The sequence below is a fragment of the Roseivivax sp. CAU 1761 genome, assembly GCF_054482755.1.
The window spans coordinates 128,695-178,882 of record NZ_JBTLRM010000003.1; the positions used below are offsets into that span (position 1 = coordinate 128,695).

44 protein-coding genes and 1 tRNA gene are annotated in these 50,188 nt (G+C 71.0%); 19 read left to right on the forward strand and 26 right to left on the reverse strand.

Annotated elements, in window-relative coordinates:
- The 4 genes from ACXYMW_RS03585 to ACXYMW_RS03600 form a co-directional block, all read left to right on the forward strand.
- Positions 1-1,875, forward strand: a 1,875-nt coding sequence (locus tag ACXYMW_RS03585; RefSeq protein WP_459033917.1) for an extracellular solute-binding protein, incomplete at its 5' end; no start/stop codon positions are given.
- A 12-nt stretch (positions 1,876-1,887) separates the two neighbouring features.
- A complete protein-coding gene (locus ACXYMW_RS03590) occupies positions 1,888-2,982 on the forward strand; it encodes a microcin C ABC transporter permease YejB (protein WP_459033918.1) in 1,095 nt (364 codons plus the stop codon).
- Positions 2,983-3,055: 73 nt separating this feature from the next.
- Positions 3,056-4,204 (forward strand): ABC transporter permease, encoded by a 1,149-nt coding sequence (locus ACXYMW_RS03595; RefSeq protein WP_459033969.1) that lies wholly within the window; start codon positions 3,056-3,058, stop codon positions 4,202-4,204.
- On the forward strand, positions 4,201-5,787 hold the full coding sequence (locus ACXYMW_RS03600) for an ABC transporter ATP-binding protein (protein WP_459033919.1): 1,587 nt from the start codon (positions 4,201-4,203) through the stop codon (positions 5,785-5,787). Before ACXYMW_RS03595 ends, ACXYMW_RS03600 begins: the two co-directional genes overlap by 4 nt.
- Before the next feature lie 52 nt (positions 5,788-5,839).
- On the opposite strand, the gene fdhF is transcribed toward ACXYMW_RS03600, so the two are convergent.
- The gene (gene fdhF / locus ACXYMW_RS03605) at positions 5,840-8,626 is read right to left on the reverse strand and encodes a formate dehydrogenase subunit alpha (protein ID WP_459033920.1); all 2,787 of its coding nucleotides are present in this window, start codon (positions 8,624-8,626) and stop codon (positions 5,840-5,842) included.
- Positions 8,627-8,752: 126 nt separating this feature from the next.
- A complete protein-coding gene (locus ACXYMW_RS03610; protein WP_459033921.1) occupies positions 8,753-9,733 on the reverse strand; it encodes a LysR family transcriptional regulator in 981 nt (326 codons plus the stop codon).
- A 157-nt stretch (positions 9,734-9,890) separates the two neighbouring features.
- Between ACXYMW_RS03610 and ACXYMW_RS03615 the strand changes: the two genes are divergently transcribed.
- On the forward strand, positions 9,891-10,343 hold the full coding sequence (locus tag ACXYMW_RS03615; protein ID WP_459033922.1) for a cupin domain-containing protein: 453 nt from the start codon (positions 9,891-9,893) through the stop codon (positions 10,341-10,343).
- An 18-nt stretch (positions 10,344-10,361) separates the two neighbouring features.
- A complete protein-coding gene (locus ACXYMW_RS03620) occupies positions 10,362-10,763 on the forward strand; it encodes a hypothetical protein (RefSeq protein WP_459033923.1) in 402 nt (133 codons plus the stop codon).
- Positions 10,764-10,853: 90 nt separating this feature from the next.
- On the opposite strand, the gene serA is transcribed toward ACXYMW_RS03620, so the two are convergent.
- Both serA and ACXYMW_RS03630 read right to left on the reverse strand, forming a co-directional pair.
- A complete protein-coding gene (gene serA / locus ACXYMW_RS03625; RefSeq protein WP_459033924.1) occupies positions 10,854-12,449 on the reverse strand; it encodes a phosphoglycerate dehydrogenase in 1,596 nt (531 codons plus the stop codon).
- A 99-nt stretch (positions 12,450-12,548) separates the two neighbouring features.
- Entirely contained in the window at positions 12,549-13,703 is a 1,155-nt protein-coding gene (locus tag ACXYMW_RS03630; RefSeq protein ID WP_459033925.1) for a phosphoserine transaminase, read from the reverse strand.
- Between the two features lie 160 nt (positions 13,704-13,863).
- On the opposite strand from ACXYMW_RS03630, the gene serB reads away from it, so the two are divergent.
- On the forward strand, positions 13,864-14,748 hold the full coding sequence (serB, locus tag ACXYMW_RS03635; protein WP_459033926.1) for a phosphoserine phosphatase SerB: 885 nt from the start codon (positions 13,864-13,866) through the stop codon (positions 14,746-14,748).
- Here the strand turns inward: serB and ACXYMW_RS03640 are convergent.
- Positions 14,718-15,752 (reverse strand): asparaginase, encoded by a 1,035-nt coding sequence (locus tag ACXYMW_RS03640; protein WP_459033927.1) that lies wholly within the window; start codon positions 15,750-15,752, stop codon positions 14,718-14,720. The genes serB and ACXYMW_RS03640 overlap by 31 nt on opposite strands.
- Before the next feature lie 182 nt (positions 15,753-15,934).
- Here ACXYMW_RS03640 and ACXYMW_RS03645 point away from each other — a divergent pair, with 182 nt between their 5' ends.
- Both ACXYMW_RS03645 and rlmN read left to right on the forward strand, forming a co-directional pair.
- Positions 15,935-16,459: an invasion associated locus B family protein gene (locus tag ACXYMW_RS03645; protein ID WP_459033928.1), complete on the forward strand. Its 525-nt coding sequence runs from the start codon at positions 15,935-15,937 to the stop codon at positions 16,457-16,459.
- A gap of 157 nt (positions 16,460-16,616) precedes the next feature.
- Positions 16,617-17,792 (forward strand): 23S rRNA (adenine(2503)-C(2))-methyltransferase RlmN, encoded by a 1,176-nt coding sequence (rlmN, locus tag ACXYMW_RS03650; RefSeq protein ID WP_459033929.1) that lies wholly within the window; start codon positions 16,617-16,619, stop codon positions 17,790-17,792.
- A gap of 10 nt (positions 17,793-17,802) precedes the next feature.
- On the opposite strand, the gene ACXYMW_RS03655 is transcribed toward rlmN, so the two are convergent.
- The 4 genes from ACXYMW_RS03655 to ACXYMW_RS03670 form a co-directional block, all read right to left on the reverse strand.
- Complete coding sequence (locus ACXYMW_RS03655; protein WP_459033930.1) at positions 17,803-18,276, reverse strand: hypothetical protein; 474 nt, start codon at positions 18,274-18,276, stop codon at positions 17,803-17,805.
- 151 nt (positions 18,277-18,427) lie between these two features.
- A complete protein-coding gene (locus ACXYMW_RS03660; protein ID WP_459033931.1) occupies positions 18,428-19,333 on the reverse strand; it encodes a LysR family transcriptional regulator in 906 nt (301 codons plus the stop codon).
- A 224-nt stretch (positions 19,334-19,557) separates the two neighbouring features.
- Entirely contained in the window at positions 19,558-20,118 is a 561-nt protein-coding gene (locus ACXYMW_RS03665) for a type 1 glutamine amidotransferase domain-containing protein (RefSeq protein WP_459033932.1), read from the reverse strand.
- A 141-nt stretch (positions 20,119-20,259) separates the two neighbouring features.
- A complete protein-coding gene (locus ACXYMW_RS03670; RefSeq protein ID WP_459033933.1) occupies positions 20,260-22,287 on the reverse strand; it encodes an oxidoreductase in 2,028 nt (675 codons plus the stop codon).
- Positions 22,288-22,520: 233 nt separating this feature from the next.
- Between ACXYMW_RS03670 and ACXYMW_RS03675 the strand changes: the two genes are divergently transcribed.
- Both ACXYMW_RS03675 and ACXYMW_RS03680 read left to right on the forward strand, forming a co-directional pair.
- Positions 22,521-23,339, forward strand: a complete 819-nt coding sequence (locus ACXYMW_RS03675; protein WP_459033934.1) for an alpha/beta fold hydrolase — start codon at positions 22,521-22,523, stop codon at positions 23,337-23,339.
- A gap of 38 nt (positions 23,340-23,377) precedes the next feature.
- Positions 23,378-24,682 carry a sensor histidine kinase gene (locus ACXYMW_RS03680; RefSeq protein WP_459033935.1) on the forward strand — a complete coding sequence of 435 codons (1,305 nt, stop codon included), beginning with the start codon at positions 23,378-23,380 and terminating at the stop codon, positions 24,680-24,682.
- Positions 24,683-24,929: 247 nt separating this feature from the next.
- Here the strand turns inward: ACXYMW_RS03680 and ACXYMW_RS03685 are convergent, their stop codons facing one another.
- Positions 24,930-25,916, reverse strand: a complete 987-nt coding sequence (locus ACXYMW_RS03685; RefSeq protein WP_459033936.1) for a 2-hydroxyacid dehydrogenase — start codon at positions 25,914-25,916, stop codon at positions 24,930-24,932.
- A gap of 142 nt (positions 25,917-26,058) precedes the next feature.
- Here ACXYMW_RS03685 and ACXYMW_RS03690 point away from each other — a divergent pair, with 142 nt between their 5' ends.
- Entirely contained in the window at positions 26,059-26,547 is a 489-nt protein-coding gene (locus ACXYMW_RS03690; protein WP_459033937.1) for an SH3 domain-containing protein, read from the forward strand.
- A gap of 73 nt (positions 26,548-26,620) precedes the next feature.
- Here ACXYMW_RS03690 and ACXYMW_RS03695 read toward each other — a convergent pair whose 3' ends face one another.
- Genes ACXYMW_RS03695 through ACXYMW_RS03705 form a run of 3 tightly spaced genes read right to left on the reverse strand, consistent with a single transcriptional unit; the run spans position 26,621 to position 31,376 of the window.
- Complete coding sequence (locus ACXYMW_RS03695; RefSeq protein WP_459033938.1) at positions 26,621-29,686, reverse strand: efflux RND transporter permease subunit; 3,066 nt, start codon at positions 29,684-29,686, stop codon at positions 26,621-26,623.
- A 5-nt stretch (positions 29,687-29,691) separates the two neighbouring features.
- Positions 29,692-30,780 carry an efflux RND transporter periplasmic adaptor subunit gene (locus ACXYMW_RS03700; protein ID WP_459033939.1) on the reverse strand — a complete coding sequence of 363 codons (1,089 nt, stop codon included), beginning with the start codon at positions 30,778-30,780 and terminating at the stop codon, positions 29,692-29,694.
- The gene (locus ACXYMW_RS03705; RefSeq protein WP_459033940.1) at positions 30,762-31,376 is read right to left on the reverse strand and encodes a TetR/AcrR family transcriptional regulator; all 615 of its coding nucleotides are present in this window, start codon (positions 31,374-31,376) and stop codon (positions 30,762-30,764) included. Before ACXYMW_RS03705 ends, ACXYMW_RS03700 begins: the two co-directional genes overlap by 19 nt.
- A 186-nt stretch (positions 31,377-31,562) precedes the next feature.
- On the opposite strand from ACXYMW_RS03705, the gene ACXYMW_RS03710 reads away from it, so the two are divergent.
- From ACXYMW_RS03710 to ACXYMW_RS03720, 3 genes are read left to right on the forward strand one after another with little or no spacing between them, the layout of a single operon-like run.
- On the forward strand, positions 31,563-32,273 hold the full coding sequence (locus tag ACXYMW_RS03710; protein WP_459033941.1) for an energy-coupling factor ABC transporter ATP-binding protein: 711 nt from the start codon (positions 31,563-31,565) through the stop codon (positions 32,271-32,273).
- On the forward strand, positions 32,248-32,865 hold the full coding sequence (locus ACXYMW_RS03715; protein WP_459033942.1) for an energy-coupling factor transporter transmembrane component T family protein: 618 nt from the start codon (positions 32,248-32,250) through the stop codon (positions 32,863-32,865). Before ACXYMW_RS03710 ends, ACXYMW_RS03715 begins: the two co-directional genes overlap by 26 nt.
- Positions 32,866-32,868: 3 nt before the next feature.
- Positions 32,869-33,411, forward strand: coding sequence for a biotin transporter BioY (locus ACXYMW_RS03720; protein WP_459033943.1), 543 nt, complete (start codon positions 32,869-32,871; stop codon positions 33,409-33,411).
- Positions 33,412-33,450: 39 nt separating this feature from the next.
- Here ACXYMW_RS03720 and ACXYMW_RS03725 read toward each other — a convergent pair whose 3' ends face one another.
- The 4 genes from ACXYMW_RS03725 to ACXYMW_RS03740 all read right to left on the reverse strand — a co-directional run bounded on the left by ACXYMW_RS03725 (position 33,451) and on the right by ACXYMW_RS03740 (position 37,282).
- Positions 33,451-35,106 carry a thiamine pyrophosphate-dependent enzyme gene (locus tag ACXYMW_RS03725; protein WP_459033944.1) on the reverse strand — a complete coding sequence of 552 codons (1,656 nt, stop codon included), beginning with the start codon at positions 35,104-35,106 and terminating at the stop codon, positions 33,451-33,453.
- Between the two features lie 99 nt (positions 35,107-35,205).
- Positions 35,206-36,003 carry an iron chelate uptake ABC transporter family permease subunit gene (locus ACXYMW_RS03730; RefSeq protein WP_459033945.1) on the reverse strand — a complete coding sequence of 266 codons (798 nt, stop codon included), beginning with the start codon at positions 36,001-36,003 and terminating at the stop codon, positions 35,206-35,208.
- Entirely contained in the window at positions 36,000-36,803 is an 804-nt protein-coding gene (locus ACXYMW_RS03735) for a metal ABC transporter ATP-binding protein (RefSeq protein ID WP_459033946.1), read from the reverse strand. Before ACXYMW_RS03735 ends, ACXYMW_RS03730 begins: the two co-directional genes overlap by 4 nt.
- A complete protein-coding gene (locus ACXYMW_RS03740) occupies positions 36,800-37,282 on the reverse strand; it encodes a Fur family transcriptional regulator (protein WP_459033947.1) in 483 nt (160 codons plus the stop codon). The genes ACXYMW_RS03735 and ACXYMW_RS03740 overlap by 4 nt, the downstream gene beginning before the upstream one ends.
- Before the next feature lie 178 nt (positions 37,283-37,460).
- Between ACXYMW_RS03740 and ACXYMW_RS03745 the strand changes: the two genes are divergently transcribed.
- Positions 37,461-38,498 carry a zinc ABC transporter substrate-binding protein gene (locus tag ACXYMW_RS03745; RefSeq protein WP_459033948.1) on the forward strand — a complete coding sequence of 346 codons (1,038 nt, stop codon included), beginning with the start codon at positions 37,461-37,463 and terminating at the stop codon, positions 38,496-38,498.
- 3 nt (positions 38,499-38,501) lie between these two features.
- Here ACXYMW_RS03745 and ACXYMW_RS03750 read toward each other — a convergent pair whose 3' ends face one another.
- The 3 genes from ACXYMW_RS03750 to fabB form a co-directional block, all read right to left on the reverse strand.
- Positions 38,502-39,422, reverse strand: a complete 921-nt coding sequence (locus ACXYMW_RS03750; protein WP_459033949.1) for a cation diffusion facilitator family transporter — start codon at positions 39,420-39,422, stop codon at positions 38,502-38,504.
- A gap of 76 nt (positions 39,423-39,498) precedes the next feature.
- Positions 39,499-40,287: an enoyl-ACP reductase FabI gene (locus ACXYMW_RS03755; protein ID WP_459033950.1), complete on the reverse strand. Its 789-nt coding sequence runs from the start codon at positions 40,285-40,287 to the stop codon at positions 39,499-39,501.
- A 35-nt stretch (positions 40,288-40,322) separates the two neighbouring features.
- Entirely contained in the window at positions 40,323-41,552 is a 1,230-nt protein-coding gene (gene fabB / locus ACXYMW_RS03760; protein WP_459033951.1) for a beta-ketoacyl-ACP synthase I, read from the reverse strand.
- 155 nt (positions 41,553-41,707) lie between these two features.
- Between fabB and ACXYMW_RS03765 the strand changes: the two genes are divergently transcribed.
- On the forward strand, positions 41,708-42,073 hold the full coding sequence (locus ACXYMW_RS03765) for a hypothetical protein (protein WP_459033952.1): 366 nt from the start codon (positions 41,708-41,710) through the stop codon (positions 42,071-42,073).
- A 71-nt stretch (positions 42,074-42,144) separates the two neighbouring features.
- Here the strand turns inward: ACXYMW_RS03765 and fabA are convergent, their stop codons facing one another.
- Complete coding sequence (fabA, locus tag ACXYMW_RS03770; protein ID WP_459033953.1) at positions 42,145-42,666, reverse strand: bifunctional 3-hydroxydecanoyl-ACP dehydratase/trans-2-decenoyl-ACP isomerase; 522 nt, start codon at positions 42,664-42,666, stop codon at positions 42,145-42,147.
- Positions 42,667-42,836: 170 nt separating this feature from the next.
- Between fabA and irr the strand changes: the two genes are divergently transcribed.
- Entirely contained in the window at positions 42,837-43,253 is a 417-nt protein-coding gene (gene irr, locus ACXYMW_RS03775; protein ID WP_459033970.1) for a Fur family transcriptional regulator Irr, read from the forward strand.
- A gap of 70 nt (positions 43,254-43,323) precedes the next feature.
- On the opposite strand, the gene nagA is transcribed toward irr, so the two are convergent.
- The 5 genes from nagA to ACXYMW_RS03800 form a co-directional block, all read right to left on the reverse strand.
- Positions 43,324-44,475: an N-acetylglucosamine-6-phosphate deacetylase gene (nagA, locus tag ACXYMW_RS03780; RefSeq protein ID WP_459033954.1), complete on the reverse strand. Its 1,152-nt coding sequence runs from the start codon at positions 44,473-44,475 to the stop codon at positions 43,324-43,326.
- On the reverse strand, positions 44,472-45,323 hold the full coding sequence (locus ACXYMW_RS03785) for a glucosamine kinase nucleotide-binding domain-containing protein (protein ID WP_459033955.1): 852 nt from the start codon (positions 45,321-45,323) through the stop codon (positions 44,472-44,474). The genes nagA and ACXYMW_RS03785 overlap by 4 nt, the downstream gene beginning before the upstream one ends.
- Before the next feature lie 42 nt (positions 45,324-45,365).
- A tRNA-Leu gene (locus ACXYMW_RS03790) sits at positions 45,366-45,449 on the reverse strand.
- 53 nt (positions 45,450-45,502) lie between these two features.
- Positions 45,503-46,057, reverse strand: a complete 555-nt coding sequence (locus tag ACXYMW_RS03795) for a tetratricopeptide repeat protein (protein ID WP_459033956.1) — start codon at positions 46,055-46,057, stop codon at positions 45,503-45,505.
- Positions 46,058-46,088: 31 nt separating this feature from the next.
- A complete protein-coding gene (locus ACXYMW_RS03800; RefSeq protein WP_459033957.1) occupies positions 46,089-46,565 on the reverse strand; it encodes an Lrp/AsnC family transcriptional regulator in 477 nt (158 codons plus the stop codon).
- 107 nt (positions 46,566-46,672) lie between these two features.
- On the opposite strand from ACXYMW_RS03800, the gene putA reads away from it, so the two are divergent.
- Positions 46,673-50,188: bifunctional proline dehydrogenase/L-glutamate gamma-semialdehyde dehydrogenase PutA (putA, locus tag ACXYMW_RS03805; protein ID WP_459033958.1), on the forward strand; the 3,516-nt coding region annotated here is incomplete at its 3' end.

Sequence of the window (50,188 nt, forward strand, 5' to 3'; positions counted from 1 at the left end):
GCTTTGGGCGCCGGCCCCCAGGAGGCCCAGCCCGCCGCCGCCGCGGGCGCCACCGAGACCGCCGCCGACGTCACCCGCTCGCACGGTTACTCCTATTTCGGCGACCTGATGTATCCGCCGGACTTCCCGCAGCTGAACTACGTCAATCCCGACGCCCCCAAGGGCGGCGAGATCGTCATCGCCACCACCGGCACCTTCGATTCGATGAACCCCTATGCCCGCCAGGGCCGGGCCTATATCTACTCGATCTTCCCCTATGAGGGCCTGTTCGCCGAGAGCGTCTCGAACGAGGCGCTGCCCGCGGACGACGATGGCGGGCTCTACGGCCTGCTCGCCGAGAGCGTCGAATACGACGCCGGCAAGACCTACGCGATCTTCCACCTGCGCCCCGAGGCCACCTTCTCGGACGGCACGCCGGTCACCGCCGAGGACGTGGTCTTCACCCACAACCTGTTCCTCGACCAGGGCCTGCCCTCCTATTCGGAGGCGGTGCGCGCCCGCATCAAGGACGCCACGGTGATCGACGAGCACACCGTGCGCTACGATTTCGCCGAGGGCATCTCGCGCCGCTCGCTGATCGACCAGGTCGGCACCACCCCGGTCTTTCCGAAGAAGTGGTTCGACGAGACCGGCGCGCGGCTCGACGAGAGCCGGCTCGAGACGCCGCCGGGCTCGGGTCCGTGGCTGATCGACCAGGTCGAGCCGAACCGCCGCATCGTGCTCAAGCGCAATCCCGATTACTGGGGCAAGGATCTCCCGATCAACCGCGGCCGGCACAATTTCGACAGCATCCGGGTGGAGTTCTTCGCCGACAACATCGCCGCCTTCGAGGCCTTCAAGGCCGGCGACGTCTCCTACCGCACCGAGGCCAATTCGCGGCTCTGGGCCACCGCCTACGACTTCCCGGCGCTCTCCCGCGGCGACGTCGTCAAGGAGGAGATCCCCGACGGCACGCCACCGGCCCCGGTGGGCTTCGTCTTCAATCTCGGCCAGGAGAAGCTCAAGGACCGCCGGGTGCGGGAGGCGATCGCCCTGGCTTACAACTTCGAATGGACCAACGAATCGCTGCAATACGGGCTCTTCGACCAGCGCGTGAGCTTCGCTCAGGACACCGACCTGCAGGCCGAGGGCGTGCCGGAGGGCCTGGAGCGCGAGATCCTCGAATCCCTCGGCGACCTGGTGCCGGATGCGGTGCTGAACGAACCCGCGGTGATCCCGCACACGTCGAGCCCGGACCGGCTGGCCGACCGCGGCAACCTGCGCCGCGCCGGGCGGTTGCTCGAGGAGGCCGGCTGGACCGTGGGCGATGACGGCATCCGCCGCAATGAGGCCGGCGAGACGCTGACGCTGCGCATGCCGCTTGCCGCCAATACCGATCCGACGGTGGAATCGATCTTCGAGACCTTCGCAGAGAATCTCGGCGCCCTGGGCATCGACGCGCGGATCGAGAAGATGGACCCGTCGCAATACACGCTGCGCACCCGCGACCGCGATTACGACCTCGTCTACGACAATTACGGCGCGCTCTCCGGCGCCGGCACCGGGCTGCGGCAGATGTACGGCTCCGAGGCGGCCGAGTTCTCGCTCTTCAACCCGGCCGGGCTGGCCAGCCCGCTGGTCGACGCGCTGATCGAGAAGGCGCTCGAATCCGAGACCCAGGAGGAAGAGGACGCGGCGATGACGGCGCTCGACCGGGTGCTGCGCTGGGAGCTCTTCCAGATCCCCATGCACTATTCGGCGGTGCACCGCGTCGCCTATTACCGGCACCTGAAACATCCCGAGGAGATGCCGCCCTACGCGCTGGGCGTGCTGGACTTCTGGTGGCAGGACGCGGAGGCGGCCGAGGAGCTGCGCGCCTCCGGAGCCCTCAAGTAACAAGCGGACCGCATGGCTTCCTACATCCTCCGCCGACTGCTGCTGATCGTCCCGACGCTGTTCGGCATCATGGTCGTGAACTTCGTGCTGGTGCAGTTCGTGCCCGGCGGCCCGGTCGAACAGGTGATCGCCAACATCCAGGGCCAGGGCGACGTCTTCGGCGGCTTCGCCGGGCAATCGGGCAGCGACGCGGCCAGCGCCGAGATGCTCGGCCCCGGCGACAGCAAATATGCCGGCGCGCAGGGCCTGCCGCCGGAATTCATCGAGGAGCTCGAGCGCGAATTCGGCTTCGACAAGCCGCCGCTCGAGCGCTTCGTGAACATGATCTGGAACTATGCTCGGTTCGATTTCGGCGAGAGCTACTTCCGCTCCATCGGCGTCACCGAGCTGGTGCTGGAGAAGATGCCGGTGTCGATCTCGCTCGGCCTCTGGTCGACGCTGATCGCCTACATCGTCTCGATCCCGCTGGGCATCCGCAAGGCGGTGAAGGACGGCACCTCCTTCGACACCTGGACCTCCGGGCTGATCATCGTGGCCTACGCCATCCCCGGCTTCCTGTTCGCGATCCTGCTGCTGGTGCTGTTCGCCGGCGGCTCCTACTGGCAGATCTTCCCGCTCCGCGGCCTGACCTCGGACAATTGGGAGAACCTGTCGCTGCTGGGCAAGATCGGCGATTATTTCTGGCACATCGCGCTGCCGGTCATCGCCTCGACCATCGCCGCCTTCGCGACGCTGACGCTGCTGACCAAGAACAGCTTCCTCGACGAGATCAAGAAGCAATACGTGATGACCGCCCGCGCCAAGGGCCTGAGCGAGCGCAAGGTGCTCTACGGCCATGTCTTCCGCAACGCCATGCTGATCGTCATAGCCGGCTTCCCGGCGGTGTTCATCGGCATCTTCTTCTCCGGCTCGCTGATCATCGAGACGATCTTCTCGCTCGACGGGCTCGGCCGGCTGGGCTTCGAGGCGGCGGTGCAGCGCGACTATCCGGTGATCTTCGGCACGCTCTACCTGTTCGGCCTGATCGGCCTCGTGGTGAACATCCTGTCCGACCTGATGTATGTGCTGATCGATCCGCGCATCGACTTCGAGAAACGGGAGGGCTGAGCCGATGGTCGCCAAACCCGATCCGCAGGCGCCGCGCGACCCGCATGACGCCGACCGCGTGGTCTCCGAGCCGATGCCGGAGAAGGCCGTGGCCCCCGAGCCGCCGCGCGGCCGCTTCGCGCTGTCGCCGCTGAACCAGCGGCGCTGGCGCAACTTCACCCGCAACCGGCGCGCCTACTGGAGCCTGTGGATCTTCGCGGTGCTGTTCGGGCTGTCGCTGTTTGCCGAGTTCCTGGCCAACGACAAGCCGATCCTGATCAATTACCGCGGCAGCTACTACATGCCGATCTTCAACTTCTACGCCGAGACCGAGTTCGGCGGCGATTTCCGCACCGAGGCCGCCTATCGCGACCCCGAGGTGCGCTGTCTGGTGGAGACCGGCGGGCTGGTGGACTGCTTCGACACCCCCGACGAGCTGATCGCCGAGGCGCGCGACGGTGGCATCGAGGATCCGGACTTCGAGAAGGGCTGGATGCTCTGGCCGCCCCTGCCCTATTCCTTCGACACCACGGTGGACCGCCCCGGCGCGGCGCCGCTGCCGCCCAACGGGCAGAACTGGCTCGGCACCGACGACACCAAGCGTGACGTGCTGGCACGGGTGATCTACGGCTTCCGGCTCTCCATCCTCTTCACCCTAATCGTCACCGCGCTGTCCTCGGTGATCGGCATCATCGCCGGCGCCGTGCAGGGCTATTTCGGCGGCCTCACCGACCTGATCTTCCAGCGCGTGATCGAAATCTGGTCGGCGACGCCGTCGCTCTACATCATCATCATCCTGTTCGCGATTCTGGGCCGAAGCTTCTGGCTGCTGGTGGTGCTGATGGTGCTGTTCGGCTGGGTCGCGCTGGTCGGCGTGGTGCGGGCCGAGTTCCTGCGCGCCCGCAACCTCGAATACGTCCGCGCCGCCAAGGCGCTCGGCGTGTCGAACATGACCATCATGTTCCGCCACATGCTGCCCAATGCCATGGTCGCCACCGTCACCATGCTGCCCTTCATCGTCACCGGCACCATCTCCACCCTCGCCGGGCTCGACTTCCTGGGCTTCGGCCTGCCCTCCTCGGCGCCGTCGCTGGGGGAGCTGACGCTGCAGGCCAAGCAGAACCTGCAGGCGCCCTGGCTGGCCTTCACCGCCTTCACCGTCTTCGCGGTGATGCTGTCGCTCCTCGTCTTCATCTTCGAAGGCGTGCGCGATGCCTTCGACCCGAGGAAGACCTTCTCATGACCACCATCCTCGACGTCCGCGATCTCGAGGTGACCTTCACCCAGGACGGCCAGCGCAACCGTGCCGTCAAGGGGGTGTCCTTCTCCATCGGGCGCGGCGAGACCGTGGCGCTGGTGGGCGAGTCGGGCTCGGGCAAGTCGGTCTCGGCGCTCTCGACGGTGCAGCTTCTGGGCCCCGCGGCCGAGGTGCGCGGCTCCGTGACCTATGACGGGCAGGAGATGATCGGCGCCTCCGACAAGCTCCTGCGCAAGGTGCGCGGCAACGACATCTCGTTCATCTTCCAGGAGCCGATGACCTCGCTCAACCCGCTGCACACGCTGGAGCGGCAGCTGGCCGAGAGCCTTGCCCTGCACCAGGGGCTGACCGGGGCGGCGGCGCGGAGCCGCATCCTCGACCTCCTCACCCGGGTCGGCATCCGCGATCCGGAAAGCCGGCTCGGCGCCTATCCGCACCAGCTCTCGGGCGGGCAGCGCCAGCGGGTGATGATCGCCATGGCGCTGGCCAACGGGCCGGACCTGCTGATCGCCGACGAGCCCACCACGGCGCTCGACGTGACGATCCAGGCGCAGATCCTCGAGCTGCTGGCCGACATCAAGCGCAAGGAAGGCATGAGCCTTCTGTTCATCACCCACGATCTGGGCATCGTGCGGCGCATCGCCGACCGGGTCTGCGTGATGAAGGACGGCGAGATCGTGGAAAGCGGGCCCACCGCCGAGATCTTCGCCGATCCGCAGCACCCCTACACCCAGAAGCTGCTCTCGGCCGAGAGCACCGGCGCGCCCGACCCGGTCCAGCACACGGCGCCGGAAGTGGCGCGCACCGACAACCTGAAGATCTGGTTCCCGATCCAGAAGGGCCTGCTGAAACGCACCGTGGGCCACGTCAAGGCGGTCAACGACGCCACCATCTCGGTGCGCGCGGGCGAGACCGTGGGCATCGTCGGCGAAAGCGGCTCGGGCAAGACCACGCTGGCGCTGGCGGTGATGCGGCTGATCCGATCCGAGGGCGGCATCACCTTCCGCGGCGAGGACGTGCGCGGCTGGTCGACGCGGCGCCTGCGCAGCCTGCGCTCGGAGATGCAGATCGTCTTCCAGGACCCGTTCGGCTCGCTCAGCCCGCGCATGACCTGCGAGCAGATCATCGCCGAGGGGCTCCGCGTGCACGGCTCGCCCGACGGCAAGCCGCACCGCGAGGCGGTGCGCGAGGTGATGCTCGAGGTCGGGCTCGACCCGGCGGCGATGCACCGCTACCCGCACGAGTTTTCCGGCGGCCAGCGCCAGCGCATCGCCATCGCCCGCGCCATGGTGCTGCGGCCGCGGCTGGTGGTGCTGGACGAGCCGACCTCGGCGCTCGACATGACGGTGCAGGTGCAGATCGTGAACCTGTTGCGTGCCCTGCAGCGCAAGTACGACCTCGCCTACCTGTTCATCAGCCACGACCTGAAGGTGGTGCGCGCGATGTCGCACAAGGTCGTGGTGATGCAGAACGGTGACGTCATCGAACAGGGCAGCACGGCGGAGATCTTCGAGGCGCCGAAGACCGAGTATACCCGCACGCTGATCCGCGCCGCCTTCGCGGCCTGAGGGCGGGCCGCGCAGGCGCACCTAAGCGCCCCGCGCGGCCGGCCGGCCGGCGTCACTCGGCGGCCATCGCCCCGGCGCCGGCCTTCTCCACCCGCACCGCGGAATACTTGAACTCGGGGATCTTGCCCCACGGGTCCAGCGCCGGGTTGGTCAGAATGTTGGCCGCCGCCTCGACATAGGCGAAGGGCAGGAAGACCATGTCCTCGGAGACGTTGCGGTCGGCCCGCGCCATGATCTCGATCGAGCCGCGGCGCGTGGTCAGCCGCACCCGTCCGCCCGGCGCCACGCCCAGCGCCCGCAGCGTCTTGGGGTTGAGCGAGCAATTGGCCTCGGGCTCGACGGCGTCGAGCACCGTGGCGCGCCGCGTCATCGACCCGGTATGCCAATGTTCAAGCTGCCGGCCGGTGGTCAGGATCATCGGGTAGCGCTCGTCCGGGCTCTCCGCCGGCGGGGTGAAGCGGGCCGGGGTGAACATGGCGCGCCCGGCGCGGCGCGGGAAGCCGTCGCCGAACACCACCGCCTGGCCCGGATCCTCGGGCCCGTTGCAGGGATAGGTCACCGCGTTCTCGCGCTCGAGCCGCGACCAGGTGATGTGGTGCAGCGACCGCATCGACATCTTCATCTCGTCGAAGACCTCGCGCGGGTGGTCGTAATCCCAGTCGAGCCCGATGCGGCGGGCAAGATCGATGAGGATCTGCCAATCCTGGCGCGCCTCGCCCGGGCAGGGCACGGCGGGCCGGATCATCTGCACCTGGCGGTTGGTGTTGGTCACCGTGCCGATCTTCTCGGGCAGCGCCGAGGCCGGCAGGATGACGTCGGCGTAATTCGCCGTCTCGGTGAGGAAGATGTCCTGCACCACGAGATGGTCGAGCTTGGCCAGCGCCTTGCGGGCATGGTCCACGTCCGGATCGGACATCGCCGGGTTCTCGCCCTGGATGAACATGCCGCGGATCTCGCCGCGATAGACGCGGTCCATGATCTCCACGACGGTGAGGCCGGGCTGCGCCTCGATCTCGGTGCCGCGCCAGATGTGGCGGAAGAGATCGCGCACCTCGCGGTCCTCGACCGACTGGTAGTCGGGCATGACCTGCGGGATCAGCCCGGCATCGGAGGCGCCCTGGACGTTGTTCTGGCCGCGCAGCGGATGCAGGCCGGTGCCCGGCCGGCCGACATGGCCGCAGAGCAGCGCGAGGCTGATCAGGCAGCGCGAATTGTCGGTGCCGTGGATGTGCTGCGAGATGCCCATGCCCCAGAAGATCATGCCGGCACGGGCGCGGGCGAATTCCCGCGCCACCTCGCGGATCACCTCCGGCGCGATGCCGCAGAGATCGCTCATGCGCTCCGGGGTGAAGGCGCGGATATGCTCGCGGAACTCGAAGAAGCCCTCGGTGAAGCCCTCGATGTACTGCCGGTCGTAGAGCTTCTCCTCGACGATCACGTTCATGATCGCGTTGAGCAGCGCGACATCGGTGCCGGGGCGGAAGCGCAGGTTGTGCCAGGCATGGCGGCGCAGCCCGGACTGGCCCCGGGGGTCCATGATCACCAGCTTGCCGCCGCGCTTGGCGAACTGCTTGAAATAGGTCGCCGCGACCGGGTGGTTCTCGGTCGGGTTGGCGCCGATGACGATGGCGATGTCGGCGTTCTCGATCTCGTTGAAGGTCGCGGTCACGGCGCCCGAGCCCACGTTCTCCATCAGCGCCGCGACGCTCGAGGCGTGGCAGAGCCGGGTGCAGTGGTCGACATTGTTGTGCTTGAAGCCCTGCCGGATCAGCTTCTGGAAGAGGTAGGCCTCCTCGTTGGTGCACTTGGCCGAGCCGAAGCCCGCCACCGACTTGCCGCCGTAATAGGAGCGCAGGTCCACCAGCCCGTGCGCCGCGGCGTCGAGCGCCTCGTCCCAGCTGGCCTCGCGGAAATGCGTCCAGGGATTGGCCGGATCGACGTTCAGGCCCTTGTCGGGGGCGTCCTCGCGGCGGATCAGCGGCTTGGTCAGGCGGTGGCCGTGATGGATGTAGTCGAAACCGAAGCGGCCCTTGACGCAGAGCCGGCCTTCGTTGGCGGGGCCGTTGATGCCCTCGACATACTTCACCCGGTCGTCCTTGACCCTGATCGAGACCTGGCAGCCGACGCCGCAGAACGGGCAGACGCTTTCGACCTCGCGGTCGAAATCGGCGCGGTCGCCGACCTGGTCGCGGTCCACCACGCTGGCCGGCATCAGCGCCCCGGTCGGGCAGGCCTGCACGCATTCGCCGCAGGCCACGCAGGTCGAGCCGCCCATCGGGTCGTCGAGATCGAAGACCGGGAAGGAATCGTGGCCGCGCCCGGCCATGCCGATGACGTCGTTGACCTGGACCTCGCGGCAGGCGCGGACGCAGAGATTGCACTGGATGCAGGCGTCGAGGTTGACCCGCATGGCGACATGGCTGTCGTCGAGCAGCGGGATACGGTCCATCTCCAGCGTCGGGAAGCGGCTCTCCTCGACGCCGGCGAGCTCGGCTATCTGCCAGAAATGCGCCGAGCGGTCATGCGCCGCCTCGCGCTCCGGCTGGTCGGCCATCAGCATCTCGACGACGAGCTTGCGGGCCTGCTTAGCGCGGCCCGAATCGGTGGTCACCACCATGCCCGCGACAGGCGCGCGGATGCAGGAGGCGACGAGATTGCGCTCGCCCTCGACCTCGACCATGCAGGCCCGGCAATTGCCGTCCGGCCGGTAGCCCGGCTCGGGGCGGTGGCAGAGATGCGGAATCACCAGCCCGGTGCCGTGGGCCACGTCCCAGATCGACTGGCCGGGCTTCGCCTCGACCTCGCGGCCATCGAGGGTGAAGCGGATGGTTTCGGACATGGGGTAACGGGCCTCCCTGACGCGTCTTGGCCTGACCTACACATGACGCCCGCGGGGCGCCGCGGTCAACTCCGACTCCTGACCTAGAAACCGCCATGCGGGGTTTCCGATCGGCGCCGGGACGTTCTAGTCGGGCCCCGCCTCCCGCCCTTCGGGGACCTCGTCGAGCGGCGCCATCAGCGCCGCGATCTGGTCGCGCAGCCAGCGATGCGCCGGGGTCTGGGTGGCGCGGCGGTGCCAGATCATGACGATCTCCGCCGGGTCGATGGGCATCGGCGGGTCATAGAGCGCCAGCCCGACCCGCGGCGCCATCCGTTCCGCCAGCTGCCGCGGCAAGAGCGCGATCATGTCCGAGCGCGCCACCGCGTGATAGACGCCGGAGAAGACCGGCATGGTCATCGCCACCCGGCGCTGCCGCCCCACCGCGGCGAGCGCCGCGTCGCCCATGGCGCGCAGCTTGCCCTCGGGCGAGAACAGCACGTGCGGCAGGTCGCAGAACAGGTCGAGCGGGATCGTCGCCCCCGGGGCGATGCCGGCCCGTGCCAGCGTCGGGTGGTCGCGCCGGGCAATGGCGATGAAGCTCGACCGGAAGAGCCGGCGATGCGCCACCCAGTTGGGGAACGGCATTTCGGGGATCAGCGCCATGTCGACCTGGTAGCGGTCGAGCGTGTCGATGTAGCTGTCGGGAACCAGGTCGACGAGCTGCACGCGGATGCCCGGCGCCTCGCGCTGCAGATGCGCGGCGAGATCCGGCATCAGCATCTCGGCGAAGAAGTCGCTGCCGGAGATCTTGAAGGTCGCCTCGGCCTGCGCAGGCTCGAAACGCTCCGGCCCCGCAAGCAGCCCTTCCGCCTCCTCGAGCAGGTGGCGCAGCGGCTCGGCTAGCCCGGCGGCGTAATCGCTCGGCACGAGCTGGCGGCCCTGCCGGACGAAGAGCGGATCGCCCAGCGCGTGCCGGAGCCGGCCCAGCGCCGCCGAGACCGCCGGCTGCGACAGGCCGATGCGCCGTCCCGCCTCGGTGGCCGAGCCGGTGGCCAGAAGCGCGTCCAGCACCTTCAGCAGGTTCAGGTCGAAGCTGGCGAAATTCATGGCGTCGATGAATATCATACCGACAAACAATTTTCGCCATACGGTGAGTCGGGGCTATGATGAGGCCATTCCGAACGGCTCGTCAGATACCGCTGATTGAACCTTAAACATTTCCGCACCCGCTTTGATCGAGGCATTTGGCCTGCCGAGGCTTCAGATTTCAGGAGAATGACGCATGAAGGACCATATTCTCGGTCCCGGAGCCATCACCTGGCTCGGCACCCAGTACCGCACCGTTCTGACCAGCGCCGAGACGGGAGGCGCGCAATCGATCACCGACAGCGTGACACCGTCCGGGGACGGCCCGCCCCGCCACGTCCACCACGACGCCGATGAAAGCTTCGTGGTGCTGTCCGGGCAATGCCAGTTCTGGGTCGCCGGCGAATCGGTGATCCGCGGCCCGGGCGAGACCGCCTTCGTGCCGCGCGGCACCGAGCACACCTACCGGGTGGTCAGCGACGCGCCGTCGCGGCACCTCGTCATCCTGTCGCCGGGCGGCTTCGAGGGCTTCTTCGCCGAGATGGCCGCCGAGAACCTGCGCGTGCCCGAGGATATGGCGCGCATCGCCGAGATCGGCCGCCGCTACCATCTCGACTTCACCGGGCCGCCGCTTGCGGCGGATGGCTGAGTTCAGGGGAGACCGACGATGACCGGATTATCCAAGGGCTTCATGATCCTCGCCGTGCTGGCCGCGCTCTGCGGCATGGCCTGGGGCATCCAGATGTCGGCCAGCGGCGATCACGCGCTGGCCCCGGCGCATGGCCACCTGAACCTGATCGGCTGGGTCAGCCTGTCGATCTTCGCCTTCTACTACCACCTGGTGCCTGCTGCCGCCGAGACGCTGCTGGCGCGCATCCACTTCGCGCTCGCCGTGGCCGGGCTGGTCTCTGTGGTGCCGGGGATCGTGTTCGCGCTGCAGGGCACCGGCGAGACCCTGGCCAAGCTCGGCTCGCTGCTCACCATCCTGGCGATGTTGACCTTCCTGGCCGTTGTGCTGCGTCCCACCGGGGCGGGGCGACAGATGTTCGGCGCCGCGCGGCCGCTTTGACCGCGTGGCATCCGGGAGCCGGACATGGAAGAGGGCGGCGCCGCGGCGCCGCCCTCGACCTGTGCGGCGACGTTCGCCGAGGGGCCGCGCTCAGGCGACGTCGAAATGCAGCGGCCGGACCTGCTGGAACAGGCCGGTCTTCTCCAGTTCGCCGATCACCGGGCCGGGCACCGGCTCGTCGACATAGAGCAGCGCGATCGCCTCGCCCTTGGCGGCCGAACGGCCCAAAGTGAAGTTGGCGATGTTGACGCCGTTCTGGCCCATCGTCTGGCCCAGCGTGCCGATGATCCCCGGCACGTCCTCGTTCGTGGTGTAGAGCATGTGCTCGCCGACCTCGGCCTCGATGTTGATGCCCTTGATCTGGATGAAGCGCGGCTTGCCGTCCGAGAACACCGTGCCGGCGATCGAGCGCTCGCGCTTCTCGGTGACCACGGTGACCTTGATGTAGCCCTCGAAGACCCCGGACTGCGCCTGGTTGGTGGTGGAGATGCGGATGCCCTTCTCCTTGGCCACCACCGGCGCCGAGACCATGTTCACCTCGGGGTTGAAGCGCTTCATGATGCCCGAGACCACGGCGCAGTTCAGCGCCGCGAGGTTCATCTCCGAGACCGAGCCGTCATAGAGGATGTTGATCGCCTTGATCGCCTCGTCGGTCATCTGCCCGATGAACGAGCCGAGATGCTCCGACAGCTTGATCCAGGGGCCCATGATCTTGGCCTCCTCGGCGGTCACCGACGGCATGTTGAGCGCGTTCTCCACGGCGCCGGTCAGCAGGTAGTTCGACATCTGCTCGGCGACCTGCAGCGCGACGTTCTCCTGCGCCTCGGTGGTGGCGGCGCCCAGATGCGGCGTCACCACCACGTTGGGCAGCCCGAAGAGCGGGTTCTCGGTCGCCGGCTCCTCGGCGAAGACGTCGAAGGCGGCGCCCGCGACGTGGCCGGATTTCAGCAGGTCCGCCAGCGCCGCCTCGTCGACCAGCCCGCCGCGGGCGCAGTTCACGATGCGCACGCCCTTCCTGGTCTTCTCGAGGTTCTCGCGGCTCAGGATGTTGCGCGTCTGATCGGTCAGCGGCACGTGCAGGGTGATGAAGTCGGCGCGCTTCAGCAGATCCTCGAGCTCGACCTTCTCGACGCCCATCTTGTCGGCCTTCTCCTGGCTCAGATAGGGATCGTAGGCCACGACCTTCATCTTCAGGCCGCGGGCGCGGTCGCAGACGATGCCGCCGATATTGCCGGCGCCGATCACGCCCAGCGTCTTGCCGGTGAGCTCCACACCCATGAAGCGGGACTTCTCCCACTTGCCGGCATGGGTCGAGGCGCTGGCCTCGGGGATCTGCCGGGCGACCGAAAACATCATCGCGATGGCGTGCTCGGCGGTGGTGATCATGTTGCCGAAGGGCGTGTTCATGACGATGATGCCGCGCTGCGACGCCGCCTCGCGGTCGACGTTGTCGACGCCAATGCCGGCGCGGCCGATCACCTTCAGGTTCTTGGCGTTCTCGAGGATCTTCGGCGTCACCTTGGTGGCCGAGCGGATCGCGAGGCCGTCGTAATTGCCGATCACCTCGGCCAGCTTGTCCTTGTCCTTGCCGAGATCGGGCTGGAAATCGACCTCGATGCCGCGATCCTTGAAGATCTGCACGGCGGCGGGGGAAAGCTTGTCGGAAATCAGGACCTTGGGGGCCATGGAAGGACTCCATTCGGATGGGCCGGGGGGCTGCCCGGCCGGAATTCTGGGGAAGGCAGGAATGCGGGCGCGGAGCCGCGTGCAGCCCCGCGCGCCGGGTCAGGCCGCCTGGGCCTGGGCCTCGAGTTCGGCGTGGAAGGCCCATTCGATCCAGGGCAGCAGCGCCTCGATATCGGCGCGCTCCACCGTGCCGCCGCACCAGATGCGCAGGCCCGCGGGCGCGTCGCGATAGGCGCCGAGATCGAGCCCCGCGCCTTCCGCCTCGAGCCGCTTCTGCACCGCCTTGGCAAAGGCCGCGGCATCGGTGATGCGGTCATCGGTGAATTTCAGGCAGACGCTGGTGTTCGACCGGGTCGCCGGGTCCTCGGCGAGGTTGGCGATCCAGTCGCGGCTCTCGCAGAATTCCCAGACCGCGCGGGCATTGGCATCGGCCCGGGCCTTCAGCCCGTCGAGCCCGCCCACCGAGCGCGCCCAGTCGAGCGCCACGAGATAATCCTCGACCGCCAGCATCGACGGCGTGTTGATCGTCTCGCCCTTGAAGATGCCCTCGTTGAGCTTGCCGCCCTTGGTCATGCGGAAGATTTTCGGCAGCGGCCAGGACGGCGTGTAGCTTTCCAGCCGGTCGACCGCGCGGGGGCTCAGCACAAGGATGCCGTGCGCCGCCTCGCCGCCCAGCACCTTCTGCCAGGAGAAGGTGACGACATCGAGCTTGTCCCAAGGCAGGTCCTGCGCGAAGGCCGCCGAGGTGGCGTCGCAGATCGTCAGGCCGGCGCGGTCGGCGGGGATCGCCTCGCCCGAGGGCATGCGCACGCCGGAGGTGGTGCCGTTCCAGGTGAAGACCACGTCGGTGTCGTAGTCGAGCGCCGCCATGTCGGGCAGCTGGCCGTAGGGCGCCTCGACCACCTCGGCCTCGATCTTGAGCTGCTTGACCACGTCGGTCACCCAGCCGGCGCCGAAGCTCTCCCAGGCCACCATGGTGGCCTTGCGGGCGCCCAGCAGCGACCACATCGCCATCTCCACGGCGCCGGTGTCGGAGGCCGGCACGATGCCGATGCGGTAGTCGTCGGGGATGCCGAGGATCTCGCGGGTGCCGTCGATCGCGGCCTTCAGCTTCTCCTTGCCGATGGCGGCCCGGTGCGAGCGTCCCAGCGGCGCATCGGCCAGCATGTCGAGCCGGAAGCCGGGGATCTTGGCGCAGGGGCCGGAGGAGAAACGCGGATTGGCCGGCCGCGCAGCCGGTTTTGCAGTCGTCATATGGCTAACCTTCCAGATAGTCGCCCCTCGTTGGGGAGGGGTGTCCCGCCGCCGGAATTACGGCCGCCGGAGCGGTTCCACAAGACAGGAAATGTCGCTACGGAGCGGGAAACCGCGCCGCGCCGCGCCCACCCTGACCGCTATCGGAAACTTTGCCGCCATGACCGCCTCCCGCTTCACCGCCACGCTCATCGCGCCCGCGGGCGCGCTCTCCCCCGCCCTGGTCGACTCGCTGCGCAACGCCTGGGGCGGCGGCACGGCGCGCTGGCTCGCCCCCGACGAGGCTGCCGAGTTCGACCTGCCCGAGATCCCCGCCAACCGCTGGGAGGTCTGGGCCGAGCTGCAGCAGATGCGCACCGACCTCGCCATCCAGCCGGCCGAGGGCCGGGCCAAGAAGATGCTCCTGGCGGACATGGATTCGACGATGATCCGGCAGGAATGCATCGACGAGCTGGCCGAGGTCGCCGGCGTCGGCGACCGGGTGCGCGAGATCACCGCGCGGGCGATGAACGGCGAGCTCGATTTCGAGGGCGCGCTGACCGAGCGGGTGGCGCTGCTGCGCGACCTGCCCGAACGCGTCATCGCCGAGGTGCTGGAGACCCGGATCACGCCGATGCCGGGCGGCGCCACGCTGATCGCCACGATGCGCGCGGCGGGCGGTCACGCGGTGCTGGTCTCGGGCGGCTTCACCGCCTTCACCCAGCGCATCGCCGAGATGCTGGGCTTCCACGAGCACCGCGCCAACACGCTGCTGGCCGAGGATGGCCGGCTGACCGGCGCGGTGGCGCCGCCGATCCTCGGCCGCGAGGCCAAGGTGCGCGCCCTCGAGGAGGTCACCGCGCGGCTCGGCATCGCCGAGGCCGACGTCATCGCGGTGGGCGACGGCGCCAATGATCTCGGCATGCTGCAGCGCGCCGGCACCGGCGTGGCGCTGCATGCCAAGCCCAGCGTGCAGGCCCAGTGCGACCTGCGCGTCAATCACGGCGACCTGACCGCCCTGCTCTATCTCCAGGGCTACGCGAAGGACGCCTTCGCCCATTCCTGACCGTCCTCGACGAGGCCGGGCGCGGGGCGAATCTCGCCGGTGACGAGGCCGCGTAAATTGTGGATCTTCGGGTTCAGGAAGCGGGCCACGTCCGGGTGCCCGGCCTCCAGCACGCCGAGCCGCACCAGCAGCGCCGCGATGGCGCATTCCGCCGCCCGGGTGGCGCCGTCGGCGGCCTTCACCGCCACGCCGAGCCCGCGCTCGGGCAGGATCGCCACGAAATAGCCCTCGGCCCCGGTCTTCATCGCCGCAGGCTCGCGCGCTGCCTGCATCAGCAGGGTGCAGGCGCGGCCCTCGCCGGCGACGTCGAGCGGGTGCGCGATCATCGCCGCGACCAGCCGCGCCTCGGCCCGCGACAGCGCGTCGTCGCGGCGGTGGGCGGAGGCGAAGCGGGCCATGGCGCGCGCCATGCCGTGCATCGTGGTGGCGAAGTTCGGCGCCGAGCAGCCATCGATGCCGTAGCCCGGGCTGGCCTCGCCGGTGACCTCCTCGAAGGCCTCGCGGGCGGCGCGCTGCACCGGGTGGTCGGGTTCGTGGTATTCCGGCCCGGCGCCCAGATGCCGCGCCAGGGTCAGGAAGCCCGCATGCTTGCCCGAGCAGTTGTTGTGCAGCTGGCAGGGGCTGTCGCCGCCGCGGATCATCTCGAGCTTCAGCGCCCGGTCGCGCGGCGGCTGCGCCCCGCAGCGCAGATCCGCCTCGCCCAGCCCAAGCTCGGCCAGCCAGGATGCGACCGCGTCGACGTGCCGCGGCGCGCCCTCGTGGCTGGCGCAGGCCAGCGCCAGCTGGCGGTCGCCAAGCCCGTGCGCCGCCGCGGCGCCCGAGCTCAGCAGCGGCAGCGCCTGGATCATCTTGGCCGAGGACCGCGGCAGCACCACGGTGGCGGGATCGCCCCAGGCGGCGCGGATCGATCCCGCCTCGTCGCAGATCACGGCATGGCCGGCATGCACGGATTCGGCCAGCGGACCGCGCCAGATCTCGGCCAGGGGGGCAGCGCCTTGCAGCATTTAACATCCTCACGGTTTGGCGATTTCCCGCCGTCGGGGGTTTTCGCGTTCGGCGAAATCGGGCTAATGTCCGGCCGGCCGAAACGGGGCTTGCAGGCGAAGATAACCGGCGTCAAACCGGGCGCAACCCGACGGGCGATTGAGGTTCAGGACGGCTGGAGGCTGGACGCATGATTTCACGGATGGCAGGCGCGGCGGCCGGCGCTTTTCTGGCGCTGGCGGCAGCGACCGCAGGCTGGGCGCAGCAGGAAAGCACCAACCGCGTCGACGCGATGACGGACTGGTCCGTCTTCGAAGGCAGCGACCCGCGCGAATGCTGGGCGGTGACGACCTTCAAGGAAAGCGTGAACACCAAGGACGGCCGCGTCGTCGAGGTGTCGCGGGGCGAGATCCTGCTGATGGTGTTCTTCCGCCCCACCGCCGAGGTGAAGGGCCAGGTGGCCTTCACCGGCGGATACCCCTTCGCCGACGGCTCCACCGTCAGCGTCGATATCGGCGGCACCGGGCTGGAGCTCTTCACCGAGGGCGAATGGGCCTGGCCCGCCACCCCGGAGGACGACGCCAAGATGGTCGAGGCCATGAAGCGCGGCTCCGAGGCGGTGCTGACCGCCCGCTCGTCGCGCGGGACCGAGACCAAGGACACCTTCTCGCTGATGGGATTCTCGGCCGCGGTCGAGGATGCCGAGCAGCGCTGCGCCGCCGGCTAACGCCGCCCTTGCCCGGCGGCGGGCCCCGCCCCGTCCCGCCGGGCGCGCAGGCAAGAACGAGGCCAGCCTCTGCGCCCCTGCGGCGCGGGGGTTTTGCTTTTGCCGACAGCGCCCACATGGTGTATGACACCGGCTTCTGTTCAGGGACCCCATCGACATGACCGCCAGCGCCCCCATCACCCAGGACCTCGTGACCATCCCCCGCAAGGCGGAGTCCGGGCCGGCCAACCTCGTTGGCATGACCCGGGACGCGCTGGCCGCGGCGCTGCGCGCGGCCGGCACGCCGGAAAAGCAGGTCAAGATGCGGGTCAACCAGATCTGGCAATGGGTCTATTTCTGGGGCGTGCGCGACTTCGACGCGATGACCAACCTGGCCAAGGATTACCGGCGCATGCTGGCGGAAAACTTCGTCATCCGCCTGCCCGAACTGGTGTCGCGCCACGTCTCGGCGGACGGCACGCGCAAGTACCTGGTGCGCATCGCCGGCGGCCACGAGGTCGAGGTCGTCTACATCCCCGAGAGCGATCGCGGCACGCTCTGCATCTCGTCCCAGGTCGGCTGCACGCTGACCTGTTCGTTCTGCCATACCGGCACGCAGAAGCTGGTGCGCAACCTGACCGCGGGCGAGATCGTCGGCCAGATCATGCTGGCGCGCGACGATCTGGGCGAATGGCCCGAGAAGGGTGCGCCGCGCAACGAGACCCGGCTGCTGTCCAACATCGTGCTGATGGGCATGGGCGAGCCGCTCTACAATTTCGACAATGTCCGCGACGCCATGAAGATCGCCATGGACGGCGAAGGCATCGCGCTGTCGCGCCGTCGCATCACGCTCTCGACGAGCGGCGTGGTGCCCGAGATCGCGCGCTGCGCCGAGGAGATCGGCTGCCAGCTCGCGGTGTCGTTCCATGCCACCACCGACGCGGTGCGCGACAAGCTGGTGCCGATCAACAAGCGCTGGAACATCGAGACGCTGCTGGGGGCGCTGAAGGAATATCCGCGGCTGTCGAATTCCGAGCGCATCACCTTCGAATACGTGATGCTGAAGGACGTCAACGACAGCGATGCCGATGCCCGCCGGCTGGTCAAGCTGATCTCCGGCATCCCGGCCAAGATCAACCTGATCCCGTTCAACGAATGGCCCGGCGCGCCCTACCAGCGCTCGGATTGGTCCCGCATCGAGGCCTTCGCCGACATCGTCTACAAGGCCGGCTACGCCTCGCCGATCCGCACCCCGCGCGGCGAGGACATCATGGCGGCCTGCGGGCAGCTGAAATCGGCCACCGAACGCGCCCGCAAGCCGCGCCGCGAGATCGAGGCCGAGGCGCGGGGCTGAGCCCGGCGGCTCAGCAGCCCACCTCGAGCCGTTCCGGCAGGGTCTCGAGCAGCGGGTCGATGGCCGCGCGCTCGGCCTCGGGATAGGTCATCCGCCAATGCCCGAAGACCGGGGCGCCACTGCAATCCCGGCCGGCCTCGACGCGAAGATAGAAGACCCGTCCGTCGGGCTCGAAGCCCGACAGCACGAACCAGCTGTCGCCGCCGGTCTCGTAGGTCACCTCGCCGGGCTCGGTGCTCTTGAGAAAGCGGCGATAGGGTGCGAGCCCGCCCAGCGCGTCGTTGCTGCCGTAGATGCTGAGCTGCGCGCTGCCCTCGCCGGCATGGAAGACCCGGCCGTCGCCGGTCTCGGGCAGGCGCAGGGTCAGGAAGGTGCCGGGGACCGGCGCCGAGACCCCGAACCGGGCATTGCGGTAGATCAGTTCATCCGCCGCCACCGGGGCCGCAAGACCGGCCAGCGCCGCGGCGAGCATCCAATGTCTCATGCATCCTCCGCTCTCTCACTCTCGGCGGCCAACCCGGAGGACCCCGTCAGGGTTGCGATCGTGGCCGCAAAAAAGCCCCGGGCGCGCGCGGCGACCCGGGGCAGGCTTGCCTAGAGCAGGCGAGGGAACTGGGACGGCGGGTCGGCCGGGGCTACCAGTCGACCGGCCCCTTCTGGCCGAAGACATGGACCAGGAAATCGATGAAGGCGCGGACCTTGGGCTGGGTGAAGCGCCCCGGCGGATAGACCGCGTAGATGCCCTGGGTCTCCATCGGCAGATCGGGCATCGCATCCTCGACGAGCCCGCGCTCCATGGCGTCGGAATAGAGGAAGGACGGCAGGTAGGCGATGCCCAGCCCGGCAATGCAGGCATTGAGCAGCGACTGCCCGTCATTGACCGACAGCCAGCCCGCGGTGCGCACCTGGCGCTTCTCACCGGAGGGGGCGGTCACCTTCCAGACATTGCCCGAGGACTGGTTCGAGTAATGCAGGAGCTTGTGCGCGTTCAGGTCGTCGATCCGCGCCGGCCGGCCGAACTTCTCGAAATAGGACGGCGACGCGATCATCCGCTTGGTGGTCTCGGTCAGCTTGCGGGCGCGCAGCGTCGAATCCTCGAGATCGCCGATCCGCACCGCCATGTCGAAACCTTCTGAGATCAGCTCCACGTAGCGGTTGTTGAGCACCATGTTGACGGTGATCTCGGGGAACTCGGCGAGGAAGTCGCCCAGCACCGGCGACAGATGATTGACCCCGAAATCGGTCGCCACCGAGATCCGCAGCAGCCCCGACGGCGCCGACTGCATCGAGGTCACCAGCGCGTCGGCCTCGCCGGCATCGTTCAGGACCCGGCGGGCGCGGTCGTAATAGGCGAGACCGATCTCGGTCGGACTGACCCGGCGGGTGGTGCGGTTCAGCAGGCGGGCCCCGAGCCGGGCCTCCAGCGACGAGACGTGCTTGGACACGGCGGACTTGGAAATGCCCATCTTCTTTGCGGCATCGGTGAAGCCGCCCTGATCCACGACCGTGGCGAATGCCTCCATTTCGGTCAGACGGTCCATCTGCGTCTCCTCGGGGTTCGGTGCGTCTCTTGCGTCACCCTCGCTTGTGATCGGGAAACTGGGCGCAATCGCGGCAGGGCACCGACAATACAGAGAACGTTCGGGGCAATGTTGGGGCTTTCGAAACGACGGGCACCGTCCCTTGGGGCCCTGACCGGGCCAAAACAAAGAAAGGGCCGCGCGCCACAGCGCACGGCCCCAGGGAACACATGAGGCGCCGAGGATCAGGCGGCTTCGCGATCGTGCCGGCCTTCTTCGATTTCCTCGACGATCTTGGAGACGAACGCCTCGATATCGCCGGGGTTCCGGCTCGTCACGATGCCGTTATCGGCGACCACCTCGCGGTCGACCCAAGTGGCGCCGGCATTGGAGACGTCGGTCTTGATCGAATGGTAGGAGGTCGCCTCGCGGCCCTTCAGGATGCCGGCCTCGATCAGCACCCAAGGGGCGTGGCAGATCGCGGCGATGGTCTTGCCGGAATTGTGGAAGGCGCGCACCAGGTCGAGCACCTTGTCCTCGACCCGCAGCAGGTCCGGGTTGATCTGGCCGCCCGGCAGAACCAGCGCGGTGTAATCGTCGGCCTTCACCGCGTCGAGACCGTGGTCGACCTCGACCTCGCGGCCCCAATCGTCGCCGTCCCAGCCCTTGATCTTCTGGCCGTCGAGCGAGACGACATGCACTTCCGCGCCCTTCGCGCGCAGCTGGTCGCGCGGGCCTTCGAGTTCGGACTGCTCGAAGGCATTGGTGGCAAGAATGAGAATCTTGGCGTCGTCGATACGGGGCATGGATGCCTCCTTTCGCATTTGTTCTCAATGGGTTGGGCTTTGGGCCCTCACCCGTCCGAGAAACAACGCGAACCCGCGCGGGCCGTTCCCGTGACCGCACTTCACGGAATGCAGAGCGGTGCACCCCCGAGGGCGGCCCGCCTAGAGCCGGGCGGCCAGACGGGTGCCCTGGTCGATGGCGCGCTTGGCGTCGAGCTCGGCGGCGACATCGGCGCCGCCGATGACATGCACCTCGCGGCCGGCCGCCTCCAGCACCTCGGCGAGGCTGCGCTCGCTCTCCTGGCCGGCGCAGAGCACCACGGTGTCGCAGGCGATGCGTTCGGGCCGCTCGCGCGCCTCGCCGTGGGAGATCAGCAGCCCCTCGGCGTCGATGCGCTCGTAATTCACCCCGGCCTTCATCGCCACCTGCTTCATCTGCAGCCCGGCGCGGTGGATCCAGCCGGTGGTCTTGCCGAGCCGCCGGCCCGGCTTCTCGGGCTTGCGTTGCAGCAGCGTCACCTGGCGCGCGGCGGGATGCGGCTGCGGGCCTTCCGGGGCCAGCCCGGAGCGCGCCGTCTCCGGGTCGGCGACACCCCATTCGCGCAGCCAGTCCGGCAGGTTCTCGGTCGGGCTCGTGCCGCCCATGACGAGGAATTCGGCGACGTCGAAGCCGATCCCGCCCGCCCCGACGACCGCCACCCGGCGCCCGGCCTCGGCGCGTCCGCTCAGGAGGTCGGCATAGCCGATGACATGCGGCGCTTCCTGCCCCGGGATCCGCGGGTCGCGTGGCCGCACGCCGGTCGCCACCACCACCGCGTCGAAGCCCTCGAGGGCTTCGGGATCGGCCTCGGTGGAGAGCCGCAGCGCGACGCCGCGCCGCTCCAGCATGGTGGCGAACCAGTCGACGAGGCCGTGGAACTCCTCCTTGCCGGGGATCTGGCGCGCCAGGTTGAGCTGGCCGCCGATCGCCGCGGCGCGGTCGAACAGCGTCACCGCATGGCCGCGCTCCGCCGCGGTCAGCGCCGCCGAGAGCCCCGCCGGCCCCGCCCCCACCACGGCGATGCGGCGCGGGGTGTCGGCCGGGCGGATCACCAGTTCGGTCTCGTGGCAGGCCCGCGGATTGACCAGGCAGGTGGAGATCTTGCCCTGGAAGGTGTGGTCGAGGCAGGCTTGGTTGCAGGCGATGCAGGGCGCAATCTCGGCCGCCCGGCCCGCCTGCGCCTTGGTCACGAACTCCGCATCGGCGAGCCAGGGCCGCGCCATCGACACCATGTCGGCGGCGCCCTCGGCCAGCACCGTCTCGGCGACCTCGGGGGTGTTGATGCGGTTCGAGGTGATGACCGGGATCGCCACCTTGCCCATCAGCTTCTGCGTCACCCAGGCAAAGGCCGCGCGCGGCACCGAGGTGGCGATGGTGGGCACCCGGGCCTCGTGCCAGCCGATGCCGGTGTTGAGGATGGTGGCGCCCGCCGCCTCGACGCGCCGGGCCAGCTCCACCACCTCCTCGAAGGTCGAGCCCTCGGGCACCAGGTCGATCATCGACAGCCGGTAGATCAGGATGAAGTCGGGTCCCACCGCCTCGCGCACCCGGCGCACCACCTCGAGCGGCAGGCGCATGCGGTTCTCGTAGCTGCCGCCCCAGCGATCGGTGCGCTTGTTGGTGCGGGTGACCAGGAACTGGTTGAGGAAATAACCCTCCGAGCCCATCACCTCGACGCCGTCATAGCCGGCCTCGCGGGCACGCACGGCGGCGGTGACGATGTCGGCGATCTGCTTCTCGATGCCGGCCTCGTCGAGCTCGGTCGGCGCGAAGGGAGAGATCGGCGACTTGATCGCCGAGGGCGCCACGCATTCCTTGCCGTAGGCGTAGCGCCCGGCATGCAGGATCTGCATGGCGATCTTGCCGCCGGCGTCGTGCACCCTGTCGGTCACCACCCGGTGATTGGCGATGTCCTCGGGGGTGAAGAGCCCCGCCGCGCCGGGAAAGACCCCGCCCTCGCGGTTCGGCGCCATGCCGCCGGTGACCATCAGCGCCGCCCCGCCGCGGGCCCGCGCGGCATAGAATTCCGCCACCCGGTTCCAATCCCCGGTTTCCTCGAGATTGGTGTGCATCGACCCCATCAGGACGCGGTTCTTCAGCGTCGTGAAGCCGAGGTCGAGCGGCGCGAGCAGGTGCGGATAGCGGGTCAAGACGGGCCTCCCTTGAACGTCGGCGCGACGCTTCCACGCCCCGCAGGGCCTGTCGACGTCAACGTGGCGTCACGGCACTCCATGCCCCGGAGCGCGCCCCGGAGCGCTGTCTGCCCGCGCCGCCGAAACCGGCACGGGCGCGGTCAGGTGCGATTTTGCGCATACCGAAACGTGGCGCCCTTCCCGGTTCTGCCATAGACTGGCCGGGGGCACCAACCGGGTGGGGATCGGGCATGGCCGCGAAGACGAGGATGCGCGACCGCAACGCCGTCAGCGAGACCGGGCAGCCGGAGGGGCGGCCCATGGTCTTCGTGCACGGGTTCGGCTGCGACCAGACGATGTGGAACCAGGTGGCGCCGCATTTCGAGGCCGATTACCGCGTCATCGCCTACGACTTGACCGGCATGGGGCGATCGGATCTCGGCAGTTACGACCCCGCGCGCTACGGCGACCTCGTCGCGCATGCCGCGGATCTGCAGGCGATCTGCGAGGAACTCGACCTGCGGGACGCAATCGTGGTCGGGCATTCGGTGGGCGCCAGCATCGCGGTGATGGCGGCGGCGCGCGTGCCCGGGCGGATCGGGCGGCTGGTCATGGTCTCGCCCAGCCCCTGTTTCCTGAACGACGCCCAGAGCGGCTATCGCGGCGGCTTCGACCGCGCCGACTTGGAGGCCCTGATCGCGCTGCTCGACGAGAACCACCTCGGCTGGTCGATGCAGATGGCGCCGACGATCACCGGCCAGCCCGAGGAGGCGCCGGCGACGCAGACACTGACCCAGGCCTTCTGCCGTACCGAGCCGGCGATCGCCGCACATTTCGGGCGCGTCACCTTCTTCGCCGATTCGCGCCCGGCCTTCGAGGCGTCGGGGCACCCGGCGCTGATCCTGCATTGCAGCGACGACGCGCTGGTGCCCGACAGCGTCGCCGGATGGCTGCGCACCCGGATGCCGGGCGCCTCGGTGACCGTGCTGAGGACCAGCGGCCATTGCCCGCACATGACGGTGCCCGGCCCGGTCTGCGACGCCATACGCGCCGGGCTTCCCGGGGCGTGACCGGGATGGCCAGGGACGGGGCGACACGGCACCTCGGAATGGCTGCGGAACTGCTCGAGGACGCGCCCTGCGGCATCGTCGTCACGGCGCCGGACGGGGAGTTGCGCTACGTCAACGCCACGCTGGCCGGCTGGCTCGGCCTGCCGGTCGGGGGCGAGGGCGGGCGGCGCCGGCTGGGCGACCTGCTGACGCTGCCCGGGCGCCTCTATTTCGAGACCCATATCGCTCCGATGATGCGGCTGCAGGGCTTCGTGCGCGAGATCTCCTGCGCCCTGCGCTGCGAGGATGGCAGCGCCCTGCCGGTGCTGCTGAGCGGGGTCACGCGGCGCGACGCCGCCGGCATCCCGGCGCGCATGGACTACACCATCTTCGACGCCCGCGAGCGCAGCGCCTACGAGGGCGAACTGCGCGCGGCGCGGCACGCCGCGGACGAGCTGGCGGCGATCATCCGCACCTCCCCCAACGCCATCCTGCGGGTCGAGGCGGATGGCCGCGTCGGAAGCTGGAATCTCGGCGCCGAGCGCATGATGGGCCTGCCGCCCGAGGCCGCCATCGGCCGGCCCGTGGCCGAGGTGATCGCGCTGGCCGGGCGGCCGGGCTGGTTCGCCGAGGCGGCGGCGCGGCGCGAGGCGGGCGAAACCGTCTTCGAGACCCGGATCGCCTCGGGCGCGGAGGTCGAGCTGACGCTGGCGCCCATCGCCGCCAGCGACCCGCTCACGCCGCCCGCCTGGTCGGTGATCCTGCGCGACATCAGCGCCCGCAAGGCGGCGGAGCGGCAGTTGCGGATGCTCGTGGGCGAGATGAAGCACCGCATCAAGAACACCCTCGGCGTGGTCTGTTCGATCGCCCGGCAGACCCTGCCGGCGGAGGCCAGCGGCGATTTCATCGCCCGCCTGCAGGCGCTGTCGCGGGCGCATGACGCGCTGGCCGAGGGCAGCGCCGCGGGCGCCGATCTCGGGCAATTGCTGGCCCGCACCGCCGAAGAGGCCGGCGGCCCCGAGCGCTGCCGGGTGGAGGGGCCGGCGGTGCGGCTGACCGAGCGGCAGGCCACCTCGCTGGCGATGGCGCTGCACGAACTGGTCACCAACGCAATGAAGTACGGCGCCCTGTCGGTGGCCGGCGGCGTGGTCTCGGTGCGCTACGGCTGGGAGGGCGCCCCGGGGGACGGGCCGGTGCGGCTGTGCTGGCAGGAACGCGGCGGCCCCCCGGTCACGCCGCCGACCCGGCGCGGCTTCGGCACCCGGATGATCGCGCTGGTGCTGCAGGCCGAACTGGCGGCGGAGGTGCGCTTCGACTTCCCGGCCGAGGGCTGCCGCTGCGACATCGTCTTCACCCCGGGCTGAGTCCGGTGGCGCGGCGCGTTGCGCGGCGCGGCCGGGCATCCCCCCGCCGCCGCCGCTCTCCGGACCGGCGCAGCGGATCGTCCCTGCCCTCCCCGCGCGGGGGGCCCGGCGCGCGACCGACAAAGTCACTTTGTGGGTCGCGGACTGCCCTCCCCGCGCGGGTGGCCCGGCGGCGCTGGTGGCATCCGGGGGTCTGGACGCGCCCTGCCCCTCCCGCGCCGGGGGCCCCGGGCCGCGGCGGCCCGGCTCAGAGCATGGCCGGGACCACCTGGTCGGGCGGGCGGTGGCCGTCGGCGAAGGTCTTGACGTTGATGATGACCTTCTCGCCCATCTCGACGCGGCCCTCGCGGGTGGCCGAGCCCATATGCGGCAGCAGCACCACATTGGGCAGCTCGCGCAGCGCCGGGTTGATGTCGGTGCCGCGCTCGTAGACGTCGAGCCCGGCGCCGGCCAGATCGCCGGCGCGCAGGTGGCGGATCAGCGCGTTCTCGTCGATCACCTCGCCGCGCGAGGTGTTGACGATCACCGCGGTGGGCTTCATCAGCTTCAACCGCCGCGCGTTGATCAGGTGGAAGGTCGCCGGGGTGTGCGGGCAGTTCACCGAGACCACGTCGACCCGCGCCAGCATCTGATCGAGGCTTTCCCAGTAGGTCGCCTCCAGCGGCTCCTCGATCTCCGGGCGCAGCCGGCGACGGTTGTGGTAATGCACCTGCATGCCGAAGGCGCGGGCGCGCCGCGCCACCGCCTGGCCGATCCGCCCCATGCCGAGCACGCCCAGCCGCTTGCCGCCGATGCGGCCGCCGAGCAGCGCCATCGGCGCCCAGCCCTTCCAGCCGCCGGACTGCATCACCGCCAGCCCCTCGGGGATGCGCCGCGTCACCCCGAGGATCAGCGCCATCACCATGTCGGCGGTGTCCTCGGTGACCACGCCCGGGGTGTTGGAGACCAGGATGCCGCGCGCCCGCGCGGTGTCGACGTCGATATGGTCGACCCCGGCGCCGTAGCTGGCGATCAGCTTCAGGCGCTCCCCCGCCTGCCCGATCAGCCCGGCATCGATGGTGTCGGTGACCGTCGGCACCAGCACGTCGGCCTCCTGCATCGCGGCAAGCAGCTCGGCCCGGCTCATCGGCCGGTCGTCGGGGCGCAGCCGCACGTCGAAGAGCTCTGACAGACGGGTCTCGACCACGTCCGGAAGGCGTCGCGTGACGACAACACTCAGACGTTTTGATGCCATGCCCGGGCCTCCCGATCTTTCAAGCAAGATTATTTCCCGGCAGAGTGTCGCAAGTGAGGTCGGGGCACAAGAACCCCGCCCGCGAAATTGAGCAGGACCTTTCGACATGACCCGAACAGTCAGGGGATGGGCACGCGCCGCCATGCTGGCCGCGTGCCTGAGCGCTGTTCCGGCGGCCCTCGCGGCCGCCCCCGAGACGCCCGAACGCGGGCCCGTCACCAACCTTCCGCTGCCGCGCTACGTCTCCATGAAGGCCTCCGAGGGCAATGCCCGGCGCGGCCCGTCGCTGACCCACCGCATCGACTGGGTCTATGTGCGCCGCGACATGCCGCTCGAGATCACCGCCGAGTTCGGCCATTGGCGCCGGGTCCGCGACCGCGACGGCGCCGGCGGCTGGGTGCATTACTCGCTGCTCTCCGGGGTGCGCACGGTGATCGTCGAGGAGGACATGCTGCCGCTGCTCGGGCGCCCCGAGGCGGGCGCCAAGGTGATGGCCAAGCTCGGGCTCGGGGTGGTCGCGCGGCTCGAGCAATGCCTGCCGGACTGGTGCCGGCTGGAGGCCGCGGGCCATGCGGGATGGGCCCCGAAGGCGGCGCTCTGGGGCGTCGAGCCCGGCGAGATCCTCGAATAGCGCCCCCCACAATGGCGGCGGTGCGGCCGCCCGGGCCGCGCGCCCCGCGACCGCCGCACCGGCCCCGGTGCGGTCAGGCCGCGCCGGCGGTCAGCGCCGCGCGCTCGGCACGCCGGGCGCCGGGGAACATCAGCGCGTAGAAGACCGGCGCCGCCACCAGCGTCAGGATCGAGGCAAAGCCCAGCCCGCCCATGATGGTCACCGCCATGGAGGCGAAGAAGGCGTCCCAGAGCAGCGGCAGCATGCCGAGGATGGTGGTGATTGCGGCCAGCAGCACCGGCCGGACCCGGCTCACCGAGGCGGCGACGATGGCGTCGTAGAGCCCCCGTCCCTCGGCCCGGGTCAGGTCGATCTCCTCGACCAGCACGATGCCGTTCTTGATCAGCATGCCCGAGAGGCTCAGCAGCCCCAAGAGCGCGGTGAAGGAGAACGGCAGCCCGGTGGCCAGAAGGCCCAGCGCCACGCCGTTCACCGACATCGGCACCAGCAGCCAGATCACCAGCGGCTGGCGCAGCTTGCCGAAGAGCAGCACCGAGATCACCACCATGACGATCAGCGACAGCGGCAGCTGCTTGCCGAGGCTGGCCTGCGCCTCGGTGGAGCTCTCGAACTCGCCGCCCCATTCCATGCGGTAGCCGTCGGGCAGCGCCATCGCCTCGAGCGGGCCGCGAATCTCAGCGAAGACCGCGGCGACGTTGACCCCGGCCGGCACCCCGGCCTGGACCGAGATCGTCGGCAGCCGGTCGCGGCGGCGGATCAGGGTGTCCTGCACCTCGGCACCGAAGCCGTCGATCAGCTGCTCGAGCGGGATGAAGGCGCCGGCGGCCTCGGACCAGACCGGCTGGTCGATCAGGTGGGTGCCGCCGCTGCCCGCGGCGCCGGGCGCCCGCAGCACGATCGGGATCAGCCGGTCATCCTCGCGGTAGACCCCGGCGCGGTTGCCGTCGGTGGCGCCGTTCAGGGTCTGCGCGACGTCGCTGCGCGCCACCCCGGCGGCCTGGGCGCGCTCCTCGGCATAGCGCGGCACCAGCACCAGCTCGCGCTCGCGCCAGTCGGTGCGCAGATCCTGCAGGCGGTCCGAGGCGGCCAGCATCCGGGCCTCGGCCCCCTCGGCCAGGGCGCGCAGCACGTCGGCATCGGCGCCCGAGAAGCGCACCGCGATGGGCGCGCCGCCGCCCGGCCCGAAGGCCAGCCGCTCGGTGCGGAACTCGCCCTGCGGCAGGGCCTGCCGGCCGAACCGCTCGAGCCGGTCGCGCAGCTCGGGGATCTGCTCCAGCGTGTCGGTGCGGATGATCAGGTTGCCGTAGGTCGGCAGCGCCTCCTCGGGGGCGTAGGTCAGCATGAACCGGGTGGCGCCGCCGCCGACGAAGCTCGCCACCGAGACCACCGCCTCCTGCTCCAGCAGCCAGTCCTCGACGCGCGCCAGGTCAGAGGCGGTGCGGCGGATGTCGGCGCCCTGCGGCAGCTGGTAATGGACGTAGAAGAGCGGCGTATTGCTGTCCGGGAAGAACTGCTGCTTGACCATGCCGAAGCCCACATAGCAGGCCGCGGTGATCCCGAGGAGCAGCGCCACCACCAGCCAGCGTGCCTTCAGCGCCGCCCTGAGCAGCGCCGCATAGGCCCGGAAGACCGGCCCCGAATAGGCCGCCGCGGCGCTGCCGCTGCCGCGCTTGAAGACGTAATGCGCCAGCAGCGGGGTGGCGGTGATCGCCAGCACCCAGGACAGCAGCAGCGAGATGCCGATCACCGCGAAGAGCGAGAACAGGAACTCCCCGGTGGCATCCGGCGACAGGCCGATCCCGGCAAAGGCCATGATGCCGATCACCGTGGCGCCGAGCAGCGGCACCTGGGTCTTGCCGGCGACATCCTCGGCGGCCGCGCGCGACGACTTGCCCTGCGCCATGTCGCCCTGCATGCCCTCGGCCACCACGATGGCGTTGTCGACCAGCATGCCCATGGCGATGATCAGCGCGCCGAGCGAGATGCGCTGCATCTCGATGCCGAAGAGCGCCATGAAGAACACCGTGCCGACCACGGTGAGCAGCAGCGTGGTGCCGACCACCACGGCGGCGCGCCAGCCCATGAACAGCGCCAGCACCACCACCACGATGGCGACGGAGAGGGCGAGGTTGACGAGGAAGGCGTTCGACGCCTCCTCGACGACGATGTGCTGGCGGTAGATCGGGTGCAGCTCGACGCCGTAGGGGATGTCGCGGGTCAGCTCGGCCAGCCGGGCATCGACGCGGTGGCCGATCTCGACGATGTTCAGGTCCGACTTGCCGGCGATGCCCAGGGTGAAGGCCTCCTGGCCGTCGAAGCGGATGATGCTGGAGGGCCGTTCCACCCGGTCGCGGCTGACCCGGGCGATGTCGGTGAGGTCGAGCACCTCGCCGCCCACGCCGATGGTCAGGCCCTGGATCGCCTCCACCGTGTCCGAGCCGACCGGCGGCTCGATGCGCAGCGCCTGGCCGTTCTGGTCGAGCGTACCGGCCGGGCTGACCGCGTTGGCATTGGCGATGGCCCCGGCGATGGCGGCCGGCGGCACGCCGAGATTGGTGGTGATCGGCAGGTAGGGCTCGACGAACACCGTCTCCTCGGGCAGGCCCGCCACCGCGACGTCGGCCACGCCCTCGACGGCGAGCAGTTCGCGGCGCAGGAATTCCGCCAGATCGTGCGTCTCGGCATCCGAGAAGCCCGGCGTGGTCACCGCGAAGAAGATGCCGAAGACGTCGCCGAAACTGTCGTTGACGCGGCTCGGCCCGGCGCCCTCGGGCAGGTCGCCCGCGGCGTCCGAGACGCGCTTGCGCAGGGCGTCCCAGACCTGCGGCAGCTCCGAGCCGTCATAGGTTGATTCGATCTCGACATCGATGCGGCTGACCCCGGGCTTGTTCGAGGAGGTGATGGTCTTGACCTCCTCCATCTGCTGGATCGCCGATTCCAGCGGCTCGGAGACCTCGCGAGCGACCTGCGTCGCCGAGGCGCCGGGATATTGCGTGACGACGATGGCGTTCTTGATGGTGAAGGCGGGATCCTCGAGCCGGCCGATGGTCGAGAAGCCCCAGAGGCCGCCCAGCAGGCAGCCGATCATCAGCAGCCAGGTGATCAGGGCGCGGTCGATGGAGGCGCGGGCAATCGCCATGGCGGTCACTCCCCGATCGCGGTGAAGCGCCGCACGGTCTGGCCGTCGCGGAGCTGCGCGGCGCCGGTGGCGACGATCTCGGTGCCCGGCTCCGGGCCCTCGACGAGCGCCACCCGGGCATCGGCGCGCACCTCGATCTCCACCGGCTCGAGATGCACGGTGCCGAGATCGGGATCCTCCGCCGAAGGCGCGAAGCGCAGCACCTGCGCGCTGCGGTCCGGGGCGAAGACCAGCGCGGTCTCGGGCACCGTCATGGCCTCGCCGGCGCCGAAGGGCGAGGCGGCGGTGACGGTGACCGAGGCGCCGGGCAGCACCCAGTCGCCCGGGGCCTCGGCGAAGGCCAGGATCAGGCGGTAGGTCTGGCCGATCTGCGCCGTTTCGGCTTCGTATTCGCGGAACTCGAGCGGGTAGCGCGCCTCGCTCCCTGGCAGCGTGGCGTAGAGCTCGACCGGCTCTTCCCCGGCGGCGGAGCGGAACAGCACCTCGGGGACGTCGATGGCGACGCGCAGCTCCGACATGTCGTGCAGGCGAACCACCGGGGTGCCGGCCTGCACGGTCTGGAAGGTCTCGGCGCTTTTCGAGGCCACCAGCGCGTCGAACGGCGCCGAGAGCGTGGCGTCGGCCAGCCGGTCCTCGGCGGTGGCGACGTCGATCCGCGCCAGCTCGGCCTGGGTGCGGGCATCCTCGATCTGCACCCGGCTCACGGTGTCGCCGCGCAGCGCCTCGAGCCGTTCGAGATCGCGCTCCGCCTTGCCGAGCGCCAGACGCGCCTGCTCGGCCTGGCGTTCGAAGCCGTCGAGGTCGAGCCGCGCGATAAGCTCGCCCCGCTCCAATCGGTCGCCGCTGGAGACCGGGAACTCGGTGATCTGCCCGCCCACCTGGAAGGCCAGATCGACGCTGCGGCGGGCCTCGACCCGGCCGTAGAAATCGCGCGCCAGAAGGTCGTCGCCGGCGCTCAGCGTCATCAGCTTGGCGGGGCGCGGCGGCAGGTCCGGCGCCGGGGCGGCGGGCGCCGCCTGCTGGGCCGCGGCGGCGGTGGCGAGGCCGGCCCAGAGCAGCAGGGCCGGCGCGGGGATCAGGAGGTTTCGCAGCATGGGTCGGACCCCTCAGACTCGGGAAGCGCCGCGCCGAGGCGGCCATACAGGCAAAGCTGGGTGAAATGATGCGCCATGAGCTCAGCATCGAGCCCGCCGCGCCCGGCGAGCCAGAAGCGCAGCAGGCCGATGAAGGCGCCGGTGAAGAAATGCGCGTGCATCCGCGCGATCGGCGCGGGCAGCCCGGCCGCGCCCTCGGGATCGCCGCGCTCGATGCAGCCTTCGACGAGCCGGGCGAAGCGCGCCTCGGCCTCGAGGCTCGGCACCCCGGCGACCAGCGCCGCCAGACGGGGATCGCCGGCGCCGAGATCGCGGAAGATCGAGGCGGAGAGCGCGCGCATGCGGGCCGGGCGCTCCTCGCAGGGGACGCCCTCGAGCGCGGTGACGTGGCGCCGCTCCATCTCCGCCAGCAGCTCCGTGAGGTATTCCTCGAGCATTTCGGCGGTATTGGCGTAATTGGCGTAGAAGGTCGGGCGGGTGACCTTGGCGCGCTGGCAGAGCGCCTCCACGGTGATCGCGGAAAGCGGTTGCACGGCCAGCAGGTCGCGCAGCGCCAGTTGCAGGCGCATCCGGGTGCGGCGGCGGCGTTTGTCCATGCCGGCCGGCTTCGCCGATTTCCTTTACATCTGTCAAGAAACTGCGCGCGGCGCGCGGGGGATATGACGCAAGGTCATGCGCGGGGCGCGGCGGCGGCCGGCCGCCCGATGCCGCAGTTGCGAAAGATTGTTGCGTTGCCGACCGAGGACAGGCAGAGGAGAGCGCGCAACGAGGAGGAGAGAGCGGTGATCGACGTCGCGGATGTCAGCGTGCGCCTGGGGGGCCGGACGGTGCTCGACGCGCTGCGCCTCGACTTGGGCGAACACCGCATCGGCATCGTCGGGCGCAACGGGTCGGGCAAGTCGACGCTGGCGCGCTGCCTCGCCGGGCTGATCCGCCCCGATGCCGGCCGGGTGACGATCGACGGCGCCGACATCGCCCGCGACCGCCGCGCCGCGCTGCGCCTCGTCGGCATCCTGTTCCAGAATCCCGACCACCAGATCATCTTTCCCACCGTCGAGGAGGAACTGGCCTTCGGCCTGACCCAGCTCGGCCGCAGCCGCGCCGAGGCGCAGGCCGAGGCGCGCGCCATGCTCGACCGATTCGGCCGCGCCGACTGGGCGTCGCGCGCGGTGGCGGAGCTCAGCCAGGGCCAGCGCCACCTGGTCTGCCTGATGGCGGTGCTGGCGATGCGGCCGCGGGTGATCCTGTTCGACGAGCCCTTCACCGGCCTCGACCTGCCGACCACCCGGGCGCTGAACCGCATGGTGGCCGGGCTCGGCGAGACGGTGATCCAGATCACCCACGACCCCGCGGCGCTGGCCGGCTACGATCGGGTGATCTGGCTCGACGAGGGCCGGGTGCGCGCCGACGGCCCGGCCGGACCGACGCTGGCGGCCTATCTCGCGGCGATGGAGGAGGAGACCGGCGATGCTGTCCTTGACCTCGCCCCGTGAGACCTGGGCGCACCGCCTGCCGGCGGGCCTGAAGCTCGGCTGGCTGGCGGCCTTCAGCCTCGCGGTCTTCGCCATCGACCGCCCCACCGTGATGCTGCTGCCGCTGGCGCTCTGCGCGCTGGGCTTCGCGACGCTCGGACGCGACGCCGCGCGGGCCGGGCTGCGGGCGATCCGGCCGCTCTGGATCTTCGTCGCGGTGATCCTGGTCTGGCACCACGTCACCGACGACGCCGCCACCGGCTGGCTGCTGGCGGGCCGCATCCTCGCCGCGGTGGCGATGGCCACGCTGGTCACCATGACCACCCGGCTCGACGCCATGATGGCGCTCTTGGAGCGGCTGCTGGCGCCGCTCGCCCGGTTCGGCCTGCGCCCGCACCTCGTGACCTTCGCGCTGGCCCTCGTGGTGCGCTTCACCCCGGTCCTGCTGGACCGCGGCCGGGCGCTCTCCGAAGCCTGGCACGCCCGCTCGCCGCGCCGTCCGACCTGGCGCCTGGTGATGCCGCTGGCGCTCAGCGCCCTCGACGATGCCGACCACGTGGCCGAAGCCATTCGCGCCCGCGGCGGCCTGACCCCGTTTCCAGAGGAGACCTGAAACATGGAACGAAACGTAACCCTGATCGCGCTCTTCGCGGCGCTCATCGCGGTGCTGGGCCTGGTGCCCTCGCTGACGCTGATGTCGGGCGTGCCGATCACCGCGCAATCGCTGGGCGTGATGCTGGCCGGCACCGTGCTCGGCGCCAAGCGCGGCGCGCTGGCGGTGGCTCTGGTGGTGGCGCTGGTGGCGCTCGGCCTGCCGCTCCTGGCCGGCGGCCGCGGCGGCCTCGGCGTCTTTGCCGGCCCCTCGGTGGGCTTCCTGCTGGGCTGGATTCCCGCGGCCTACGTCGCCGGCCTCGTCACCGAGCGCCTGCGCAGCCTGCCGCTGACCTGGGCCGCCGCCGCCGGCGCGGTGCTGGGCGGCATCGTCACGCTCTACATCCCCGGCATCGTCGGCATGGCGGTGATGCTCGACAAGACCCTGGTCGAGGCGTCCTTCCTCGCCCTGCCCTTCATCCCGGGCGACCTGATCAAGGCCGGCCTTGCCGGGCTGATCACTTCGACCCTGGCGCGCGCCCGTCCGGCCAGCGTGCTGAGCCGCTGAGCTGATGACATGGGGGGCCCGCCGCGCCGCGCGGCGGGCCTAATCGGCGATCCGCGCCCGGGACGAGATCTGCGCCGGATCGGTGCACAGCTCGACGATGGTCGGGCCGTCATGGGTCAGCGCCCGGCGCAGCGCCGGGGCGAACTCCGCGGTCCGCGTCACCCGCGCGAAGGCCGCGCCCAGCCCCTCGGCCAGCTTGCCGAAATCCGGATTGACCAGATCGGTGCCCGAGACCCGCCCGGGATGGGCCCGTTCCTGATGCATGCGGATGGTGCCGTAGCGACCGTTGTTGAAGAGCAGCACGATCGGCCGGCCGCCATGCTGCACCGCGGTGGCGATCTCCTGCCCGCTCATCATGAAGCCGCCATCGCCGACGCAGGCCAGCACCGCCCGTTCGGGCGCGGCGAGCGACGCCGCCACCGCCGCCGGCACCGCGTAGCCCATCGCCCCGCAGGTCGAGCCGAGCTGCCGCCCCGGCCGCCCGAAGCGCAGGAAGCGCTGCGGCCAGCCGGTATGGTTGCCGGCATCGAGGGTGATCACCGCATCCTCGGGCAGCAGGTCGCGCAGCTCGGCCATCGCATGCCCCATATCGAGCCGGAAATCGTGCGGCGGCGGCGCGGTGTCGGCCTCCCAGGCGGCGCGCAGCCGCTGGCGCCAGCCCGGCTCCGCCGCGCCGGAGATCCCGGTCTCGGCCAGCACCTCGGCGGCCTGGCCGGGATCGGCGGCATAGCCCAGGAGCGGCGCGTAGACGCGGCCGATCTCGTCGGCATCGGTATGGACGTGCAGCAGGCGCTGCGCCGGGTGCGGCACTGCGAGCGTGGTGTAGGCGCGGGTGGTGATCTCGCCCAGCCGGGCGCCGAGGACCAGCACCGTGTCGGCCTCGGCCAAGGCCTCGACCAGGTAGGGCGGCACCCCGGTGCCGAACTCCCCGACATAGGAGGACGAGCGGTTGTCGATCACGTCCTGGCGGCGGAACGACACCGCGACCGGCAGATCCGCGGCCTCGGCCAGGCGCCGCAGCGCTGCCGCGCCGGCCGCGTCCCAGCCCGAGCCGCCGGCCAGGATCAGCGGCCGCCGGGCCTCGGCCAGGGCCGCCGCGATCTCCCGCGCCTGGTCCGGGGCGAGGCGGGGCCGCGTCGGCCGGTAGGGCGGCGCGTCGGGCACCGCGACGCGGTCGGTCAGCATGTCCTCGGGCAGCGCCAAAACCACCGGGCCGGGCCGGCCCGAGGTCGCCACCCGGAAGGCGCGGGCGATGTATTCGGGAATGCGCGCCGCGTCGTCGATCTGCGCCGCCCATTTGGCGACCGGGCCGAACATCTGCCGGTAATCGATCTCCTGGAAGCTCTCGCGGTCCAGCGTGTCGCGCGCCACCTGCCCCACCAGCAGGATCATCGGCGTCGAATCCTGCTGCGCGATGTGCACGCCGATGGCGGCGTGGCAGGCGCCGGGGCCGCGCGTCACCATGCAGATGCCCGGCCGCCCCGTGAGCTTGCCGTAGGCCTCGGCCATGTTGGCGGCGCCGGCCTCGTGACGGGCATTGTAGAGCGTGAAGCGGTCGCGCACGTCGTGCAGCGCGTCGAGCACCTCGAGATAGCTTTCCCCCGGCACGCAGAAGGCGCGGTCGGCGCCGTGGATCAGCAATTGCTCCACCAGCACCTGGCCGCCGCTGCGCTCCGCCTTGCCGCCCGAATCCATCGCCCGTCGCCTCCTGTTGCCTCACCTCGGGCGAGGCGACACGATCGCGCCCGCCCTGTCCAGCCGCCATTGTCCCGCCCGCGCGGCGCCCGCGGCGGCTCAGCGGCTCCGGACCAGACCGGAGAGCGAGGCCGAGACCGCGAAGATCGCCGCGAGGGTGCAGACGATGGTCGGCCCGGTCGGGGTGTCATAGGCGAAGGACAGGCGCAATCCGACGGCGGCGGCGGCCGCCCCGGTCAGCGCCGCCAGCACCGCCATCGCCTCGGGGTTGCGGGCGAAGGGCCGCGCCGCCGCCGCCGGGACGATCAGCAGGGCGGTGATCAGCAGCACGCCGACCACCTTGATCGCCACCGCCACCACCACCGCCAGCGCCAGGGTCAGGACCAGTTCCTCGCGCCGCGGATCGATGCCGGCGGCGCGGGCCAGGTCGGGGTTCAGCGTCGCGGTGAGCAGCGCCGACCAGCGCCAGGCCACGAGCCCCAGGACCAGCGCCGCGCCGCCCCAGATCACCCCGAGATCGGCCTGCGAGACCGACAGGATGTCGCCGAAGAGATAGGCCATGAGGTCGATGCGCACGCCGGACAGGAAGGACACCGAGACCAGCCCGAAGGCCAGCGCCGAATGCGCCATCACGCCCAGCAGCGTGTCCATGGCGTAGCCGCGCCCGGTGAGCAGCGTCACCGCCGCCGCCATCACCAGCGCCACCAGCAGCGCCCCGGCAAAGACCGGCAGCGCCAGCGCCAGCGACAGCGCCACGCCGAGGATCGCCGCATGCGCCGTGGCATCGCCGAAATAGGCCATGCGGCGCCAGACCACGAAGCAGCCCAGCGGCGCCGCGGCCAGCGCCGTGCCGATCCCGGCCAACGCGGCGCGGATCATGAAATCGTCGAGGATCATGCCGGTTCGCGCTCCTGCCGGGCAGCGCCGTGATCATGGCCGCAGCCGGGCCCGTGGTCGTGGCCGTCTCCGTGGCCATCTCCGTGATCGTGGCTGTGGTCGTGGCTGTGGCGGTAGAGCGCCAGCGTGCCCTGGGTGCCGGCGCCGAAGAGCCGGCGGTAATCCGGCGCCTCGGAGACCACCTCGGGCGTGCCCTCGCAGCAGACATGGCCGTTGAGGCAGACCACCCGGTCCGAGGCGCTCATCACCACGTGCAGGTCGTGGCTCACCATCAGCACCGCGCAGCCGGTCTCGGCCCGGACCTCCTCGATGCGGCGGTAGAAGGCGGCGGCGCCGGGCTGGTCGAGCCCCGCCGTCGCCTCGTCGAGGATCAGCAGGTCGGGCCGCTCCAGCAGCGCGCGGGCCAGCAGCACGCGCTGGAACTGCCCGCCCGAGAGCCCCGCCATCTGCTGGCGGCCGAGATCGGGCACCCCGGCCCGGGCCAGGGCGGCCTCGGCCTCCGCCCGCGCGACGCGGCGCGGCAGGCCCAAGAACCGCGTCACGGTGATCGGCAGGGTCGGGTCGAGCACCAGCCGCTGCGGCACGTAGCCCAGCCGCAGCCCGGGGCGCCGGCGCACCCGCCCTTCCGTCGGGCGGATGCCGCCCAGCAGGGTCCGGATCAGCGTCGACTTGCCGGAGCCGTTGGGGCCCACAATGGTGACGATCTCGCCCGGATCGACGTGGAAATCCACGCCCGCGAGCGCCGGCGCGCCGCCATGGCGCACGGTCAGCCCGCTGGCCTCGATCAGCGGCGCGGTCATGCCGCGTCCTGATGCGCGCAGTCGGGGCAGAGCCCCACCGCCTCGCGCACCGCGGCCTCGATGGCAAAGCCGGTGGCCGCCGCGGCGCGTCCCAGTTCGCCCGCCTGCGGGTCCGAATCGGCCTCCACCACGCGGCGGCAGGTGCGGCAGATCAGGAAGGCCGGCGCGTGGCCGGCGGTGCCGCGGGTGCAGGCCACGAAGGCGTTGAGCCGTTCGATGCGGTGGGCGAAGCCGTTGCTGACGAGGAAATCCAGTGCCCGGTAGGCCACCGGCGGCTGCGAGCCCAGCCCCTCGTCGCGCAGCCGGTCGAGGATCTCGTAGGCCCCCATGGCCTTGTGCTCGGCCAGCAGCATTTCCAGCACCCGCCGGCGCACCGCGGTCAGTTGCAGCCCCGCCTCGGCGCAGCGCTGCTCCACCGCGGTGAGCCCGCCTTCGATGCAGTCGTGGTGATCATGGGCACGAAACGCCTGTCGCGACATTCCCGGGCTCCCTCGAGCGAAAGACAATTGCTCTGTTATGTTATTTCACCTAGATCCCATTGTCGAACGTTATGTCATAACAGGTCCCGCCATGCTCTCCATTCGTCCCCTCGCCGCGCTCACCCTCGGGATCGGTCTCCCGCTCGCCACGGCCGCAGAGGCCGAGGCGCCCCGTGTGGTGACCGACATCGCGCCCGTGCACAGCCTCGCGGCACGGGTGATGCAGGGGGTCGGCACGCCCGAGATGGTGCTGCCGAGCGACGCCTCGGCGCATCACCACGCGCTGCGCCCCTCCGAGGCGCGGGCGCTCCAGCAGGCCGACGCGGTGTTCTGGGTCGGCCCCGACCTGACGCCGTGGCTGGCCGAAGCCATCGACACCCTGTCCCCCGAGGCGGCGCGCCGGGCGCTGCTCTCGGCCGAGACGACGCTCCGCCTGGACTACCGCGAGGATGCGGTCTTCCGGATCGAGGCGGCGTCGCAGCCGGAAACCGGCGCAGGGGGAGACGCGGAAGACCATGGCGACGGCCAGGACGAAGGCACCCCCGCGGAGGCGCAGGATGACGGACACAACCACGCCGAGGACGCGGAGAACCACGCGGCGCACGGGGAGCACGAAGACGCGGACCACGGGCAGGACGACCACGGGCACGAGGAGCACGGGCACGAGGAGCACGGGCACGAGGACCACGGCCACGCGCATGGCGCCGGCGGCGATCCGCATGCCTGGCTCGACCCGGAGAACGGCAAGGCCTGGCTCGACCTGATCGCCGACGACCTGGCGCGGATCGACCCCGAAAACGCCGAGGCCTACCGCGCCAATGCCGCGGCCGGAAAGGCCGAGATCGACGCCGCCCGGGCCGAGATCGAGGCCAGCCTGGCGCCGCTGCGCAACCGGCCCTTCCTGGTCTTCCACGACGCCTTCCAGTATTTCGAGCGCCGCTTCGACCTGCCGGCGGCCGGCGCCATCGCCTTCGCCGATGCCAGCGACCCGAGCCCGGCGCGGCTGGCCGCGATCCGCGACGCCGCCGCATCTTCGGGGGCGGCCTGCGTGCTGGCCGAACCGCAATTCAAGTCCGGCCTCGTCGAGACGGTGTTCGCCGGCGCGCCGGTTGAGATCGCGATCATCGACCCGGCGGGCGGCGGCCTGACCCCGGGCCCCGAGCTCTACCGCGATCTCCTGCGCGGCGTGGCGGCGAAGATCGCCGAGTGCCTCTGAGCCTCAGCCCGCGCCGCAGCCGCCCCGGCCGAAGCGCGCCGCGGCGGCCGGCGCGGCCTCGGCGCGCTCGAATTCCAGCGTCGAATGGTGGATGCCGAACTCGGCGGCCAGCCGCGCCTTGATCTCCGCCTTCACCGCCTCGAAACGCGGCCAGGCGGCGGCGTCGAGGACCACGTGGCAATCGAGCGCCGCCTCGTGTTCCTGCATTTCCCACAGATGGACGTGGTGCAGCTCCGCCACCCCGTCCACCGCCCCGAGGCCGGCGATCAGCGCGTCGGTGTCGATGTCCGGCGGGCTGCCCAGCATCAGCGTCCGGATCGGGGCGCCGATCTCGCGCAGCGCCAGCCACAGGATGTAGAGCGCGATGCCAAGCGTCACCACGGGGTCCACCAGCCGCCAGTCGTAGAGCAGGATCAGCACGCCGCCGCCCACCACCGCCAGCGAGGCCAGCGCGTCCGCGAGGTTGTGCAGGAACAGCGCGCGGATGTTCAGGCTGCCCTTCTGCATCGAATAGGTCAGGGCCGCGGTGAACCCGTCCACCGCCAGCGCCACCGCGCCGAGCGCCACCACCACCCAACCCGCCACCGCGGGCGGATCGAGGAGCCGCAGGATGCCCTCGTAGATCAGGTAGACCCCGACCAGCACCAGGGTGACGTAATTGACCAGCGCCGCGACGACCTCGATGCGGCCATAGCCGAAGGTCATGCGCGCATCCGCCGGGCGCCGCGCCACCTTGCGGGCGGTGAAGGCGATGACCAGCGAGGCCATGTCCGACAGGTTGTGCAGCGCATCGGCGATCAGGGCGAGGCTGCCCGACAGCAGGCCGCCGGCGATCTGCGCCACGGTCAGGAGGGCATTGGCCCAGATCGCCACCGTGACCCGGCGGTCGCCGCTTTCGGGGTCGAGGCCGTGATCGTGGGGCATGGCGCATCCTCCCGGCCCCGCGGGGCCGGGATCACGATGACCGGGCGGGCGGCGCCGTCAAGCCCGGCGGCGGCGCTCAGAGGTTCTCGTATTGCGGCATGCCGAGGACGTGGTAGCCGCCATCGACGCAGATCACCTCGCCGGTGGTGCAGGCGCCGGCATCCGAGACCAGCCAGAGCGCGGTGCCCCCCACCGCCTCGAGCGTGGCGTTGTTGCGCAGCGGCGCGTTGGCCTCGGTGTGCTTGAAGCTCTTGCGGGCCCCGCCGATCGCCGCCCCGGCCAGCGTCTTCATCGGCCCCGGCGAGATCGCGTTCACCCGGATGCCGTCCGGGCCGAGATCGTTGGCGAGGTAGCGGGTGGCCGATTCCAGCGCCGCCTTGGCGACCCCCATGACATTGTAGTTCGGCACCACCTTGTTGGAGCCCTGGTAGGTCAGGGTCAGCATCGTACCGCCATTCTCGACCATCAGCGGATGCGCCCGGCGCGCCACCTCGATGAAGGAGTAGCAGGAGATCTCCAGCGAATGCTTGAAGTTCGCCCGGCTGGTGTTGATGAAGCGCCCGGTCAGTTCGGACTTGTCCGAATAGGCGATGGCATGGACCAGGAAATCGAGGCGGTCCCAGCGTTCGCCCAGCGCCGCGAAGGCGGCGTCGAGCGAGGCGTCGTCGCAGACATCGACGTCGAACAGCAGGTCCGATCCGACCTGCGCCGCCAAGGGCGCCAGCCGCGCGCCGAAGGCCGGGCCCTGATGGGTGAAGGCAAGCTCGGCACCGGCGCCGTGCAGCGCCCGCGCGATACCCCAGGCGATCGACCTCTCGTTGGCGACGCCCATCACCAAGCCGCGCTTGCCCGTCAATTGTCCCATCGATCTATCCGTTTTTCTGGTGAAAGGGCGCCCGGTCAGTCGCGGTAGCGGCTGAGCAGCATCGAGCCGTTGGTGCCGCCGAAGCCGAAGGAATTGGTCATCACCGTGTCGAGCCCGGCCGCGTCGACGCGGGAGGTGGCGATCTCGGCCGGGTTCAGCGCCGGGTCCAGCGTCTCCACGTTGATCGAGGGCGCGATGAAATCGTCCTGCAGCATCAGCAGGCAATAGACCGCCTCCTGCGCGCCGGTGGCGCCCTGGCTGTGGCCGGTCATCGACTTGGTCGAGGAGACCGGCGGCGTCGCGCCCTCGCCGAAGACCCGGCGCACCGCCTCGATCTCGCCCACGTCGCCCACCGGGGTCGAGGTGCCGTGGGCGTTGATGTAGCCGACCTTACGGTCGCCGGGCAGCGTCTTCAGCGCCAGCCGCATCGCGCGCTCGCCGCCCTCGCCCGAGGGCGCGACCATGTCGTGGCCGTCCGAGGTGGCGCCGTAGCCGGTGATCTCGGCGTAGATCTTGGCGCCGCGGGCCTTCGCCCGCTCCAGATCCTCGAGCACGAGCATGCCGCCGCCGCCGCCGATCACGAAGCCGTCGCGGTCGGCATCGAAGGCGCGGCTCGCGCGCTCCGGGGTGTCGTTGTACTTGGACGACATCGCCCCCATGGCGTCGAACAGGCAGGACAGGGTCCAGTCCAGCTCCTCGCCGCCGCCGGCGAACATCAGGTCCTGCTTGCCCAGCATGATCTGCTCGGCGGCATTGCCGATGCAGTGCAGCGAGGTCGAGCAGGCCGAGGTGATCGAGTAGTTGATGCCCTTGATCCTGAACGCCGTCGACAGGTTGGCCGAGATCGTCGAGGACATGCATTTCGGCACCGCGGTGGGGCCGATGCGCTTGGGCGCGCCGGATTTCAGCACGGTCTGGTGGGCGGCGAACATGGCGCTGGTCGAGGGCCCGCCGGACCCGGCGATCAGGCCGGTCGACTCGGCCGAGATGTCGGCCTCGGTCAGCCCGGCATCGGCGATCGCCTGGCTCATGGCGATATGCGCGTAGGCCGCCCCCGGCCCCATGAAGCGCAGGGTGCGCTTCTCGACATGGTCCTTGATGTCGAGCTTGATGTCGCCGGCAACCCGGCTGCGGAAGCCGTGCTCGGCCATTTCCTCGTTGGCCCGGATGCCCGACTTGCCCGCTTTCAGCGAGGTGCGGACCTCCTCGGCATCGTTGCCGATCGAAGACACGATCCCCAGACCGGTAACCACCACGCGGCGCATGAACGCTCCCTTCGTTGCTGCCCGGGGCTACCTAAGCAAGCTGGCGCAGCCACACAAGAGGATATGGCCCGACGGCGCGGCGCTTTACCGGGCCCGGGCCGGCTGCTAGCCTCGCCCGCAAGACCTTTTCAGCAAGTCATTTCCGGAGACACCGCATGGAGCCGCAGGGCCTCGATCCGCAGATCCGCACCCATCTCGTGCTGGGCCGGCTGACGCATTACTACGCCATCATGCAGACCACGATCCTGGGCTTTCTGGGCCTCGCCACGCTGGCCGGCTTCGGCGCTGCGGACGGGTTCGCCCTGGCGGTGCTGACCCTCGCGGTGAGCGGCTACGGCATCCTCGCCGGCTCGGCGGCGCTGACCGATCTGCAGAACCTGGTGAAGGATCTCGACCCGATCACCCGCGGCTCGCATTACGGCCGCGGCCTCGAACGCCGCGATATCGGGCGATTGCGGACGACCTCCGCAGCGCTCGTGGGCGCGGTCGGGCTGGCCCTGCTGATCGCCTTGGCGCTCTGAGACCGGTGCGCCGGGCCGGTCGGCGGGGCCGCGACCCCGTTCCCGGAGTGCCCCCTGCCGGGGCCGCGCCGTCAGCTTTCGGACAGCGCGACCTTCATGTCCTTGACCTGGTAGATGACCTCGCCATCGGCCTCGACGATGCCGTCCGCGACCCCCATGGTGAGCCGCCGCGTCTGCACAGCCTTGGTGAAATCCACCTTGTAGGTCAGCATCTTGCGGTCCGGGCGCACCATGCCGGTGAGCTTCACCTCGCCGACGCCCAGGGCATAGCCGCGGCCCTTCCAGCTGCGCCAGCCGAGGTTGAACCCGGTGAGCTGCCAGAGCCCGTCGAGCCCGAGACAGCCGGGCATGATCGGGTTGCCGGGGAAGTGGCATTCGAAGAACCACAGGTCCGGGGTGATGTCGAATTCCGCCCGCACATGGCCCTTGCCATGCGCGCCGCCATCGCCCGAGATGTCGGTGATGCGGTCCATCATCAGCATCGGCGGCTCGGGCAGCTGCGCGTTGCCGGGCCCGAACAGCTCGCCCCGGGCGCATTTCAGCAGGTCGTCCTTGTCGAAGCTGGTGGGATAGCTGGTCGTGTCTTCGGCCATGCGCCGGCGCCTCGCTTCGGTAATTTCGGGTCCGCCCCGTCTATCATCGGCGCTTCGCCGCTGGCAAGCCTGCCCCGGAGCGCGGCCGGAATGCCGCAGAGCCGCATATTCGTTTGAAATCGTAGGCCTCCGACCCCTATATTGGCGCTGAGATGGATCAGCAGGCACGCATGCACCCGGAAGCGACCGATCGCGGCACCCGATGGCTCAGCAAGGCCGGGCTGCGCCCGACGCGGCAGCGCGTGGCGCTGGCGGCGCTTCTGGTCGGCGACGGCGAGGATCGCCACGTCACCGCGGAAAGTCTCTTTGCCGCCGCCAAGTCGCGCGGCGAGAAGGTGTCGCTGGCGACCGTCTACAACACCCTGCGCGCCTTCTGCGAGGCCGGGCTGATGCAGGAAGTGACGGTGGACGGCTCGAAGAGCTACTTCGACACCAAGACCCACGACCACCCGCATTTCTACTGGGAAGACGATTCCCGGCTCACCGACGCGCCGGCCGACCAGCTCGAGATCCTGCGCCTGCCGGACCCGCCCGAGGGCGCCGAGATCGCCAGCGTCGACGTGGTGATCCGCCTGCGCCGGCGCTGAGGCGCCCCCCGCCCCGGCACCGCGGCAGGCTCCGCCCCGGCTCCACGGCGCTGCCGGACGGCTGACCGGCTCAGGGCGTCGGCGCGAGCGGCATTCTGCGCCCGCCCTGCCAGACCGCGCAGAGCTCCAGCCCCTCCGAGAAGTGGCACAGATCGGCCCGCGCCCCGGGCCGCAGCAGCCCGAGATCGCGCCGCCCGATGGCCGCGGCGGGCCGCGAGGTGGCCATGGCCAGCGCCTCCTCCAGCCCGGCCCCGGCGGCGCGCATCACCCGCATCGCCCGCGGCAGGTCGAGATCGGCCCCGGCCAGGGTGCCGTCGGCCAGCGTCAGCCGCCCGGCTCGGCGCAGCACCGCCCGCCCGTTCAGGGTAAAGCCGGCATCGCTTGTCCCCGCCGGCGCCATGGCGTCGCTGACCAGGAACAGCCGATCGGGCTTGGCCAGCCGCGCCACCCGCAGCGCCGCCGGGTCCACATGCACCCCGTCGGCGATGATCCCGGCCCAGAGCGCCGGCTCGGCCAGGGCCGCGCCGACGAGCCCCGGCGCGCGGTGCCCGAGCGGGCTCATGGCGTTGTAGAGATGGGTGACCATCGTGGCCCCGGCGGCGCCGGCCGCGGCGGCCTCGCCGGCGCTGCAATCGCTGTGGCCCAGCGAGACCACCGCCCCGGCCCCGACCAGGGCGGCGATCTGCTCCGGCGTCGCGGCCTCGGGCGCCAGGGTGACGAGCAGGCTCGGCAGTTCCGCGGCGGCGGCGCAGAGCCGCTCCAGATCCTCCGCCGTCATCGGGCGGATCAGGCCCGCGTCATGCGCCCCCTTGCGCGACGGCGCGAGGTGCGGCCCCTCGAGATGCAGCCCGGCGATCCCCGGCACGCCGCGGGCCACGGCCTCCCGCACCGCCGCGATCGCCTCGGCGCCGCGCTCCGGGCGGTCGGTGATCAGGGTCGGAAGCAGCGCGGTGGCGCCGAGCCCGGCATGCGCCCGCGCCATCTGGCGCAGCGTCTCGAGCGTCGGCGCGGCATTGAACAGCGCCCCGCCGCCGCCATTGACCTGCAGGTCGACGAGCCCGGGCGCGAGGATGCCGCCGTCCAGCTCGACAAGGCCGGCCCCGCGGCGCGGCCCGATCTCCGACAGGCCGGCGACGCGCCCGTCCTCGATCACCAGCCCGAAGCCGTCGAGCAGGCGCGCCCCGTCGAAGACGCGCGCCCCGGCCAGGATCGTCCGGGTCACGCCGGAAGCTCCGCGAACCGGCGGGCCCGCGCCTCGGCGCCGTCGAGCGCGCTGCCCCGGGGCGCGATCAGCGCCGCCCGCGCCGCCTCCGAAAGCCAGTCCCGGTAGGTCGGGCCGAGCCCGCCCAAGAGGCAGAGCGGCTCCGTCCCCGTCCAGCCCAAAGCCGCCAGCCCGCGCTCCAGATAGGCCGCGCCCTCCTGCATCAGCGCCCGCGCCGCGGCGTCTCCTGCAGCCGCGGCGGCGACGATCCCGGGGGCCAGGCGGGCGAAATCGGCCGGCCCCGCCGCGGCGGCGAAGGCCACGATGCCCGAGACCCCGCCGCGTTCGGCCAGGAGCGCGCGGGTGAGGTCGGTCTCGGGCGCCAGCCCCTCGGCGGCGTGCAAAGCGCGGGCCAGCGCCTGCCGGCCGAGCCAGCCGCCCGAGGCCTCGTCGCCGAGGATCAGGCCGTGCCCGCCCAGCGCGCGGGCGCCGCCGGGCCCCTGTCGCGCCAGAAAGGAGCCGGTGCCGATGCCGGCCACCGCGCCGCGCGCCCCGCCGAGCGCCCCGGCCAGCGCCGCCTGCCAGTCCTCCTCCACCACCGCGCGCGCCAGCGGCAGGGCGCGCCGCACCCGCGCCGCGATCTCCGCGTCGATCACCCCCGCCAGGGCGAGGCAGGCCGGAGCGCCCCGTAGGTCGCGGCCGACCTCGCCCGCCAGCCGGTCGAAGCCGTCGCGGAGCACCGCCAGCGCGGCGTCGAAATCGGTCGAGACATTGGCCGGGCCCAGCGTCACCAGGCGCCGCGTCCCGCCGTCGGCCCAGAGGAACCGGCAGCTGCTGCCCCCGCCATCCACCGCGATGATGCCCGTCATGCCGCAGCCTCCCGCCGGCGCCGCGCGCGCCGCCATGCTCTGTGGTGCCCGCGGCCGGACTCGAACCGGCACGCCGTGCGGCTAGGGATTTTAAGTCCCCTGTGTCTACCATTCCACCACGCGGGCCCGCCGGCGGACCCTAGCCGAGCGCCGCGGCGGGGAAAAGGCGTCCCGCGGGGTCAGAGATCGGTGCCCGCGGGCGGCACCAGGAGGTGGCGTTCGGTGATCCAGGGATTGAGCGCCAGCGCCGCGCGGAGGCTCGCCTGGGCCTCGTCGAGGCGGCCCAGCGCCATCAGCGTCACCGCCTTGCCGGCCAGCGCCGGAACGTGGCGCGGATTGCGCGCCAGCGCGGCCTCGAGATCGGGCAGCACGGCGGCGTAATCCTGCTGCAGGAAGGTCACGAAGGCGCGCTGGTTGTAGCCCTCGGCGTAATCCGGGCAATACGCCACCAGCCGGTCGAAGGCGTCCCGCGCCGCCAGGAGGTCGTAGGCCTCGCGCGCCTGCACGCCGCGGTCGAGAAGGGTCTGGGCGACCTCGTCCGGGGCGTCGGCCCAGAACCGCCACATGCGCGCCATCAGGGCGCGCCCGGCCGCCTCGCTGGGCGCCGCGCGGGCCTCGGCGAAGAGCGCGTCGAGCGCCGCCCGGTGATCCGGGGCCGGCGGGCACTCCGCCGACGCGGGCCCGGCGCCGAAAAGCGCCGCGGCGCACAGGCAGGCGACGACGGGGCGATACATCCCCCGATGCTCCGGGGCGCCGCCCCGAGGGTCAAGTCACGTCGGCGAGACCGTCCTCCTTGACCGCCTGCATGGCGACGTAGGTCGAGGTCGCGGCGATGTGCGGCAAGGTCGAGATCTTCTCCGCCAGGACCCGCCGGTAGCTGCGCATGTCGCGGGTGCGGACCTTCAGCAGGTAGTCGAAATTGCCGGCGATGAGATGCGCCTGCTCGATCTCGGCGATGCGCGCCACGGCGGCGTTGAAGGCCGCCAGCGCCGCCTCGCGGGTGTCGGAGAGCCGCACCTCGACGAAGGCCACGTGGTCGAGACCCAGCCGGATCGGGTCGAGGATGGCGCGGTAGCCGCGGATCGCCCCGACCTCCTCGAGCCGCCGCAGCCGCGCCTGGGTGGGGGATTTCGACAGCCCGATGCGGCGCGACAATTCGGTCACCGAGATGCGGCCGTCCTCGGCCAGATGGGTCAGGATGGCCTGGTCGAAACGGTCCAGATCGAGTGCGTCTGTTTGCATCAGAATGACCTTTCAATTCGGGCGAAACGCCCGCCCGATTGCAACTCTTAAGGAAAACATACTTCCGATACGCTGCTAATCTAGCAAAAAAGGATCGGAGGAACGACATGCCCAGAGACGCCGCCCCCGGCCCGCGCGACACCATCGACCCGCTGAGCTACGCGGCGGAGGCGCCGATCGTCGCGCGGCTGCGCGAGGAGACCCGGCTCGACCCGGCCCAACGGCAGACCATCGCGGAGCGCGCGGCGGCGCTGGTGCGCGACATCCGCGGCCATGCAAGGCCCGGGCTGATGGAAAGCTTCCTCGCGGAATACGGCCTCTCCACCGACGAGGGCATCGCCCTGATGTGCCTCGCCGAGGCGCTGCTCAGGGTGCCCGACGCGGAAACCATCGACGCGCTGATCGAGGACAAGATCGCGCCGTCGGACTGGGGCAAGCATATGGGCCATTCGACCTCGTCGCTGGTCAATGCCTCGACCTGGGCGCTGATGCTGACGGGCTCGGTGCTGAAGGACCGCGAACCGGGGCCGGTGGCGCATCTGCGCGGCGCCCTGAAGCGGCTGGGCGAGCCGGTGATCCGCCGCGCCGTGGGCCAGGCCATGCGGGTGATGGGCCAGCAATTCGTGCTGGGCGAGACCATCGAGGCGGCGATGAGGCGCGCCGCGTGGATGGAGGAGAAGGGCTACACCTATTCCTACGACATGCTGGGCGAGGCGGCCCGCACCGAGGCCGATGCCCGGCGCTACCACCTGTCCTATTCGCGCGCCATCAACGCCATCTCGGCGGCGGCGACGTCGAAGGACATCCGCGACAATCCCGGCATCTCGGTCAAGCTCTCGGCGCTGTCGCCGCGCTACGACGAGTTGCAGCGCGTCACCGTGATGGACAGCGTGGTGCCACGGCTCCGCACGCTCTGCCAGCTCGCCCGCTCGGCCGGCATCGGGCTCAACATCGACGCCGAGGAGGCGGACCGGCTGGCGATCTCGCTCGACGTCATCGAGGAGGTGCTGTCGGAGCCCGCGCTGAAGGGCTGGGACGGCTTCGGCGTGGTGGTGCAGGCCTACGGCAAGCGCGCCGGCCCGGTGCTCGACTGGCTGCACGACCTGGCCGCCCGGCTCGACCGGCGGATCATGGTGCGGCTGGTCAAGGGCGCCTACTGGGACACCGAGATCAAGCGCGCCCAGGTCGCCGGGGTCGACGGCTTCCCGGTCTTCACCTCGAAGGCGGCGACCGACATCTCGTATCTCGCCTGCGCGCGCAAGCTGCTCGGCATGACCGACCGCATCTACCCGCAATTCGCCACCCACAACGCCCATAGCTGCGCCGCGGTGCTGCAGATGGCGGACGAGATGCAGGTGCCGCGGGCCGCCTGGGAGTTCCAGCGCCTGCACGGCATGGGCGAGGCGCTCTACGACATCCTGATGCGCCAGGACGACGTGCGCTGCCGCATCTACGCGCCGGTCGGCGCGCATCGCGACCTGCTGGCCTATCTGGTCCGGCGGCTGCTCGAGAACGGCGCCAATTCCTCCTTCGTCAACCGCATCGTCGACGAGAGCGTGCCGCCCGAGAAGGTGGCCGAGGATCCCTTCGAGGCGGTGCGCGACCCCGGCCTGCCCACCGGTCCCGAGCTCTTCGCGCCGGAGCGGCGCAATTCGCGCGGCTGGGACATCCGCGACCGCCCCACCCGGGCCGAGATCGAGGCCGCCCGCGGCGCCTTTGCCGGGCATCGCTGGCAGGCCGAGCCGATCCTCGCCCCGGAGGCCGTGCTGGCGGCGGAGGGCGAACCGGTGCCCTGCCCCAACCCCGCCGATCCCGCGGACATCGTGGGCCAGGTGCGCTGGACCGCGCCCGAGACGGTGACCGCCGCCGCCGCTGCCGCCCGGCCTTGGCAGGCCCCGGCCGCCGAGCGCGCCGCGGTGCTGAACCGCGCCGCCGATCTCTACGAGGCGCAGTACGGCGAGCTCTTCGCGATCCTGCACCGCGAGGCCGGCAAGTCGCTGCTCGACGCCGTGGCCGAACTGCGCGAGGCGGTGGACTTCCTGCGCTACTACGCCGCTCGGGCCGAGAGCGAGCTGGCCCCGGTGGGCGCCTTCGCCTGCATCTCGCCGTGGAATTTCCCGCTGGCGATCTTCACCGGGCAGATCGCCGCGGCGCTGGCCGCGGGCAACGCGGTGCTGGCCAAGCCGGCCGAGCAGACGCCGCTGATCGCCCACCGCGCGACCCAGCTTTTGCACGAGGCCGGCGTGCCGCGCAGCGCCCTGCAGCTGCTGCCCGGCGCCGGCGCGGTCGGCGCGGCGCTGACCTCCGATCCGCGCATCGGCGGCGTCGCCTTCACCGGCTCCACCGAGACCGCGCAGACGATCCACCGCGCCATGGCCGAGGCGCTCGCCCCGGGCGCGCCGCTGATCGCCGAGACCGGCGGGCTCAACGCGATGATCGTCGATTCCACCGCGCTGCCCGAACAGGCGGTGGCGGCGATCGTCGAATCGGCCTTCCAGTCGGCGGGCCAGCGCTGCTCGGCGCTGCGCTGCCTCTACGTGCAGGAGGACATCGCCGAGGATTTCCTCGAGATGCTGACCGGCGCCATGGAGGCGCTGACGATCGGCCGGCCCTGGGAGGTCGCCACCGATGTCGGCCCGGTGATAGATGAAGAGGCGCGCGACCAGATCGCCGCCTATGTCGATGCCGCCGCGGCGCAGGGACGGCTGCTGAAGCGGATCGAGGTCCCGGCGCAGGGGCATTTCGTCGGCCCGGCGCTGATCCGGGTCTCCGGCATCGCCGATCTGGAGCGCGAGGTCTTCGGCCCGGTGCTGCATGTCGCGACCTTCCGGGCCGAAGAGATCGACGCGGTGATCGACGCGGTGAACGGCCGCGGCTACGGCCTGACCTTCGGCCTGATGACCCGCATCGACGACCGCGTGCAGCACGTCTCGGAGGCGGTCGAGGCCGGCAACGTCTACGTCAACCGCAACCAGATCGGCGCCATCGTGGGCTCCCAGCCCTTCGGCGGCGAGGGCCTGTCGGGTACCGGGCCGAAGGCCGGCGGGCCGCTCTATGTCGACCGCTTCCGGGCGCATCCGGCGCCCGACAGCGCCGCCGAGACCCGGGACGGGGACTGGGACGGCGAAGACACCGCCGAGCGGCTCGCCAAGGCGCTTTACACCGCGCCCGACGGCGCCCCGCCGGAGCGCGCCGAACTGCCCGGCCCGACCGGCGAATCGAACGTCCTGACCACCCTGCCGCGGCCGCCGGTGCTCTGCCTCGGCCCGGGCGCGGACGCGGCCGCGGCGCAGGCCCGCGCGATCCGCGCCCTGGGCGGCAGCGCGGTGGTGGCGCAGGGCCGGGTGCGGCCCGGAACGCTGGCCGGGCTCGACGGCTTCTCGGCGGTGCTGTGGTGGGGCGACGCGCAGCGCGCCCGGGCGCTGCGCCGGGCGCTGGCGGCGCGGCCCGGGCCGATCCGGCCGCTGGTCACCGGCGCGCCCGACCGCGGCCATGCCCGGCTCGAGCGCCATGTCTGCGTCGACACCACCGCCGCCGGCGGCAACGCCAAGTTGCTGAGCGGCGCGGGGGGGGGGGGGGGGGAGAGGGTGCCGGGGGGGGGGGGGGGGAGGGGGGGGGGGGGG

What these genes read in the sequence shown, in the direction of transcription:
- serA (WP_459033924.1), bottom strand. Translation starts at nt 12,449, where the DNA reads ATGGCCCCCAAGGTCCTGATTTCCGACAAGCTTTCCCCCGCCGCCGTG.
- ACXYMW_RS03730 (WP_459033945.1), bottom strand. Translation starts at nt 36,003, where the DNA reads ATGATCCTCGACGATTTCATGATCCGCGCCGCGTTGGCCGGGATCGGC.
- ACXYMW_RS03660 (WP_459033931.1), bottom strand. Translation starts at nt 19,333, where the DNA reads ATGGACCGTCTGACCGAAATGGAGGCATTCGCCACGGTCGTGGATCAG.
- ACXYMW_RS03680 (WP_459033935.1), top strand. Translation starts at nt 23,378, where the DNA reads ATGGCTGCGGAACTGCTCGAGGACGCGCCCTGCGGCATCGTCGTCACG.
- ACXYMW_RS03595 (WP_459033969.1), top strand. Translation starts at nt 3,056, where the DNA reads ATGCCGGAGAAGGCCGTGGCCCCCGAGCCGCCGCGCGGCCGCTTCGCG.
- ACXYMW_RS03785 (WP_459033955.1), bottom strand. Translation starts at nt 45,323, where the DNA reads ATGACGGGCATCATCGCGGTGGATGGCGGGGGCAGCAGCTGCCGGTTC.
- ACXYMW_RS03640 (WP_459033927.1), bottom strand. Translation starts at nt 15,752, where the DNA reads ATGCTGCAAGGCGCTGCCCCCCTGGCCGAGATCTGGCGCGGTCCGCTG.
- fabA (WP_459033953.1), bottom strand. Translation starts at nt 42,666, where the DNA reads ATGGCCGAAGACACGACCAGCTATCCCACCAGCTTCGACAAGGACGAC.
- ACXYMW_RS03800 (WP_459033957.1), bottom strand. Translation starts at nt 46,565, where the DNA reads ATGCAAACAGACGCACTCGATCTGGACCGTTTCGACCAGGCCATCCTG.
- ACXYMW_RS03795 (WP_459033956.1), bottom strand. Translation starts at nt 46,057, where the DNA reads ATGTATCGCCCCGTCGTCGCCTGCCTGTGCGCCGCGGCGCTTTTCGGC.
- ACXYMW_RS03685 (WP_459033936.1), bottom strand. Translation starts at nt 25,916, where the DNA reads ATGGCATCAAAACGTCTGAGTGTTGTCGTCACGCGACGCCTTCCGGAC.
- ACXYMW_RS03735 (WP_459033946.1), bottom strand. Translation starts at nt 36,803, where the DNA reads ATGACCGCGCCGCTGATCGAGGCCAGCGGGCTGACCGTGCGCCATGGC.
- ACXYMW_RS03725 (WP_459033944.1), bottom strand. Translation starts at nt 35,106, where the DNA reads ATGGATTCGGGCGGCAAGGCGGAGCGCAGCGGCGGCCAGGTGCTGGTG.
- ACXYMW_RS03615 (WP_459033922.1), top strand. Translation starts at nt 9,891, where the DNA reads ATGAAGGACCATATTCTCGGTCCCGGAGCCATCACCTGGCTCGGCACC.
- ACXYMW_RS03765 (WP_459033952.1), top strand. Translation starts at nt 41,708, where the DNA reads ATGGAGCCGCAGGGCCTCGATCCGCAGATCCGCACCCATCTCGTGCTG.
- ACXYMW_RS03620 (WP_459033923.1), top strand. Translation starts at nt 10,362, where the DNA reads ATGACCGGATTATCCAAGGGCTTCATGATCCTCGCCGTGCTGGCCGCG.
- ACXYMW_RS03655 (WP_459033930.1), bottom strand. Translation starts at nt 18,276, where the DNA reads ATGAGACATTGGATGCTCGCCGCGGCGCTGGCCGGTCTTGCGGCCCCG.
- ACXYMW_RS03750 (WP_459033949.1), bottom strand. Translation starts at nt 39,422, where the DNA reads ATGCCCCACGATCACGGCCTCGACCCCGAAAGCGGCGACCGCCGGGTC.
- ACXYMW_RS03590 (WP_459033918.1), top strand. Translation starts at nt 1,888, where the DNA reads ATGGCTTCCTACATCCTCCGCCGACTGCTGCTGATCGTCCCGACGCTG.
- ACXYMW_RS03705 (WP_459033940.1), bottom strand. Translation starts at nt 31,376, where the DNA reads ATGGACAAACGCCGCCGCCGCACCCGGATGCGCCTGCAACTGGCGCTG.
- ACXYMW_RS03755 (WP_459033950.1), bottom strand. Translation starts at nt 40,287, where the DNA reads ATGGGACAATTGACGGGCAAGCGCGGCTTGGTGATGGGCGTCGCCAAC.
- ACXYMW_RS03675 (WP_459033934.1), top strand. Translation starts at nt 22,521, where the DNA reads ATGGCCGCGAAGACGAGGATGCGCGACCGCAACGCCGTCAGCGAGACC.
- fdhF (WP_459033920.1), bottom strand. Translation starts at nt 8,626, where the DNA reads ATGTCCGAAACCATCCGCTTCACCCTCGATGGCCGCGAGGTCGAGGCG.
- ACXYMW_RS03740 (WP_459033947.1), bottom strand. Translation starts at nt 37,282, where the DNA reads ATGTCGCGACAGGCGTTTCGTGCCCATGATCACCACGACTGCATCGAA.
- ACXYMW_RS03690 (WP_459033937.1), top strand. Translation starts at nt 26,059, where the DNA reads ATGCTGGCCGCGTGCCTGAGCGCTGTTCCGGCGGCCCTCGCGGCCGCC.
- ACXYMW_RS03645 (WP_459033928.1), top strand. Translation starts at nt 15,935, where the DNA reads ATGGCAGGCGCGGCGGCCGGCGCTTTTCTGGCGCTGGCGGCAGCGACC.
- ACXYMW_RS03665 (WP_459033932.1), bottom strand. Translation starts at nt 20,118, where the DNA reads ATGCCCCGTATCGACGACGCCAAGATTCTCATTCTTGCCACCAATGCC.
- ACXYMW_RS03695 (WP_459033938.1), bottom strand. Translation starts at nt 29,686, where the DNA reads ATGGCGATTGCCCGCGCCTCCATCGACCGCGCCCTGATCACCTGGCTG.
- ACXYMW_RS03630 (WP_459033925.1), bottom strand. Translation starts at nt 13,703, where the DNA reads ATGACGACTGCAAAACCGGCTGCGCGGCCGGCCAATCCGCGTTTCTCC.
- serB (WP_459033926.1), top strand. Translation starts at nt 13,864, where the DNA reads ATGACCGCCTCCCGCTTCACCGCCACGCTCATCGCGCCCGCGGGCGCG.
- irr (WP_459033970.1), top strand. Translation starts at nt 42,837, where the DNA reads ATGCACCCGGAAGCGACCGATCGCGGCACCCGATGGCTCAGCAAGGCC.
- ACXYMW_RS03600 (WP_459033919.1), top strand. Translation starts at nt 4,201, where the DNA reads ATGACCACCATCCTCGACGTCCGCGATCTCGAGGTGACCTTCACCCAG.
- ACXYMW_RS03715 (WP_459033942.1), top strand. Translation starts at nt 32,248, where the DNA reads ATGCTGTCCTTGACCTCGCCCCGTGAGACCTGGGCGCACCGCCTGCCG.
- rlmN (WP_459033929.1), top strand. Translation starts at nt 16,617, where the DNA reads ATGACCGCCAGCGCCCCCATCACCCAGGACCTCGTGACCATCCCCCGC.
- ACXYMW_RS03610 (WP_459033921.1), bottom strand. Translation starts at nt 9,733, where the DNA reads ATGATATTCATCGACGCCATGAATTTCGCCAGCTTCGACCTGAACCTG.
- ACXYMW_RS03720 (WP_459033943.1), top strand. Translation starts at nt 32,869, where the DNA reads ATGGAACGAAACGTAACCCTGATCGCGCTCTTCGCGGCGCTCATCGCG.
- fabB (WP_459033951.1), bottom strand. Translation starts at nt 41,552, where the DNA reads ATGCGCCGCGTGGTGGTTACCGGTCTGGGGATCGTGTCTTCGATCGGC.
- ACXYMW_RS03700 (WP_459033939.1), bottom strand. Translation starts at nt 30,780, where the DNA reads ATGCTGCGAAACCTCCTGATCCCCGCGCCGGCCCTGCTGCTCTGGGCC.